The sequence below is a fragment of the Kribbella sp. NPDC005582 genome, from assembly GCF_040605415.1.
Taxonomy (GTDB): Bacteria; Actinomycetota; Actinomycetes; order Propionibacteriales; family Kribbellaceae; genus Kribbella.
In genome coordinates this window covers 56,925-112,541 of record NZ_JBEXCU010000006.1, presented here as the reverse complement: position 1 = coordinate 112,541, position 55,617 = coordinate 56,925, and the positions used below count along the sequence as shown (strand labels likewise).

Genomic DNA, 55,617 nt, shown 5'->3' with positions numbered 1-55,617 from the left:
GTCACGGGCGATCACCGCGCGCGCCGCCGCGAGGTCACGAGGACCGAGAACCCGTACGCCCACGCGCAGAACCTAGCGGATGGACTGCGGTATAGCACTCAACGGGGCGCTGATGTCGGCGGTTCAGGTGGCAGCAGCGTCGTGCGCGGCGGCGATCCGGCGCAGCGGTGAGGTCCACGCCACAATCACCCCGACGAAGCCGGCCAGGCCGACCAGCACCATGCCGGCCCTGATGCCCAGCTGATTGCCGAGGAGACCGCCCACCATCGAACCGATCGTCCAGCCGACTCCCCAGGACAGCATCCGGCCGGCCGTGTTCACTCGCCCGAGCAAATGCTCCGGTGTGACCTGCTGCCGGTAGGACACCGCGTTCACGATCACCAACATGTACGCCGAACCCCAGACCAGCAAGGCGAACGCGGCCACGACCCAGTTCGTCGCCAGTGGCGTCAGCACTCCGACCACTGCGGACGCCGGCAGCGCGTACAGCGTGATCGCCGCCGGAGCACGTCGCTTCAGCAGTCGCGGCAGTGCGAGCGCGGCGATCAGTCCGCCGATTCCCCAGGTCCCCCACACCAGTCCGAAGCGGAGACCCGACGTACCGACGTGCAGGACGCGGTCGCACCACACAACCATCAGGGCCATGAAGCCGCCGCCGGCAAAGGACTGCAGGCTGCCGACGATGGTCATCGTCCGGACTCCTGGATGGTGCACCAGATAGCTGACGCCTTCTGCGATGTCGCCCAGCACCACGCGCGGCCGGAGCGGCTGCTGTCCGGCCCGCGGCTCCGACATGGCGCGGATGATCCCGCGGACAGCCAGTGCGGACGCCACGAAGCTCAGAGCGTCCAGTGCAAGCAGCCCGGCCGGGTTGAGCACCGCCAGCGCCAGTCCGGCCAGCGGTGGCACCAACAGCTCGATCAGACTCGACGCAGACCAGACCACGGAGTTCGCCTGCGCCACTCTGGCCCGGCCGACGAGCACTGGCAGCGCCCCGAAGTTGGCACCGTCGAAGAACGTATTTACCGCCTGTACGACGAACGCCACCACCAGCACCTGCACAATCGTCAACATCCCGAGCAGCTGCGCCACCGGCACCGACCCGATCAGTACGGCGTTGACCAGGTCGGCCGACACCATCACACGCCGCCGGTTCCACCGGTCGGCCAGCGCCCCGGCGAACAGTCCGGTCAGCAGGTACGGCGCCGCCTCGAGCGCAGTCACCGCCGCCGTCAGCACGGTCGATCCACTCAGCCGATAGACCAGCACCGGCAGCGCGATCGCCGTCGCCATCGACCCGGTCGTCGACAACGCCCGGGCGGCGAAGTACCGCCGGAAGTCCGGGTCGTCCCGCAGCCGCGGCGGCGCGGTGATCATCCGTGCACCACGACGGGCTCACCGTCGGGATCGGTGATCTCGAGAGTGTCGCCGACCCGGGTCACCTGATAGCCGGCCCCAGCCAGCCGACGGCGTACGTCGTCGAGGTCCTCACTGGTCGTGAGGTCCAGCCGGATACCGCTCCCGAACCGGGCTAGCGAGTCCAGACCGACAACAGCCAGAAACCCACGCCACGCGGTCTCCTCACCAGCGTCCAGCTGCGGAGTGACCGACCAGCGCTCGTCAGGACGCGTCTCGTTCAGCTTGTAGCCGTACAGGTCGTCGCTGCGCTCGTCGATCCAGATATGCGCACCGTCAGGACCAGACACCTTCAGCACCCGGCCGTAGGCCTCGTCCCAGATCGCACCGTCGGGATAGCCCGCCTGCTCGAAGCGGTCCTTCAGCTCGTCCACGTCCTCAGCCTCGAACGACAGACTCGTCTGCCCAGGCTTGCCCCCGCTCGAACTCGTCGCCGCACTGTGCAACGCGACCATCCCGTCCCCGGCCAGCATGTCCACCCAGCCGCCCTGCTCGGACTCGATCCGCGCCTGCAGTCCCAGCGTCTCCAGAAACGCCCGCATCTCCGCCACCCGATCCGTGAACCGCAACGGCCGAATCACCACGTCACTCATCCGCGTGCCTCCCCATGCTTCCCGAGATACTCCGTCAAAGCCAGCTCCACCAGCGCCGACAAACTCACGCCCTCGTCGATCGCCTTGTGCTTCACCCGCCGGACCAGCCCGGTCGGCAGATACACGTTGAACTGCACCTTCTTGTCGTCGTCACCCATGGCTATATTGCTAGCATCCTAGAGAGCTACCAGTCAACAGCGGACGACGCACCACATCGGGTGTCAGTCGGAGTGGCGGGTGCGGTAGTTGCCTACCTTGTGGCGATTGCCGCACCGCTGCATCGAGCACCAGCGGCGGTTGCCGGGGCGTGAGGTGTCGTAGAACATCAGGGCGCAGTTGCTGCCCTGGCACATGCGCACTCTGGAGACGCGATCGCTGCCGATGATCTCGACCAGGTCCTGGGCGGCTGCGCCCAGGACCTGGCGCATCGTGATCGGGGTCCGCCAGCGGAGGGCGCCGTGCTCGTCCAGCTCGGGGCGGAGCGTCTCCCCCACCGTTGCGTTGAGGTAGTCGCGGTCGGCCGGCGTCAGTTGGCGCACGGGAATGCCCGGGACCTCCTTCGCGTCGGGGATCAACCCCGGTACGACGTGCCACAGCATCGTGCGGAATTCCTTCAGGCGGGTCAGGTCCGCCTTCGTGATCCGCACATCCTCGGCGGCGAACGGCAGGTCCGCGGCCAGGTACGACTGCGCCAGCCAGGTCGCGGTCTCTTCCGGCGTGTGCAGTTGCTCGTAGCGATCCCAGGGCGGCGGGCCGCCGCTGAGGATCAGCTCCAGCGCGAAGCTGCCCGGATCGAACGTGTGGCTCACGCCGTCCGACCCGGTCAGACGTCTTGCCCCTGGCTTCATGTAACCACTATATTCGGTGTTCGACACCGGTATGACCAGTTACAGGAGTTCTGATGTCTGTCACCGACACCTTGCTCGACCTGGAAGACCAGCTGTGGCGCGCGAACCGGGAAGGCGACGGCTCCTTCTACGCTCACTGGCTCCGCGACGACGCCCTCGCTGTCAGCAAGTACGGGATCCTCGACAAGGCGACCGCGGTCCCCGGCATCCAGGCGAACCACAACCCGTACCTGAAGACACCGCGCACCGACGAGAAGGTGATCGTGGTCGACGACCACACCGCGATCGTCACCTACCGCGTCGAGGTGACCGTGCTACTGGACGGCCAGGAGGCGCAGTTCCCGTCGTACGCGAGCACGGTGTGGAACAACGGTTCCGGCGAGTGGCGCGTCGTCTTCCACCAGCAGACCGCGCTCTAGACGGCGGCGAGCAGGGCGTCGTCGAGCTCCTTGAGGAGCCGGGACTTCGGGCGGGCGCCGACGACGGCCCAGATCGGCTCGCCGTGGTGGAACAGCATCAGGGTGGGCATCGCCATCACCTTGTAGTTGGCGCTGATCACCGGGTTCTCGTCGGCGTTCAGTTTGACGACCGTCAGCTGATCGTTGCGCTCGGCACCGATCTGGGCCAGGATCGGCGCGAGCTGGTGGCAGGGGCCGCACCACTGCGCCCAGAAGTCCACCAGCACCGGCTTGTCGGCCTTCAGTACCAGCTCGTCGAAGGTGCTCTCGTCAACCACTTGCAGATCAGTCATCGTTGCTTCGTCCTCCAGCTCTCGGCATCGGCAAGGAGGTCGGTCAGCCGCGACCGCAGATCGGTGAGCTCGGCGATCCGCCGCTCCACCTCGGCGATCCGGATCCGGTACGCCGTCAGCGACGCCGGGCACACGTCGGCCCGGTCGTTGCCGGCGCGCAGGCACTCGATGAACGGGTACGTCTGCTCCGCGGTCAGCCCGAGGCTCAGCAACGCCTTCACCTCCTGCACGATCACCACGTCCTCGGCGTCGTACGCGCGGTAGCCGTTGGCCTCGCGCCGCGGCTTCAGCAGCCCCTGCGACTCGTAGTACCGCACTGCCTTCACCGTCACACCGGCCGCTGCCGCCAGATCCCCGATCCGCATCCCGCCTCCTTGTGACCCCACGCTAAACCTTGCCCCTGGGGTCAAGGTCAAGCCTCGTCGTCATCCAAGCCGCAGCGCCGGCACGGCAGCCGGCCGTCGGTGTACTCGTGGGCTCCTGGGCGTTGCTCGGTCGAACCGCAGGTCGTGCACCTCACAACCTGAACGCAGCGCTTCCGGCCGGAGTACTGCCCGCGCGTCTCCTCCGCCGACACCGCCCGGAAGTCGTGCGCGTAGTCCGCCTTCTTCGCGCCACACTCCCCGCAGGTCAACACGGCCGCGCACCCGCCCCGCCCGTCCGCCACACTGCCCCACTCGTGGAACGCCTCAGCCTCCATCTCGAGCCCGCAGCGTTCACACCGCCGTACCTGCTCACACGGCTCACCCGCGGCGCGCATGCTCCACGCCGCCATCCGATGAAAGCCCAACCGACACAACAATGGACGGGTTGCCTGCGTTTCGGACATCAGGCATTCTCCGTCGCACCTCGTCACCCCGTCCACCCAGAGGAGAACCCTTGAGCGCACACCTCGGCACGTTCAGCGCACCAGGTCTCCCAGCGGACGGTCGCACGGTGGAGCGGACCGCCGTGCGGGGCGTGCTGTCCGACGGACCGCGGTTACTGCTGCTGAGATCGCGGCACGGCGACTTCAAGTTCCCTGGCGGCGGGGTCGAGCACGGCGAGTCCTTCGCGGCAGCACTGGTGCGCGAGTTCCGCGAGGAGTGCGGGTACGGCGATGTGCTGGTCGGCGCCGAACTCGGAACGACTCGCGAGGAGCAGCCGGCCGCGGAGCCGGAGTACGACGTGTTCGGCATGACGTCGTACTACTTCGCCTGCTCGGGCGGGACAGCCCTGGGCGCACAGCAGTTGGAGGCGTATGAGGCTGAGCTGGAACTGGTGCCGCAGTGGGTGACTGCAGCTCAGGCGTTGGCCGCCAACCAAGCTGTGCTTGCCAGTGGTGTCGGCGTGATGCGGTGGCTGGTGCGGGAGACCGCTGTGCTCAGGTGGCTTGCTTCAGGTAGTGGCTGAGCCACTCGCCGAGAGCTTTGGCACTGTGGTCGACGAGGGTGGGCCAGTCGTAGGCGTCGCCGTCGGCGGAGTCGGAGACGTGCTTGACGACCTTCACCGGTACGCCGAACTCGCGGCAGGCGTAGACGACGCCGTACGCCTCCATGTCGACCAGGTGCGCGCGCTCCGCGAGCCGATCCCGTACGGCGGGGTCGGCCACGAACACGTCGCCGGAAGCCAGCACCGTCCCGTCACCGCCGTCGACCGGCAACTCCTCCTGCGGATCCAGCCCGAGCGCCCGAATCGCATCAGCGTTCAGGTCGTGGTTGACCACCGCACTCGGCAGATAGATGCCGGACAAACCGTCCCGCAGCGCCCCCGTCGTACCGACGTTCAGCACGACCAGATCCGACGTGTCCCGCGCAGCCAACGCCCGGCTCACCGCCACCGCCGCCTGCGTCTTGCCGACCCCCACAATCAGCACCGGCAACTCCTCCGGCACATACCGAGCCTCACCAGCCACCGCACTGACAACCAGGTAGTCGGTCATCCCACCGTGACCGTGGGTTCGCCGGAGGCGGTGGTTTCGCCCATTTCTTCGGCGATGCGCATCGCTTCTTCGATCAGGGTCTCGACGATCTGGGACTCGGGGACGGTCTTGATGACCTCGCCCTTGACGAAGATCTGGCCCTTGCCGTTGCCGGAGGCGACGCCGAGGTCGGCTTCGCGGGCTTCGCCGGGGCCGTTGACGACGCAGCCCATGACGGCGACGCGGAGCGGGACCTCCATGCCTTCGAGGCCGGCGGTGACCTGCTCGGCGAGGGTGTAGACGTCGACCTGGGCGCGGCCGCAGGAGGGGCAGGAGACGATCTCGAGTTTGCGCTCGCGCAGGTTCAGGGACTGCAGGATCTGCAGGCCGACCTTGACCTCCTCGACCGGCGGGGCCGACAGCGAGACGCGGATGGTGTCGCCGATGCCCTTGGAGAGCAGGGCGCCGAAGGCGGTGGCGGACTTGATCGTGCCCTGGAACGCCGGGCCGGCCTCGGTGACGCCGAGGTGCAGGGGCCAGTCGCCGCGCTCGGAGAGCAGCTCGTAGGCGCGGACCATGATGACCGGGTCGTTGTGCTTGACGGAGATCTTGAAGTCGTGGAAGTCGTGCTCCTCGAACAGCGACGCCTCCCAGACCGCGGACTCGACCAGCGCCTCGGGGGTCGCCTTGCCGTACTTCTTCAGCAGCCGCGGGTCGAGCGAGCCGGCGTTGACGCCGATCCGGATCGACGTGCCGTGGTCCTTGGCGGCGGCCGCGATCTCCTTGACCTGGTCGTCGAACTTGCGGATGTTGCCCGGGTTGACCCGGACCGCCGCGCAGCCGGCCTCGATCGCGGCGAAGACGTACTTCGGCTGGAAGTGGATGTCGGCGATCACCGGGATCTGCGAGTGCCGCGCGATCTCCGGCAGCGCGTCGGCGTCGTCCTGGGACGGGCACGCGACCCGGACGATGTCACAGCCGGCCGCGGTCAGCTCCGCGATCTGCTGCAGCGTCGTGTTCACGTCCGAGGTCAGGGTGGTCGTCATCGACTGCACCGAGATCGGCGCGTCGCCACCGACCAGCACCTTGCCCACCTTGATCTGGCGGGTCTTGCGGCGCGGGGCCAGGACGGGCGGCGGCAGTGCGGGCATGCCGAGGGAGATGCTCATGGTTCCTTTACTCGATCAGTGGGAGGGTCAGCCGTTGAACAGACGGATCGGGTTCACGATGTCGGCGATGACGAGCAGCACACCCATCACCGTGATCACGCTCGCCATCACGTAGGCGATCGGCAGCAGCTTGGCGACGTCGACGTACCCGGGGTCGGGGCGGCCGAACAGCCGCGCGAAGCCGCGCCGGATGCCTTCCCAGATCGCGCCGATCATGTGGCCGCCGTCCAGCGGCAGCAGCGGAATGAAGTTGAAGAGGGCAAGGAACAGGTTCAGCGAGGCGAGCAGCGAGACCAGGAAGGCGATCCGCTCACCGCCGGTCAGCGAGTTGTTCGACGCGATCTCACCGGCCACCCGGCTGGCGCCGACGACGCTCATCGGACTGTTCTGGTCGCGCTCACCACCGACGATCGACTTCGCGACGCCGACCAGCTTCTGCGGGAAGTTACCGATCGCCTTCACCGTCGCGACGGTCAGCTCGCCCATCTTGTCGACGACGAACCCCGGCCCCTGCCGCTCCAGCTTCATCTCCGGCGAGACGCCGAGGAAGCCGACCGAGACGACCTCGTTCGACCCGGCTTCCTTCGGGACCTGGTTCACGATCGTGTTGGTCTGAAGGGTCTTCTGCGCACCGTTGCGCTCGACAACGATCGTCGCGGGCTTGTCGGTGTTGGCCCGGATCAGCGGGGTCAACTGGTCCCAGCTGGAGATCTGGGTGCCGTTGAAGGACAGGATCTTGTCGCCGACCTGGAAGCCCGCGGTCTTGGCCGGCGAGACTTTGTCCGCGTCGGTGCACTTGCGGTCCGCGGTGGCCTGGCTGGCCGGGATGACGCAGTCGGTGACCGTGGAGACGGTCGTCTGCGCGACGTTGGCGCCGTACAGCATGAAGAGGCCGCCGAACAGGACGAACGCGATCACGACGTTCACCAGCGGGCCCGACGCCATCACGATCAGCTTCTGCCACCACGGCTTCTGGTAGAACAGGCGGCCGTTGTCGGCGGGGTCGATCGTCTCGTACTCCGCGTTCCGGGCGTTCTCCGCGATCGACTGGATCGGGCCGGTGCTGGCCTTCCGGACCTTCTGCGGATCCTGGCCCTTACTCGGCGGCAGCATCCCGATGATCCGGACGAAGCCACCGGCCGGGATCGCCTTGAAGCCGTACTCGGTCTCACCGCGCTTGGTCGACCAGACCGTCCGGCCGAAGCCGACGAAGAACTGGGTGACCTTCATCCCGAAGGCCTTCGCCGGGAGCATGTGGCCCATCTCGTGCAGGGCCACCGACGCGATGATGCCCAGGGCGAAGACCACGATGCCGAGGATGGTGAGCAGTACGGTCATGCGTTCGTGGTCTCCTGTACTCCGGTGATCTCGCGGGCCCGCGTCCGCGCCCAGGCATCCGCGGCCAGGACGTCGTCGACGGACAGCTCCTCGTACGAGGGTACGTCGTGATCGGTCAGCACCCGGGCGACTGTGTCGACGATCGCCAGGAACGGCAGCCGGCCGTCGCGGAACGCCTGGACGCAGACCTCGTTCGCCGCGTTGAAGACGGCCGGCGCGGTCCCGCCGCGGGTCCCGGCCTCACGGGCCAGCCCGACCGCAGGGAACGCCTCGTCGTCGAGCGGCAGGAACTGCCAGCTGCTGGCGGTCGCCCAGTCCCACGGCGGCGACGCGTCCGCTATCCGGTCGGGCCACCCTAGTCCCAGCGCGATCGGCAGCGTCATGGTCGGCGGCGAGACCTGGGCGATGGTCGAACCGTCGTGGAACTCGACCATCGAGTGCACCGCCTGCTGCGGGTGGACGACGACCTCGACGCGGTCCATCGGGATCCCGAAGAGCAGGTGCGCCTCAATCAGCTCGAGCCCTTTGTTGACCAGCGTCGCGGAGTTGATCGTGACGACCGGTCCCATGGCGAAGTTCGGGTGGGCAAGCGCTTGCTCCACCGTCACCTCGGCGAGCTCACTGCGTTTGCGCCCGAGGAACGGCCCGCCGCTCGCCGTCAGCAGGAGCTTGCGGACCTCGTCGGCCGAGCCGCCCCGCAGGCACTGCGCGATCGCGCTGTGCTCGGAGTCGACCGGCACGATCTGGCCGGGCTTCACGCGCCGGGTGACCACCGGGCCGCCGATGACGAGCGACTCCTTGTTCGCCAGGGCCAGCGTGTTACCCGCGTCGAGCGCGGCCAGCGTCGGGTGCAGCCCGACCGACCCGGTGATCCCGTTCAGTACGACGTCGCACGGCGTCGCGGCGAGCTCGCTCGACGCGTCCGGACCGGCGATGATCTTGGGAATCCGGAACTCGCCCTGTGCGTAGCCCTGGCGCTGTGCCTCGGCGTAGAAGGCCAGCTGCAGATCCTGCGTCACTGTGGCCTTCGCCACCGCGACCACCTCGACACCGAACTCCAGCGCCTGCTGCGCCAGCAACCCGACGTTGTCCCCACCGGCCGACAGGCCGAGCACCCGGAACCGATCACGGTTGCGCCCGATCAGCTCGAGCGCCTGGGTGCCGACCGAACCGGTCGAGCCGAGGATGACGACGGTGCGCGGATTCACCTCGCCATCATCCCAGGTGGCCACCCGCGGTGACGACCCCGGTGCAACTCACCACCCCGCCCTATTGAGCAGTCCCCCGGCACCCCGGTACGGCGTACCGTTGCCCGCATGAGTCTGGAGCAGCCGCCGCCCGGTCAACGAGCATCCGACAACGACCGCGAACGGGCTGCCGCCGTACTCCAGGAAGCGCACACCGACGGACGCCTCGACTTCCAGGAACTGGACGAGCGACTGACGCAGGTGTACTCGGCCAAAACCCAGCTGGAGCTGCGTGACGCGACTGTCGACCTGGTGCCGGCGCGGGACTCCAATGCGCCGGCTGAGGTGACGATTCGGGCCACCCACAGCTCACAGAAGCGCGAAGGCGCATGGCACGTGCCGGAGCGCGTCGCCGCCGAGCTGGTGCACTCCTCCGCTCGGCTCGACTTCACCGACGCCGCGGTGCACTGGCGTGAGGTGACCGTCACGGCCAACCTCACGCACAGCTCGATCACCATGATCGTTCCGGCCGGTTGGTCCGTCACGCTCGACGACGTCGAGCTCCACGGCGGCTCCGCTTCGAACAAGACAGTCGGCGGCGGACCGAACGGCGTACATCTGATCGTGAAGGGCGCTGCGCGCTACAGCTCGCTGACCGTCCGGCACCCACGCAAACGCCACTGGTGGTGGCCTTGGTACCGGAAGTGACATAAACCTCCCTTCACCGTGGTCTGGTTAGGGCTAGCGTTTGGCCATGACCGTTTCGCTGGATCTTGTTGATGTCGACTCGCTGCTCACTGCGGAGGAGGTCGACGTGCGGGCGGCTGCGCGGCGGTTCGCGGACGAGCGGTTGCGGCCTTCGTTGCCGGAGTGGTTCGAGAGCGCGACGATCCCGGCGCGGGAGCTGGCGAAAGAGCTGGGGGCGCTTGGGTTCCTGGGGATGCACCTGACCGGGTACGGGTGTGCGGGGCTGGGGCCGGTGGCTTATGGGCTGGCTTGTTTGGAGATCGAGGCCGCGGACTCGGGGATGCGGTCACTGGTGTCGGTGCAGGGGTCGCTGGCGATGTACGCGATCTGGAAGTACGGCAGTGCGGAGCAGAAGGACGAGTGGCTGCCGCGGATGGCCGCGGGTGAGGCGATCGGATGCTTCGGGCTGACCGAGCCGGACTTCGGGTCGAACCCGGGCGGGATGCGGACCAACGCGCGGCGCGACGGTGACGACTGGGTGCTGAACGGTTCGAAGATGTGGATCACCAACGGCTCGGTGGCCGACGTCGCGGTGGTGTGGGCGCGGACCGACGACGGTGTGCGCGGCTTCGTCGTACCGACGGCGACGCCGGGGTTCTCCGCGCCGGAGATCAAGGTGAAGATGTCGCTGCGGGCGTCCGTCACGTCGGAGCTCGTGCTGTCGGATGTGCGGCTGCCTGCTTCCGCCATGCTGCCGGAGGCACGCGGATTGTCCGGGCCGCTGGGCTGTTTGAACGAGGCGCGGTTCGGCATCATCTTCGGCGCGATGGGTGCGGCTCGGGACTGTCTGGAGACGGCGATCGCCTATGCAGGTGAGCGGACCGTGTTCGACAAGCCGCTGACCGGCTACCAGCTCACGCAGGCCAAGATCGCCGACATGGCGGTCGAGCTGAACAAGGGCATCCTGCTGGCGGTCCACCTCGGCCGGCTGAAGGAGAAGGGCTCGCTGCGCCCCGAGCAGGTCAGTGTCGGCAAGCTGAACAACACCCGCGAGGCCATCGCGATCGCCCGGGAGTGCCGCACCATCCTGGCTGCCAACGGCATCAGCGGCGAGTACCCGATCATGCGGCACGCCAACAACCTCGAGTCTGTGTTGACCTACGAGGGCACGTCCGAGATCCACCAGCTCGTCATCGGCCAAGCCCTGACCGGCCAGAACGCGTTCCGGTAACGCCGTGCTCGCCGAACCGGGCATTGACCGCGCAGCACTCCTCACTGCTCTCAAATCGGCGTACGGCGTCAGTGGTGAGCTGACGTTCATCCCGCTCGGCTGGGGGTCGGTCTGCTACCGCCTGGACGACCAGTACTTCGTCAAGCTCTGGATGGACCCGGAGAGCGCGACCAACGCGCTCACCCGCTTCCCCTTGGTCAAGCAGCTGCACGAGTCCGGCTTCCGCGTGCCCTACGCGATCCCTACCGGTAGCGGTGACCTCTCCATCACCACCTCCGACGGCGTCGTCGCAGTCTTTCCGCTCCTCCCAGGCAGGTCTCCTGACGACTGGACCGTTCCGCTGCTCCACCAGTTCGGTCACGTGCTGGCTCGTCTGCACTCGGTCGTTCCGACTTCGACACTGCTGCGCGAGGACTTCGCCGTACCGCATCAGGCGCAGCGCGAACGACTGCTACGGCTGCAGACCGCCGTACGGCGATTGCCGCAGCAGCTCGTGGTCTGTCACACCGACCTGCACGGCAGCAACATCCTGGTGGACGATGCCGGGGAGCTCAGCCTGCTCGACTGGGAGGGCGCTCGGCTGGCTCCGCCGGAGTGTGAGCTGGCCCTCCTGCTGCAGGCGGAGCAGCCCGTCGACGCCTACCAGCTCCGGCATGTGCTGGAGACCTACCCGGCCGACGTGCCGCTGCACTTGGATCGGTTCGCGTTCTTCTTGCTGCGGCGGTACGTCGCTGACTACACGGCCAGAGCATCGCGTCTGGCGCAGGGCGGGCTGACACCGGCGGATGCCGACGAGGCGCGCGAGGGAATGGTGACCTGGGGCTCTGCGCAGTGGGAGGCGCTCGAGCGAACACTCGACCTCGTCCGCGACACCCTGGCCCAGCGCATAGTCAAGTGAGCGTTTGGGTACTCGGAGTAATAACAGCTACTCCTTGTCATGGGGGCAGCGGTTACGGGGAAGGAGTCCGCAGATGCGGATCGGAGTCGGAATCGCACTCGTCACCCTCGGCGCCATCATCGCGTTCGCGGTCCGGGACACGTCGGACAGCCTGAACCTGCGGGCGCTCGGCATCATCATCATGCTGGCCGGCGCGGCCGGTCTCTGGTTGTCCTACCGGCTCGCGAACCCGCGCACCCGCGACGAGACCCACCTGCTCAACCCGGACGTCGAGAAGCAGTACAGCGTCGCCCCGCACGAGAAGGTCGCCGAAACCGTCATCGACGTCACCCCGACGCACCTCCGCGAGGATCACAACGGCTTGAGCAAGTAGTCACACTCGTCCGGGGTTTAAGGCTGGATGAAGGTCCTGGCGGATGGTGGGCAGATGGACCGGAATCGGGAGTTGCTGGAGCGGCTGTGGCCGTCGGACGGGCAGTTGGCGCTGTCGGCGGAGGCGGAGCACGAGATGCGCGCCGACGACTATGTGATGGAGATGCCGCAGTCGGGTGAGCGGATCGTCGGGCGGGAGCGGATGCGTGCGATGCAGCGCGAGTACCCGAACCCGCCGTCGGTCCAGGTACTGCGGATCACCGGGGCGGGCGACCACTTCGTCGTACTGGGGCGGTCGGACTACGGCGGCGACGTGTACTACGTGGCGAACATCGTCGAGTTCCGCGACGGGCGGATCGTGCGCGAGACCCGGATCTACGGCTCACCCTTCGAGCCGCCGGCCTGGCGTGCGAAATACGCTACTTCGCCACCTCAGTAGCGCGGGACTCGCGCACAACGGTCACGCGGATCTGGCCCGGGTAGGTCAGCTCCTCCTCGACCTGCTTGGCGATGTCGCGCGCCATCACCTGCGCGGCGATGTCGTCGACCGTGTCCGGAAGCACCATCACGCGAATCTCCCGACCGGCCTGCATGGCGAACACCTTCTCGACTCCGTCGTGGTGCATCGCGATCTCCTCGAGCCGCTCGAGGCGCTGCACATAGGCCTCCAGCGATTCCCGGCGTGCCCCCGGCCGGCCGCCGCTGACCGCGTCCGCGGCCTGGGTCAGTACGGCTTCGACAGTCCGAACCTCGACCTCGTTGTGGTGCGCCTCGATGCAGTGCACGACGTCGTCGGTCTCGCCCCACTTGCGGGCCAGCTCCGCGCCCACGATCGCGTGGCTGCCCTCGGACTCGTGCGTGAGCGCCTTGCCGATGTCGTGCAGGAACGCGCCACGCTTGCACAGCTTCGGATCCAGCCCGAGCTCGGCCGCCATCATCCCCGCGATGTGCGCGGACTCGATCAGGTGCTTCAGTACGTTCTGCCCGTACGACGTCCGGTAGCGCAGCAGACCCATCGTCCGGATCAGCTCCGGATGCAGGTCGGTGATGCCGACCTCGACCATCGCGTCCTCGGCGGCCCGCTCGCACAGCTCCGCGACCTCGCCCTTGCTGCGCTCGTAGATCTCCTCGATCCGGCTCGGATGGATGCGCCCATCCAGCACCAGCGAGTCCAGCGTCAGCCGCGCCGTCTCCCGGCGGACCGGGTCGAAGCAGGACAGCAGCACCGCCTCGGGGGTGTCGTCGATGATCAGGTTCACGCCGGTGGTCTGCTCGAAGGAGCGGATGTTCCGCCCCTCGCGGCCGATGATCCGGCCCTTCATGTCGTCGCTGGGCAGATGCACCACCGACACCACGGACTCGCTCGTCTGCTCCGATGCCAGCCGCTGCACGGCTCCGGTGATGATCTTGCGCGCCTTGGTCTCGCCCTCGTCGAGCGCCTGCCGCTCGAGGTCGCGGACGATCGTGTGGGCGTGCCGCTTGGCCTCGGCCTCGATCGACGCGATCAGCTCGGCGCGGGCCTGCTCGGTGGTCAGGTTCGCGACGCCTTCGAGGATGCGGCGGCGTTCGCCCTCGAGATCCTTGATCTCTGCCTTGCGCCGGTCGAGCTCGGCCAGCTGCGCGGTCAGCTCGAGCTGCCGCTCCTCGCTCTGGCGGTGCTGCTCGTCGAGCCGCTCCTCGCGCTCGGTCAGCCGGTGGTCGCGACGCTCCATCTCGAGCCGCTGCTCGCGCAGGTCGTCACGAATCGACTGCGCCTCGGCCTCGGCCTCGCGGCGGACGTCCGACGCTCGCTGCTCCGCATCCCGCCGTACCTCTGAGGCCCGGTCCTCCGCGGCGCGACGAATCTCCTCGGCGCGCTGCTCGGCGACCTCGGCCCGGACCCGCAGTACGGCGGCTTCCTCCTCGGCCTGCCGCTTGATCAGCTCGGCCTGCGACTTCGCGCCGGCCGTGATCGTCGAGGCCTCGAGCTGCGCGTTCGCCAGCGCGGCCGAGTTGTCGGCGGCCTTGCGGCGCGACAGCGTGAAGCCGATCCAGGCCAGCAGGCCGGCGATCACCAGGCCGACCACGGTCAGCCCGATCGTCGTCCCGGTGGAGCTCGCCAATGCCACGAGTGCCATCGGCCTCTCCCCTCGTCGAGTCACGCACCAGGCGGGACTATGTCAGTCGGTCGGAGGGGTCACTCGGTGTCACCGGGTACGGCGATATCCGTCGCGCAGCCGGGTCGGCCTGCGACGGGGCGGTCACCGGGCAACGGGGGCATCGTCACCAGTGCCGCCTGAGCACTGTCGATCCGACGGCTCGCCGTCGGATCGCTCAGCTCGGAAGAACTGCCAGCTCGCTATAACCGCCACCGTCAGGTGGAGTGATCCCTTCGTCTTCCCGAGGCTAGGCGTGCCCCATCACCCGGTCAAGACGGACACTCGCCCGGCGGGGCACTGCATTCGCGACCTGATCGCAGCAACAGACCAGGCGGCCGACTGGTCCGCCTGGGACGGGCGTGCGCCGCGCTCGCGACGCCGCCCGTCGTGCCGTCGGATGACTACGTTCTGTAGCTGTTACTCGCGCGGGCCTGGGAGGCCGCCGGTGGCGGTGCCGCCGGTCTCGGCGCCCTTGGTGGACGAGCCGGCGGAGGCCGCGTCGGAAGGTTCCGGGGTCTCGCCGCCCACGACCCAGGGCTCAGCGGCCTCGGTCGCCGCGGCGGTCTCGTCACCGTCGCCGGCCTGAGCGCCGGGCGCGTCCTGCTCGGCAGCTTCCTCCGCGGCAGCAACCTCGTCCTCGGGTGCGTCAGCTGCGGTTGGCGTTGCGCTTGCCTGGTCTTCGGCGGCACCCGCCGCGTCTTCTGCGGCGCCTGCCTGGTCCTCCGTGGCACCGGCTGCGTCGTCTGCGCCGGCGGTCGGGCCGTCGGCGGCAGCGGTCGTGTCGGCGGGCTGCGAGGGCGCGGCCGCTTCACCGCCTTGCTTGTCGACGAAACTGCCGACCTTTTCCTGTACCGCGTCGACCTTGGCCGCGTACTTCCCGCCGGTCTGCTGGTCGATCAGATCACCGGCTTTCGCCACGCCGGCCTTGATCTTGTCCGGGTTCTGCTTGACGACGTTCCGGAGCCAGTTCTTCGCCTGTTCCTGGAATTCGTTCATTGCACCCTCCGCGGTGTGTCAGGGGCGGATCGACGGAAAATCCCCAGCGTACGGACCTGGCAAAACACCGGGTCTACTTCGGATAAGACACCGTCGCACCCGAGGCGTCAACGCCCCTCGCCGCCGACAGCGCCACGGATTCGGCCGCCAGCGCCCGGCTGGTCGGCGTACCGCGGTCGAGATACTCCCCCGGCCGCCCCTCGAACAGCACCGTCCCGCCGTGCCGCCCCGGCCCCGGCCCGAGGTCGATCAGCCAATCCGCCCGCCGGATCACCTCCAGATTGTGCTCGACCACGACCACCGTGTGCCCATGCTCGACCAGCCGGTCCAGCACGCCCTGCAGCGTCGCGATGTCGTCCAGGTGCAGCCCGGTCGTGGGTTCGTCCAGCACGTAGGTCGTCGGTCCCTCCGCGACCCGCAGTTCCTTGGCGATTTTCACGCGCTGACATTCACCACCGGAAAGCGAGCTCAGCGACTGCCCCAGCCGCAAATATCCCAGTCCGACCGCCGCCAGTTGCTCAAGCCCGCGGGCGATTCCGGCATCAGGCAACTCGGTGATCGCCTGCTCGATCGTCAGGGCGTCGACATCGGCGATCGAATACCCGTTGACCAAGTAGGACTGGGATTCCGGCGAAAAACGCCGCCCATGACAGACCGGGCACACCACCTCCTGACCCTCCATAAATGCGAGATCGGTGTGCAACACGCCAAGTCCCCGGCACTCCGGGCAAGCGCCCGCGGAATTCGCACTGAACATCGCCACCGGCATCTTGTTGCGCTGAGCAAACAACTTCCGGATCGCCGGCGCGATGCCCGTGTACGTCACCGGTGTCGACCGCCGGCTCGTACCGACCGCCTTCTGGTCGATCACCACCGCAGCATGCTGCGACACCAACTCGGCCGCCAGACTCGACTTCCCCGACCCGGCGACCCCGGTCAGCACGGTCAGCACCCCACCCGGGATCCGCACCGTCACGTCCCGCAGGTTGTTCCGTACGGCGTTCGCCACGACCAGCTCGCCGTTCGGACGCCGTACGCCGTCGTCGGGCTCAGCGGGCCGTCGCAGCGCGCGTCCGGTCGGCGTCTCGGCCGTCCGGAGTTCGTCGTACGTGCCCTGGAACACCACGCGCCCACCCGCAGCCCCGGCTCCCGGCCCGACCTCGATGATCTGGTCGGCGTGCCGCATCACCGCGGGGTCGTGTTCGACGACGAGCACACTGTTGCCGCTGTCCCGCAGTTGCTCGAGCAAGGCGATCATCGACTCGACGTCGGTCGGATGCAGCCCCACGGTGGGTTCGTCGACGACATACGTGAGCTCCGTCAGGCTCGATCCGAGCTGCTTCACGGTCTTGATCCGCTGCGACTCACCACCGGACAGGCTCGTCGTCGCCCGCCCCAGCGCCAGATAGCCGAGCCCGATGGTGACCATCGCCTGCAGGCGAGCTGTGAGCGCCGCCACCACCGGTACGACGGCCGGCGCGTCGATCGTCCGCACGAACTCCAGCAGCTCAGTGATCTCCCACCGCGCCAACTCACCGATCGTCCGCCCGAGCACGGTCGCGGTCCGTGGCTCCTTCGCGAGCCGGTCCCCCGCGCACTCAGGGCAGGTGCCGGCCCGCGTGAACTTCTCGATCGCGGCCTGCTTGCGCTCCGACAGGTTGTCCGCGGTGTGCAGGTAGATGCGCTCGAAGCGCTCGACGACGCCCTCGTAGTCCTTCGGCAGCTTGCGGCCGAGTTCGGCGGCTGCGCGGCCGCCGTACAGGAGGGCTTGGCGCTCGGTCTCCGACCACTCGCGCAGTGGGGTGTCGATGGCGAACGATCCGATGTCGGCGTACTGGGCGTACCAGTACTTCCCGGGCCCGAAGCCAGGCAACAGAATCGCTCCCTCGGCCAGCGACTTGCCGAGATCCAGGAACCGGTCGACCGCACTCACCACGACCTCACCCAGACCCGAACAGATCGGACACATCCCGCTCGGGTCGTTGAACGAGAACCGGGTGGACTCGCCGACCTGCGGCTCGCTGAGCCGTGAGAACAACAACCGCAGGTACGTCCAGGTGTCGGTGACGGTGCCGACGGTCGACCGCGCGTTCCCGCCGATCCGGCGCTGGTCGATCACGATCACCGGCGTCAGCCCATCGATGTGTTCAACCTCGGGGCGGGCCCATTTCGGCAGCCGGTTCCGGGCGAACGGCGGGAACGTCTCGTTCAGCTGAAATCCGGCCTCCGCGGCGATCGTGTCGAACACCAGCGACGACTTCCCCGACCCTGAGCGACCCACGAACACCACCATCTGGTTCCGCGGTACGTCGAGGTCGATATCGGCGAGGTTGTTGGTCCGGGCTCGGCGCAACGTGATGAGTCGATCGGTCATGCGATCGACGCTACGAGCAGATGTGGTCGGATTCTGGCCGCATTTTTTGCGATCATGGTCCGCATGGCCGATGTGACCGCCCGGATGCTCGCCCTGCTGTCGACGCTGCAGACTGGGCGCTCGTTCAGCGGCGAGGAGCTGGTGCAGCGACTCGGCGTCAGCCCGCGCACGCTGCGGCGAGACATCGATCGGCTGCGCGGCTACGGCTATCCGGTGCAGACCCAGCCCGGTCCTGGCGGTTTCTATCGGCTGACCGCGGGTCGGACGATGCCGCCTTTGGTCCTCGATGACGACGAAGCAGTCGCGACGTTGCTCGCGCTCGCGTCGCTGGGTTCGGTCGGTTCAGCGACGGAAGGCGGGATCGACGACGCGGCCACGCGCGCCTACGGCAAGGTCGATCAGTTCCTGCCGGCTAGGCTGCGCTCGCGAGCCGTCGCCGTCCGCGCGAGCGTTGAGACCAGTCACCAGGATGCGCCGAGCGTCCCCGCGGACCAGCTCGGCGAACTCGCCGAGGCCATCGGCCGCCGCGAACAGATCTCCTTCGCCTACCGCACCGCGAGCGGGCCGGAGCGCATCCGTCACGTCGAGCCGTACCGGCAGATCCACCACTTGCTGCGCTGGTACCTGCTTGCCTGGGATCTCGACCGCGACGATTGGCGAGTCTTCCGGGTCGACCGCATCGCCGATCTCCGCCGCAGCACGACGACTTTCGCCGTACGATCGCTGCCCGCAGACTCGGCGACCGACTATCTCCGCGAAGGGCTGCACAAGGACAAGTACCCGATTCGTGTCGTGATCGAGGCGCCTGTCGAGGCAGTGCTCGACGCGTTCAAGTACCAGACCGCGGAGATCCAGGCCGGCGATGCGACCACCACCGAGGTCACCGTCGCGCTGGACAGCTGGCACTGGCTGTTGCTCCCGCTGGCCTTCCTCGACGCCGACTTCCAGATCGTCGAGGCGCCGCCGGAGTTTGTCGCCGCCTATCAGTCCTTCGCCGGGCGTCTTCGCGCCGCGATCACGTCCTGAGCCTGGTCCGCCGGCGCAAACACCAGCCAGCCGTCCAGCAACGCGTCGCTCAGCACGGCTTCCGAGACCTGATCCAGCTCGACCAGTACGGCGGCGTAGTTGTCGAAGTGCGGAATCGTGAAGAACCCGTCCCCCGACCGCGCCGCCAGCACGGCCTCCTTCTCCGCCAGGTCCTCGACCCGGATCGCGAGAATCGGCTCCTGCGGCGGCGTCTCGTCGCCGAAGCGCTTCAGATCCGCCTTGCTGTACGGGCGTTCCCAGGCATAGGCCTTGCCTCCGACCGCCCAGGTCCGATGCCCGTGCCGGGTCGTCTCCTCGGTCCCCGGCAGGTCCGCGACCAGCCGCTCGACATCCTGCAAGCTCACCATCACTCGACCTCGATTCCGGACGGATCCAGGAGTGGAAGCTCTTCGTGTGACGCATCCAGCTCTTGTTTGATGATGGTCATCGCCATCCCACCGGGATAGCCCTTGCGCGCCAGCATCCCCAGCAGCCGCCGCATCGCCACCTGCCGATCGAGCGAACGCATCGACCGCAGCTTCTTCCGCACCAGCTCCCGAGCCGTCTGCTCTTCCTGCTCCGGCTCGAGCTCCTCCAGCGCATCCCGCGACAACTCGTCGTCCACCCCGCGCCGCCGCAACTCCTGCGCCAATGCCCGCTTCCCCAGCCCACGCCCGCGGTGCCGCGACTCCACCCAGGCCGTCGCGAACGCCGCATCATCGATCAGCCCAACCTCAGTGAACCGATCCAGCACCTCATCAGCCACCTCGTCCGGAATGCCCCGCTCCGCCAGCACATCCGCCAACTCCGCCCGAGTCCGCGGCTGCCCCGACAACTTGTCCAGCAAAATCGTTCGGGCCACCTGCGTGGGGTCGGAACCGTCCGCCACGGCAGACTCGCCCAACTCGTCCGCTGCATCCCGCCGCCGGCGCCCACTCCCTACTGGCCCCCGGGATGCCAACCCACGCTTCTTGCTCCGCTCCCCGGGACCCGGACCCCAGCCCCCGCCGTCTCCATCTGTTCGACCAGCTCCACGCGAACCACGGCCGCCGCGCGAAGTCTTGGCCGGTCGACCAGTCTCCGCCTCGTCGCCGCTCTGACGCGCAGTAAGCCAACTACGCCGTTCCGGCTCAACACCTTCAGCCTCACCGTCCGCGGACTCGACCGGGTCGAGCGCCTTGAGCTCCGGCTGGTAGGGCATCGGCCGCGCGGCCTCAGCAGTCGCCTTGGCTTTCGGGGTAGCGGCATCAGCACTCGCCTTGGCTCTCGGGGTAGCCGAGCGTGCAGCTGCACCTCGCCGACTTTGCCGCGCACCTTCTGAGGGGCGCTCAGAATCAGCACTCGATTCCGCAGCAGGCACGTCGGGTGCCGTCGTCTCCGGTCCCGCAGCTTGCTCTGCACCCCAGACATCCACCACGGCATCCCGCGAGGGTCGTGCAGCCGCACCAGCCCGCCCCCGGCGTACCGCTGGAGCCTCAGTCGCCTCAGCTGCCTCGTGAACGAACCCATCCAGCTCGGCGTCGACCGTGCTCGCCGCAGCAGGCTCAGCTACCTCGGGCCCCCACACGTCAGCCGCATCAGCTGGGACCCGCCGCTTCGGCTTGGGGCTAGGGACAGCAGCATCATCACCCCACGGATCAAAGCTTCGAGCAGGAGCGTCAGCCGATGGTGCAGCACCATCGCCACCAGACTCGTCGCCGCCGGCAAACGCCTGAGCCTCGTCCCAGTAGTCAGCCGCCACACTCCGGCGAATTCCCGTACTGGGCCGCCGCGCACTCCCCGGGTCGTCCCCGGCAAAGTCCTCATCCAACTCGCCCCACGGATCAACCGCAGGCGTCACAGACCGACGACCGGACCGCCGCGGCGCCGCAGCCACCTCAGCCGCGTCACCGGCTCCATCGTCGGCCGCCTGATCCCGCCCAGAACGCGCACCCGCTCCACGCCCCCGACCAACCCCAGTGCCAGCCGAATCACCCGCCGCACGACGCCCCGTCGACTTCCGCGCCCGCCCCCCACTCCGGCCGGGTGCAGGCTCGTCGAACGAGCCAACACTCCGAGCTGGTGCAGGGTTCTCGGACGAGCCAACACTCCGGGCCGGGGCCGGGTTCCCGGACGAGCCGACGCTTCGAGCCGGTGCGGGGTTCTCGGACGAGCCAACGCTCCGGGCGGGAGCCGAGTCCTCGGACCCGCCAATGCTGCGGGTCCGGGCCGCATCCTCGGACGAGCCAACACTCCGGGCCGGGGCCGGGTTCCCGGACGAGCCGACACCCGGTGGTTCCTCGACTGAACCGGCTTCCGCCAGCGGCCCACGGTCCGGCTCCCCCGGCAGACCGCTCGTGCGACCAGCGGAGGTCGCCGACCGATCAGCCTCACCCCGACCGCGCACTCGATCGGCCGCGCCCGGCGACGTCGTACCGGAACCGCCGGCCGCCACGCCCTCGGCGAGGAGCCGGCGGGCGTAGGCGAGACGCTCTTCGTGGGGCAGAGACAGCGCCGCGGGGGCAGGCTCTTCGGCGGGTGAACGCCGAGGAGTACTGCCGCCCGCGGTGGGTCGATCAGAAGTCGACATCGACCTCGGCCGTGGCCTTGGGGTCGGCCGGCGCGTCGAGGGTCGGGCCGATGCCCATCTTCTCCTTGATCTTCTTCTCCAGCTCGTTGGCCAGATCGGGGTTGTCGCGCAGGAAGTTCCGCGCGTTCTCCCGGCCCTGACCGAGCTGGTCGCTCTCGTAGGTGAACCACGCACCGGCCTTGCGGACGAAGCCCTGGTCGACACCGAGGTCGAGCAGGCTGCCCTCGCGGCTGATGCCCTGGCCGTAGATGATGTCGAACTCGGCCTGCTTGAACGGCGGGGCCACCTTGTTCTTCACGACCTTGACGCGGGTCCGGTTACCGACCACGTCGGTGCCGTCCTTCAGCGACTCGATCCGGCGCACGTCGAGGCGCACCGAGGCGTAGAACTTCAGCGCCTTACCACCGGTCGTCGTCTCCGGGGAGCCGAACATGACGCCGATCTTCTCGCGCAACTGGTTGATGAAGATCGCGGTCGTGTTGGTCCCGCTGACCGCACCGGTCATCTTGCGCAGCGCCTGGCTCATCAGCCGGGCCTGCAGACCGACGTGGCTGTCACCCATCTCGCCCTCGATCTCGGCGCGCGGCACCAGCGCGGCCACCGAGTCGATCACGACGATGTCGATCGCGCCGGAGCGGACCAGCATGTCGGCGATCTCGAGCGCCTGCTCACCGGAGTCGGGCTGCGAGACCAGCAGCGCGTCGGTGTCGACGCCCAGCTTCTTCGCATACTCCGGGTCGAGCGCGTGCTCGGCGTCGATGAAGGCGGCGATGCCGCCGGCGCGCTGGGCGTTCGCCACCGCGTGCAGGGCGACCGTCGTCTTACCGGAGGATTCCGGGCCGTAGATCTCCACCACGCGACCGCGCGGCAGACCGCCGATTCCGAGCGCGATGTCGAGCGCGATCGAACCGGTCGGGATGACCTCGATCGGCGGCCTGTTCTGCTCACCCAGGCGCATCACCGAGCCCTTGCCACACGCGCGCTCGATCTGCGTCAGCGCAGTCGCAAGCGCCTTCTCGCGGTCGGCTTCCTTGCGCTCCGCGCTTGCTGTTGCACCAGCCATCTGACTGCCACCTGACCCATCTCGTAATCGGGGCGAACTTCCCAGCCGCCCGGAGGATTTCCATGTCGCCAGAGAAGATATTCGGCGCCACGGACAGTTTTCGTTGCCACCACGAATCTGTGGACAACCAGACCGTCCGCCGCCCTTCCCGGGACCACAAACTATCCCGAACACGTGTTCGAATCACAAACTGACACGCCGAGGGCGGCCCGGGCAACCGAACTGGCCCGTCCGCTCCCTACCCTTACGGGCGTGACCGACCGTCCGGACGTCCCCGATTCCGCCGTCGTGCTCGCCCTCAGCCGGGTCGAGTTCGGCATCGACTCCGTCCTGGACGCACTCCGGACCCAGGATCCGTTCGGGATCCGCAGCCTGCTCACCGAGTACTCCGCCCAGGAGCGCCCCAACCTGGCCGAGAAGGCCCTGATCCTGGCGATCGACCGGTTGCTGCAGATGAAGGTGCCCGGCCACACCGAGTGGCCCACCCTGCCGCTCGCCAAGCGCTGCGACTGGTGGGTCGAGCGGCTCGGTGGGTTCGCCGCCGTGATCGCGGGCCTGCCACGGATCAGCGGCGCCGCGGCCGATCGGCTGCCGATCAAGGACACCCTCGGCGCCTCCGTTCAGGCAATGGTGATCGGGGCCGTCTGCCGCGAGTACGGCGTCGACGCGCACGCCGACCGCACGGCCGTGATCGCCCGCGTCCTCACCGATCGCCCGATCACCCCCGACGACGTCCTCCGGTACGACGACCCGACCGCCGCCGGCCAGGACGTCGCCAAGCAACTGGGCTTCGGCGACGACACCGAGGAGGCCGGCCTGCGCAAGGGCATCCGGCTGGTGTGGCGGATCAGCAAGCTGCTCGCCGGGCTCGGGGAGGTCTTCGAGGAGCGTCCGCGCGGCAGTCTCGGCGCAAGGTTCATCGGCAAGCTACCGGCGATCGGCGTGGTCGGCGGGTTCTTCGACGAGCGCAAAGGCATCCGCAAGGCGGCGTACGAGGCGGCTGATCTGCTCACCAACGGCACCTTCCGGGTCAAGCCGCTCTGATCGACCCCGGGCTCCTCGGCTGGGATGATCGGCCCATGAATGCGATCGCCATCGTCCGTCCGGACGAGACCTGGCCGGCCCAGTTCGAGAAGACTGCGCATGCGGTCCGGCAGATCCTCGGCGATCTCGCGCAGCGGATCGACCACATCGGCTCGACGTCGGTGCCCGGGCTACCGGCCAAGGACATCCTCGACCTGCAGGTGACGGTCGCCGCCGAGTCCGACCTGGACGACGTGGTCGAGCGGATGGTCACCGCGAACTGGGACTTCCGCCCGGCCGCCAAACGCGACCATCCGGTACCGGGACTGCCCGAGGACGAGCACCACTGGGTCAAGCGCCTGGTCATGGAGCCCGCCTACCGCCGCCGGGTGAACCTCCACATCCGGGTGGCCGGCCGCGCCAACCAGCGCTATGCCTTGCTGTTCCGCGACTATCTGCGCAGTCACCCGGACACCGCCCAGGCATATGGCGAGTTCAAGCGCCGAGCGGCCGCTCTGCCGTTCGACAACGTCGGCGACTACGCGGATCTGAAGGACCCGGTCTGCGACCTGATCTACCTGCCGGCCGAGGAGTGGGCGGCCCGGACCGGCTGGACCGTCTGAGCGCTCAGCGCTCGCTGGGCGGCAGTTGCAGGTGGGCCCAGACGGCCCGCCAGACCGTCTTGGCGGCCTCGCCCTCGGCGAGCGCCTCGACGACCGTGCGGCCGTCGAGTTCCTCCACGACCTGGGTCTCGGCCCAGGTCCGTGCGTACTCAGGACCGAGATGGTGATCCATCCGCGTCCAGAACTCCGTCAGTCTCATGCGGGTCCGTTGTTGTCCCTCGGAGGTTGCTGTCCCCAGCCGCCCTGCTGCGGCGGCTGCTGCTGACCCGGCTGCGGCCCCTGGGCGGGCGGCGGTCCCCACTGCCCCGGCTGTGGCTGCCCCGGGTACTGCGGCTGCCCAGGCTGCTGCGGTTGTCCGGGGTACTGCGGCGGTCCCGGCTGCTGCGGTCCCGGGTAGGGCGTCGGCCCGCCCGGCTGGCCCTGGCCAGGCTGACCGCCGTACGGTCCGGGCTGGCCCTGGCCTGGCTGCCCGCCGTACTGACCCGGCTGCCCGTACTGCCCGGGGCCCTGCTGCGGCGGCTGCTGGCCGGGACCGTAGCCCGGCTGACCGCCGTACTGCGGGCCCCACTGGCCCTGCTGCGGCTGACCGGGGTACTGCCCCGGGTACTGCCCGTAGCCCTGCTGAGCCTTGGCCTTGCGACCGCGCAGCACGAAGAACACCACGCCGCCGGCGGCGAGCAGCAACAGCACCACGATGAGCAGGATCGCCCAGACTGGGAAACCGGCACTGGCCTTCGAGGTCAGCGAGATGTTGCCCAGCTTGTCGAGGCTGTCGTACGTCGCCGTCCGGCCGTCGATCCGCGCGCCGCTGTCGTGCTCGATGATCTTGCCGGGCATGGTGATCTTGAAGTTCACCTGCGGCTGCTGACCACCACCGGCGACCGAACTGAGATCAGGCGCCTTGACGGTGACGATGACGTTGCCGTCCTGCTTGCGGAAACCGACGCCGTCGCCGCTGGACTGACCCATCTTCTCGAACGGCACGCTCTCGAACGTGCACTTCGAGCCGATGTACTGATCATCGTCGAGGGCGTTGCAGCTCACGCCGTCCGTGGTCAGCTGCTTGATACTCGAATCGATCCGCTCGCGGATCTTGTCCAGGGACTGGCCACTGGACTCCAGCAACTGTTTGTCGATGCCGATCTGCATGGTTCCGGAGACGGTCTCGTCCGATCCGACCTTCAGGTCGGCATCGAGCTTCGCGCACCCGGTCAGGGCGAACAGACAGGCCACGACGATCGCGGCACGGACGCGGTTCTTCATGGTGAGGATCATTCCAGACCGCTCCGACAACCTACACATCGGACGAGGCGGGGTTCGGCCTGCTCGAAACTGTCGGAGGCACCCGGCAAGATGGTCGTCGTGAAGAAAACCAGCGCGTTGAGCCGGTTCTCGCCCGCGACCCGGGCGTGGTTCGGCGACGTCTTCGAGGCGGCCACCCCGGCCCAGCTCGAGGCGTGGGACGCGATCACCGCGGGCCGGGACGCGCTGGTGGTCGCCCCGACGGGCTCGGGCAAGACGCTGGCGGCCTTCCTCTGGGCGCTCGACCGGCTAGCGACGACGCCGCCGCCGGAGGATCCGAAGCTGCGCTGCCGCGTGTTGTACGTGTCGCCGCTGAAGGCGCTGGCCGTCGATGTCGAGCGCAACCTGCGGGCGCCGCTGATCGGGATCCGCGAGACCGCCCGGCGACTCGGCGAGGCACCGATCGACGTCGAGGTCGCCGTGCGTTCCGGCGACACCCCGGCGGCCGATCGGCGCCGCTTCGCCACCAGGCCCTCCGACGTGCTGATCACCACCCCGGAATCACTCTTCCTGCTGCTGACCTCACAGGGCCGTGAATCGCTGCGCGGTGTCGAAACGGTCATCGTCGACGAGGTGCACGCCGTCGCCGGTACGAAGCGCGGTGCCCACCTCGCGTTGACCCTGGAGCGGCTCGACGCGCTGCTGCCGAAGCCGGCGCAGCGAATCGGGCTATCGGCAACGGTCCGGCCGGTCGAGGAGGTGGCGCGCTTCCTCGGCGGCGAGCGACCGGTGACGGTCGTGCAGCCGAAGTTCACCAAACAGTGGGATCTCAGCGTCGTCGTGCCGGTCGAGGACATGGCCGAGCTGGCGAACACAGAGGTGGAGACCTCCGGCTCTGCTGCCGGTCCACCGCGGCACGCTTCGATCTGGCCGCATGTCGAGGAGCAGGTCTTCAACCTGATCGAGCAGCACCGATCGACGATCGTCTTCGCCAACTCGCGCCGGCTCGCCGAGCGCCTGACGGCCCGGCTCAACGAGATCGCCGCCGAGCGGGCCGGGCTCGAGCTGGAGGTGGAGGGATCGCCGGCGCAGGTGATGGCTCAGTCCGGCGCCTCGCTGGCGGCGCCGCCGTTGATCGCCAAGTCGCACCACGGCTCGGTCAGCAAGGAGCAGCGCGCCCTGATCGAGGCGGATCTGAAGTCGGGCCGCCTGCCGTGCGTGGTGGCGACCAGCAGCCTCGAGCTCGGCATCGACATGGGCGCGGTCGACCTGGTCGTGCAGGTCGAGGCGCCGCCTTCGGTCGCGAGCGGTCTGCAGCGGGTCGGCCGCGCCGGTCACCAGGTCGGTGCGGTGTCGCGTGGCGTGCTCTTCCCGAAGTTCCGCGGCGACCTGATCGACACCGCGGTCGTCGTGCAGCGAATGCGGGACGGCCTGATCGAGAGCCTGCACATCCCGGCCAATCCGCTCGATGTGCTGGCCCAACAGATCGTCTCGATCGTTGCCCTGGACACCATCGACGTCGACGAGCTGTTCACTTTGGTACGACGCTGTGCGCCGTTCGCGACGCTGCCCCGCTCGGCGTACGACGGGGTTCTCGACATGCTCTCCGGCCGCTACCCGTCGGACGAGTTCGCCGAGCTGCGGCCCCGGATCGTGTTCGACCGGGTGAGCGGCGAGATCTCCGGCCGGCCGGGTGCACAGCGACTGGCGGTGACCAGCGGCGGCACCATCCCGGACCGGGGACTCTTCGGCGTTTTCCTGGTCGGCGAGTCGACCAATCACCGCGTCGGGGAGCTGGACGAGGAGATGGTCTACGAGTCGCGCGTCGGCGACGTCTTCACTCTGGGTGCATCGAGCTGGCGGATCGAGGACATCACCCACGACCGGGTGCTGGTCTCCCCCGCCCCCGGGCAGCCGGGGCGACTGCCGTTCTGGAAGGGTGACGCCGTCGGCCGGCCGGCCGAGCTCGGTGCGGCGACCGGCGCTTTCGTGCGGAAGATGGCATCGCTTCCGGCCGCCAAGGCGATCGAGCGGGCACGCGCCGCGGGCCTCGACGAGTTCGCGGCGAACAATCTCGTCTCCTACCTGGCCGAGCAGCGCGAAGCGACGAGCCGGGTTCCGGACGACGTGACCATCCTGGTCGAGCGGTTCCGCGACGAGCTCGGCGACTGGCGAGTCTGCATTCACTCGCCGTACGGCGGACAGGTCCACGGACCGTGGGCGCTGGCGATCGCCGCGCGACTGCGCGAGCGGTACGGGATGGATGCGCAGTCGGTCTCCGGTGACGACGGGATCGTGCTGCGGCTGCCCGAGACCGACGAGGCACCGCCTGGTGCCGAGCTGGTGCTCTTCGACCCGGCCGAGATCGAGGACCTGATCACCACCGAGGTTGGCGGGTCGGCGCTCTTCGCGGCGCGGTTCCGGGAGTGCGCCGCGCGAGCATTGCTGCTCCCCCGGCGGAATCCAGGGCGCCGGTCACCGCTGTGGCAGCAGCGTCAGCGTTCGGCGCAACTGCTGAGTGTGGCCAGCAAGTACGGCTCGTTCCCGATCGTGCTCGAGACATTGCGTGAAGTGCTGCAGGATGTATACGACCTGCCTGCGCTGAAGGACCTGCTGACTGGAATTAGTGAGCGCCGGATCTCCGTGGTCGAGGTCGAGACCTCCGAGGCCTCGCCGTTCGCGAAGTCGCTGCTGTTCGGCTACGTCGGCGCCTTCATGTACGAGGGCGACACACCGCTGGCGGAGAAGCGGGCGGCGGCGCTGTCACTGGATCAGAGTCTGCTCTCCGAGCTGCTCGGGCGCACCGAACTGCGGGAGTTGCTCGACGCCGAAGTCGTCCTGCGGACCGAGGCCGAGCTGCAACGACTCGCCGAGGATCGGCGAGCGCGCGACGCCGAGGGACTGTTCGACGTCCTGCGCCTGATCGGTCCGCTGTCGATCTCCGAGGCCTCGCAGCGATGTGTCGACGATGCAGATGCCGAGTCCTGGTTGACGGAGCTGGCCGCCGCGCGTCGGGTCGTCCGGGTCCGGATCGCTGGTGAACATCGCTGGGCGGTCGTCGAGGACGTTGCGCGGCTGCGCGATGCGCTCGGCGTGCCGCTGCCACCTGGCATCGCGGAGGCTCACGCCGAACCGGTCGCGGATCCGCTTGGCGACCTGGTGTCTCGCTATGCCCGGACGCACGGTCCGTTCCGGGCTATTGATCTGGCTACTCACCTGGGGATCGGCGTGGCGGTCGTCAGCGACACGTTGCGTCGGCTGGCCGCGGCCGGTCGGGTTGTCGAGGGCGAGTTCCTGCCTGGCGGCATCGCGATGGAGTGGTGTGACAGTGAGATTCTGCGGCTGCTTCGTCGCCGTTCGCTGGCCGCGCTGCGCAAGGAAGTGGAGCCGGTCGATCCGTCAGCCCTGGCTCGCTTCCTGCCTGCATGGCAAGGCATCACCAGCAGTCGCGGCCGTGGGTACGACGTACTTCTCGGAGCTGTTGAGCAGTTGGCCGGATGTGCGGTGCCGGCGTCGGCGCTGGAATCGATCGTGCTGCCGTCGCGGGTGCCCGGCTATCAGCCGTCGATGCTGGACGAGCTGACGGCCACCGGCGAAGTCGTGTGGGCCGGCTCGGGCTCGTTGCCGGGGACCGATGGCTGGGTGTCGTTGCATCTGGCCGACAACTGCGACCTGACGCTGCCCGATCCGGATCCGGCGTTCGAGATCGGTGACACTCATCAGGCCGTTCTCGATGCGTTGGCCGGCGGAGGCGCATTCTTCTTCCGTCAGCTGAGCGACGCGGTCGGGGCGGCAGCGGGCGTGGTGGACGACGAGACGCTCGTGACCGTCCTGTGGGATCTGGTCTGGGCTGGGCATCTGTCCAACGACACCCTGACGCCTGTGCGATCTCTGGTCGGCGGCGGCCGAGGGAGCCATCGCACGCGCCGCGCGACACCGCGTGCGCGACCAGGACGACCGATGCGGCCTGGCCGGCCGGCGATGCCTGCCCGAAGCGGTCCGCCGACGGCCGGTGGCCGATGGTCGTTGCTCCCGGCCCGCAACGAGGACACGACCCGGAGGGCTCATGCGGCCGCCGAGACCTTGCTCGACCGGTACGGGATCGTCACGCGCGGGTCGGTGATCACCGAGCGGACTCCCGGTGGATTCGCGGCCGTCTACAAGGTGCTGAGTGCGTTCGAGGAGTCCGGGCGATGCCGGCGCGGCTACTTCGTTGCCGGGTTGGGCGCTGCACAGTTCGCCTTGCCCGGTGCGGTCGATCGACTCCGCGCGCTGGCTGAGCTGCCAAGTACCTTCGGTGGCGCTTCGGGCGGGCGCGGGCGTCGCGACGAGGAACCGGCGACGCGAGCTGTTGTGCTGGCCGCATCCGATCCCGCAAACCCTTACGGGGCTGCGCTTCCATGGCCTGAGCGTGAAGGTGCCAGCGGGCATCGGCCCGGGCGCAAGGCCGGTGCTCTGGTTGTCATGGTCGACGGCCAGCTCATCGTGTACGTCGAGCGTGGCGGGCGGACGGTGCTGAGCTTCACCGAGGATGTCGATCTGTTGCAGCCTGCTGTTGATGCACTGGCACTGTCGATCCGGGACGGTCAGCTCGGCAAGCTGAGCGTCGAGACGGCGGACGGCGAGCAGGTCCGTCATACGGCCTTCGGGGACGCGTTGGCGAAGGCCGGCTTCCACGCCACTCCCCGGGGACTTCGGCTCCGTGCCTGAGGGTGACACTGTCTGGCGGGCCTGCAAACGCCTCGATCAGGCGCTCGCCGGGCAGGAGCTGATCCGGACCGACTTCCGGGTGCCCGCACTCGCGACCACCGACCTCAGCGGCCGGACGGTGATCGAGGTCGTTGCTCGCGGCAAGCACTTGCTGATGCGCTTGTCGGGCGGGCTGACCGTGCACAGTCATTTCCGGATGGACGGCAGTTGGCATCTGTACCGGCCGGGTGAGCGATGGCGTGGCGGTCCCGGTCATCAAGTGCGCGCGGTGTTCGAGACGGCGCCCTGGACGGCCGTCGGGTATCGCCTGCCAGTGCTGGAGCTGGTCGCCACCGACGCAGAGGACACCGTTGTTGGGCACCTCGGTCCGGATCTGCTGGCACCCGACTTCGATCGGGCCACGGCGATCGCCAATCTGCGGGCCCAGCCGGATCGCACCATCAGCGAAGCGCTGCTCGATCAGCGCAATCTCGCCGGAATCGGCAACTTCTACCGGATCGAGGTCTGCTTCCTGCTCGGGTTGCATCCCTGGCTGCCAGTGTCGGCGGTCGACATCCCGGCGGCGGTCGACCTCAGTCGTCGGCTGTTGAAGGCCAACCTGCGCAACGGCACCCAGGTCAGTACCGGGATCGACCGGCCAGGGCAACGCACGTGGGTCTTCGAGCGGGCCGGCAAACCGTGCCGCCGCTGCCACACCACGATCAGTACGGCGATGATCGGCGAACCACCGCGGGACCGCGTCACCTATTGGTGCCCGGTCTGTCAGCCCGCGGCAGATCTCCCGCCGAACTGACCTGTGGACAACTCCGGCGACCGGCCGGAACCCGGATATCTTCTCTGCCGTATCGAACATGTGTTCGACCGAGAGGAGAAGCTGATGTGCGAAATCTGCGGCGGTGTCACCGCCCCGGAGGTTCTGTCGTCGATCGAGTCGAGCGTGCAGACCTACGGCTGGACCTCGCTGTTCGTCGAAGGTGACGGCGAGCGGAACCCGGCCTTCGGCTACACGCTCGGCCTCAGCCGGTACGGCCATCCCGAGATCATCGTCTTCGATCCGTTGCCGGAGTCGGCCTATCTGAGCCTGAAGCCGCTCGCCTGGGCGGTCCTCCAAGGCGAGACCTTCGATGAGGGCGACGACCTGACCGCCTTCTTCCCGCCACCGGACCAGGCCGAGCTGCTGCACTTCCCCGATTCGGCAACCCACCTGTTCACCGCGAACACCATGTTCCGCGCCGAAGGCGATCCACCGCTACCGGCGCTCCGGTTGGTGCGACCACGCCGGACTCCCCTGCTGAGTCTGCGTCGGGGCGATCGATGAACACGGCAACCGGCCGCTCCCGAGCTACCGGGACGGCCGGATCCACGCAGCGGTCAGGCTGCCGAGGCCACAACCTCGGGCTCGATGGCCGTGTGCGCGAGGACCAGTGCCTCTTCGCGGGCCAGGTCTTCGCTCACCTCGGCGAAGACGGCCGAGAGCGGCACTTCCAGCGCCATACAGATCGCCGCCAGCAGCTCGCTGGAGGCCTCCTTCTGACCGCGCTCCACCTCGGACAGATAGCCGAGACTGACGCGCGCGTCGGCGGACACCTCGCGCAGGGTGCGCCCCTGGCGCAGCCGCTTACGCCGCAGAACGTCGCCCAGCAGGCCACGAACCAGCACCATGAGGTTTCTCCCTTCCGCCTGTCCGGTCGTTGCTACTCGCACCGTAGCCCGACCGTGGGAACCAACGGTACCCGTTGCCGGGTCACTACTCCTCGCAATGTCCACCTTCGGTGCGCCGCGCCAGTCTGTCTTACCTGTTCCCATGCTGGTCTCAACGCCCTGTTCAGTCGAGTTCTTCCGCTACCAGTGTTGCCAGAAGGTCCAGTGCGGCCCGCACGGAGCCCTGCCGGACCGCACTGCGATCCCCGTTCAACTGCAACTTCCGCACCTGTACCGCGCTCGGTCCGGCCGCTGCGACGTAGACCGTGCCGGCTTCGACCCCAGCCTGCGGGTCCGGACCGGCCACACCGGTCGTGGCAAGCCCGTAGGTGGCCGTCAGACGCTCCCGGACGCCTTTGGCAAGCGCTGCCGCAGTGTCCGGGTGCACCGGCCCCACAGCGTCCAGAAGGTCCTGCGGCACGCCTGCGAGCGTGGCCTTCAGATCCGTTGCGTAAACCACCACACCACCCCTGTAGACCGCAGACACCCCCGGCACGTCCGTCAGAGCCGCACCAACCATTCCCCCGGTCAACGACTCAGCAGTCGCCAAAGTCTCGCCCCGCGCCTTCAAAGTTCCGACCAACCACTCGACTCCGCCTGACTCGGTGCTCTGCATCCCCCCATTTCACCCCACGTCCTGTCTGCGGCGCAGGCGGGAGGTGGTGCGCCGGGGCGCGTCTAGGGGGACTCGAGGGCACCCACGAGGTCCGCTCCGGGTGGCAACTTGTCGCCCGATCTGACCGGGCCGGTCGCGCGGGAACTCGCCGATGCGGTCGAGCAGCTGCCCGGCGAGCACGGTGCGCCCGGTGGGGCCCGCTACGAATTGAAGTGGGACGGTTCCTTCACTGAACTTGTCCGTTGCGCTCGTCGTTCTTAGTCCGCGCGACGTAGCCCGTTCACTAGTAGGTTGAACAGGCGGTCAGCTTGAGCCGAGCTGTCTGGGGAGTCTTGGGCAGCCCAGGCAATGGCACCGACCATTTTGAGCACATCGGCTGCGTCAGCCTCACTGACTACACCCCCTGACTGCCGCGCTCGTGCCAGCAGCGCAGCCCCCACTTCGAACATCTCCGCATGCCATGTCGATGCCGGCTCACCCCCGGTGTCGAGCGCCGAGCTCATGACTGCGGCGGCGAGTCCTCGATAGGTCAAGGCATGCAGGAGCGCAGCACGCAGCCAGGTCAAGAGTGCGTCGTTCTCGTCTTCGACCGTCAAGAGTCTGCGACCAAGGTCGACCAACTCAGTCACCTGTTCGGCCAGCACTGCCTCCACGAGATCCAGTCGAGTAGGGAAATGCCGATACAGCGTTCCACTGGCCACCCCCGCCCGCCTGGCGATCTCATCCAAGGAGGCGTCCACGCCGAACTCGGTGAACGCAATGCGGGCCTGCTCGATCAAGCGGCTGTAGTTGCGCCGTGCGTCTGCGCGCATCGGGCGCCCTGCATGCGACCGCGGCTCCGGGCCGACCAACGCAACCACCACATCTCTTGCTAACCGGGGACATGGTCCGTTAACGTCACTGCTAACCGGACCATGTCTCACCTTATCGGCCTGTCGTGGCCAGAGCACGGAGGATCGCTCGAATGACCACCAAAGGAATGACACTCGACGAGCAAGCAGCCAGTGCTCGTGAGGTCCTGGAGCGACTCCATCAGGCCGTTGTGCACCAGTCCGTCGATGACATGAGCCTTCTGTACGCCGTCGACGCGGTCCACGAGTTCCCCTTCACCGCGCCAGGCTTGCCGTCTCGCCTTGAGGGCCGGGACGAGATCGTGAACTGGATCGCTGCCGGCTGGCAAGCCGACCTGCCCAGGTATGACGGCTACCGCACGCTCGCCATCTACGACACCGGCGATCCCGCAACGATTGTCGTCGAACAGGAAGCCTTCGGAACGAGCGCGTTCAGCGGTGAGTTCACGCTTCCCAACATCGTCGTACTCACCGTGCGTGACGGCCAGGTCGTTCGTCTGCGCGACTACGTCAACATCGTGGCAGCTGCAGCCGCCATAGGACACGAGCTGTAAAGACCCGAGACGGCGACCCAAGTCAGGTTGAGTAGAGGGTTGTCGGCGCCGAGTTTGCTGGTGATGATGCCGATCAGGCCGCCGCGGGTTGGTCCGAGGTAGAGGCAGTTGTTGCTGGGTTGCTCGCTGAGGCCTTGATCCACTTGGCCAGCGGTCGCCGGGGCGCGGTCTCCGGACTGGTCATCGCGACTCGCGGGTCTCTGTTCCGTAGTCTGCGGAGTGACCTTCAGAACACCAACAGGATGCGGAGTGGACAGTGACCAGTGGCGGCTTCTCGTCGAAACGGCTGACCCGCGTACGCGACCTGCTTGAACGTCAGGTGGAATCCGGGTTCGTTCCCGGCGCCCTGGCTGTTCTTGCCCGCCATGGCGACGTGCACGTTGAGGCGACGGGCGCTCTCGCCTTCGAGGGTGCCGGGTCGAGGATCCCGATGGCAGGCGACACGATCGTTCGGGTCTCGTCGATGACGAAGCCGATCGTGGCCGCGTGCGCGATGACACTGGTCGAGGACTGCACGCTGCGCCTGGACGACCCGGTGGACGATCTTCTCCCGGAGCTGGCGGACATGCGCGTGCTCACCGATCCTGCCGGGCCGCTGGACGACACCGTGCCGGCGGCCCGATCGATCACCTTGCGAGATCTGCTGACCTTCACCTTCGGTAGCGGCGTGGTCGTCGGCGAGCCGGGAACTATGCCGATCGCCGATGCGCTGGCCCTTGATGACGCTCCGCTGGACGAGTGGGTCGGCCGGCTTGGTGCGCTTCCGTTGGTTCATCAGCCGGGTGAGCGGTGGCTGTACCAGACCGGCTCGGTCGTGACGGGCGCTCTTATCGCGCGGGCCACGGGGATGTCGTTCGGGGAGGCTCTGCAGGAGCGGGTGTTCGGACCGCTCGGGATGAAGGACACCGGGTTCAGTGTGAGTGCGGACCGCCTTGATCGGATGGCGACGGCGTACCAGCGCGACAATGCGCCGACCGGTGAGGCGATCGTCGCGGACGAGCCCGACGCGACGTGGAGCACTCCGCCGGCGATGGAGGACGGTGGCGGCGGGCTGGTCTCGACTGCGGACGACTATCTCGCGTTCGGGTCGGCACTGCTTGCCGGTGGTGTGCATCGCGGCGAGCGGGTGCTCTCGCGAGCGTCGGTGGCGCTGATGACCAGCAGTCAGCTGACGTCCGCGCAGCGGGCGGTCTCGGGATTCTGGCCGGGGTACTTCGCTACGACGAGCTGGGGACTCGGGGTGGGAGTCGTCACTGATCGGACGCAGCTCGGTCCGTCGGCTGGTAGCTACGGATGGAACGGGTTCTACGGGACCACCTGGTACAACGATCCGGCCGAGGATCTGACGGCGATCATGATTCTGCAGCGGGCGCATGCGGGTAACCCGGCGCTGCCGGTACAGAAGGACTTCTGGACCAGCGTGTACCAGGCGATCGACGACTGACGACGCCTGGCTACGCCTGGCTACGGGAGAGGGTGTTTGGCGGCGGCGCGGAGGCGGAGGGCGCGGACCAGGTAGTCGCCGCCGGTGATCAGGGTGACGGCTACGGCGGCGGTCATGAAGAGGATCGCGGTCCAGTGCAGGAGGGCGAAGGACTGCCATGGGAGGAGGTAGAGGCCGAGGGCGATGGCTTGCAGAACCGTCTTGAGTTTGCCGCCGCGGCTGGCGGGCATCACGCCATGGCGGATGACCCAGAAGCGGAGGGCGGTGACGCCCCATTCGCGGACCATGACGACGATGGTGATCCACCACGGGAGCTCGCCGAGCAGGGAGAGGCCGATGAAGGCCGCTCCGGTGAGGGCCTTGTCGGCGATCGGGTCGGCGATCTTGCCGAAGTTCGTGACCAGGTTCCAGCGGCGGGCGATGTCACCGTCGAAACGGTCGGTGACGATCGCGACGACGAACGCGGCGGTGGCGAGCAGACGAGTGCCGGTGTCGATGCCGTCATGGCGGAGCAGCAGCCAGACGAACAGCGGGACCAGGACGAGCCGCAGCACGGTCAGCCCGTTGGGGACGTTCCAGGCGCTGGGCGCGTGGATCCGCCCGGCCTGCGGTACCGGGTTCGGCGGGTTGGTCACGCGGTCAGGTTAGCGGCCGGACGGTCGTCTCGGGGATTCACCACCGCGGCGAACTCCGCGATCAGGTCGACACCGTCGCTGCCGACGACCTTCGCGGCGACCAGATCGCCGATCCGGACGTCCGCCGGAAGACCGACAAGTGTCGTCGAACCGTCCACCTCCGGACCCTGGTGCGCGGCCCGTCCCTCCCCCGTCTGCCCGGCCACACCGGAGCCCACCGAAGGCCCGGTGGCTGCGTCTGTTCCGGCGTTGGGCGTGTCGAGGGACTCTACGAGGACCTCTACTAGCTCGCCGATGCGGGATTCCGCGCGGGCGGAGGTGAGGTCTTCGGCGAGGCGGGTGACGCGGTCGAGGCGGGCAGCGATGGTGTCCTCGTCGAGTTTGCCGTCGTAGGTCTCGGCCTCGGTGCCGTCCTCGTCGGAGTAACCGAAGACACCGATCGCGTCGAGGCCGGCCTGGGAGAGGAAGTCGCAGAGGATGTCGACGTCTTCTTCGGTCTCACCGGGGAAGCCGACGATGACGTTGCTGCGGATGCCGGCGGCGGGGGCGGCGGCGCGGACCTGGGCGATCAGCTCGAGGAAGCGTTCGGAGTCGCCGAAGCGGCGCATCCGGCGCAGGAGCGGGCCGGAGGCGTGCTGGAACGAGAGATCGAAGTACGGGACGACGCCGGGCGTCGAGGTCATCGCGGCGAGCAGCGTCGGGCGCATCTCGGCGGGCTGCAGGTAGGAGACCCGGACGCGGGTGATGCCGGGGACCTCGGCGATGTCGGCGACCAGGGTCTCCAGGAGGCGGAGGTCGCCGAGGTCCTTGCCGTAGGAGGTCGAGTTCTCGGAGACGAGGAACAGTTCGCGTACGCCGTTCTCCGCCAGCCAGTGCGCTTCGGTGAGGACCTCGGTGGGGCGGCGGGAGATGAACGCGCCGCGGAACATCGGGATCGCGCAGAACGCACACCGGCGGTCGCAGCCGGAGGCCAGCTTCAGCGGCGCCATCGGGCCACCGTCGAGCCGGCGGCGGACGACCCGCGGGCCGCTGGCCGGAGCGGACTCGAGGTCCGGCGCGTCGATCTTGAGCTCGTTGCGCGTGCCGGACGGGCTGACCATGCGCCCCTTCAACGGCTGAGCTGTCGCGGCGCCGGAAGCAGCCTCCGAGGCGCTGTCGCCGAGCGGCTTGAGCGCCGAGGGAATGTGGTCCCCGAGGGTGACACCGTGGTCGCCGGAGCCGGAGGTGCTGCCCGAAGCTGCCGAGGTGGCGTCGTCGCCGTGGGCCCGAGTGGCGCTGTCGCCGTGGCTCGGGGTGTCGGCCAGGCCCGGGGTGGCGTCGTCGCCATGGCCTGGGGCGGCCGGGGTGGTGCCGTGGCCGGGCGTTGCTACTGGAGCGGCGGACTGGCGGGCTGCCGGGGACAACGGGAGAAGCTTGCGGCGGTCCCTCGGGGTGTGGGGGTGGTGCTTGTCGCCCGAGAGGATGGAGCGAAGGCGGTCGGAGATGTCGGCGTAGTCGTCGAAGCTGAGGACTGCGTCGGTCTCGGGGAGGGCCTCGGCGAGCTGGTCGCCGTAGCGCTCGGCCAGGCAGCCGACGGCGACGACGGCCTGGGTGCGGCCGGAGTCCTTGTAGTCGGCTGCGGCGAGCAGCGTGTCGACCGAGTCCTTCTTGGCGGCCTCGACGAAGCCGCAGGTGTTCACCACCACGGTGTCGGCTTCGGCGGCGTCGTCGACGAGCCGGAAGCCGCCGGCCTCGAGGCGGCCGGCCAGTTCCTCGGAGTCGACGTCGTTGCGGGCACAGCCCAGCGTGACCAGGGCAACAGTGACGGGTGGCGTAGTCATCACTACGAGTATGACTCGCCGCCCAGCCTCACACCTAACCGCAGCAGCCGCTCCACGGCCTGTGGGCCCGTGAGCCGGGCCACACGTGGACCCCGGCTACTTCTTGGCGATCGTGCCGTTGGGATGAGCGACGAACCGGTAGAGCTTCGTGGCCTGCGGTTTCCCGTTCACCTTGATGACGAGATTGCCAGGTGCGCCGGCGGAGACCCGGATGTTTCCGACCGCGGTGACGGTCTGCACGGAGCCGGGACCGACCAGCCCCTGGAAGAGCCGCTTGCCCGACTTGTCGCGCAGCGTGACGTAGGAGCCGTTGTTCTTCGCCGTGAGCGTGAGCGTGGTCTTGGTCGGCACGACCGGCGGCGGGACGGGCTTCTTCTTCGTCGGAGTGACCGTCGGCTTCGGGGTCGGCTTCGGCGGCTGGGTAGTGACCGTCGTGGTGGCGATCGTCTTGGAGGCGTTGGCCTCGACATCCCTCGGCACCGTGAAGAGCCGAATCATCCCCCAGCCCATCAGGCCGACCAGGATGGCGCCGAGCACGATGCCCCAGCGCGGCCGGGCCGGGTGCAGGGTCGGGCCCTTGACCGCGGCACGCTCCTCGCGGCGGGACTTCTCCTCCTCCACGGCGTGTTCGGCGTCGAACGACGCCACCAGCGGGGCGGGATCGGCCTTGACCACCCGAGCGATCGCGCGGATGTGACCGCGCGCGTAGAAGTTGCCACCGCAGCGGGAGAAGTCGTCGGCCTCCATGGCGGTGAGCAGCCCGGTTCTGATCCGGGTGGCGGCACTCAGCTGCTCGATCGTCATGTCGGCCCGTTCGCGGGCCGCCGTGAGCTCGCTACCGATGCTCACGTCGTCACCGTCCTCTCCATCGCCCGTTCCGGAAGGGCAGTCGCTCTCGGCAGGTACCGACAGCGTGGCCGTCGACACCAAGTCAACGGTCGTACCCCGACGGGGTCACGGACAAGTCAGAGTTGCTCGCGCACCGGACATCTGGCGTCCGCGAGCATATGCAGTGCCTGGACCACTTCCCCGTTCGACGGACGTGCCGTCAACCCGAACGGTACCGCGAGTGAGGACCCGGTCAGCCGCCGGTTCGCATCCGTGGTCTTGCGCGTCGCGCTCGGCATCGCCGCCAGCGTCGGTCCCGGATCGAGCAGATGGACGGCGATCCGGCCGTCGTCGAGCGGGTGCCGGCGCTGCAGCACCGTCACCTCCTCGATCTCCTGCCAGCGGGTACCGATCCATTCGTTGCCGATTCGCAACCGGATCCCGACGTCGTCGGCGACCAGCATGTCCCCGACCGTCAGCGCCCGGGCACACACCACAGCCAGTACGGCGAACGCTGCCGCGGCGAACCAGCGCAGTACGCCGGTCGCCGTACCGGAGGCGGAGGTCGCGAAGCCGACGGCCACCAGCGCGGCTCCGAGAGCGATGCCGCCGTGGACCTTCTGGGACGCACGGATCGTGAACGGGACAGGTCTGTCGTCGAGGTCGAAACCCTCATGACGTTGCTGATGATGTGTCACGGCGCTCGCTTCGGTCACGGTCACTCTCCTCGGAGGGTGGTGATGAAGTCTTCCAGGTCGTCCGGTTTGACCAGGACGTCACGCGCCTTGGACCCCTCGCTGGGACCGACCACGCCCCGGCTCTCCAGGATGTCCATCAATCGGCCGGCCTTGGCGAAGCCGACCCGCAGCTTGCGTTGCAGCATCGAGGTCGAGCCGAACTGGGTCGAGACGATCAGCTCGGCGGCCTGGATCACCAGGTCCATGTCGTCGCCGATCTCGTCGTCGAGGTCCTTGCTCGGCGCGGCGACGGCGGTGACGTCCTCACGGTACGTCGGCTCCAGCTGTGTCTTGGTGTGCTCGACGACCGCGCGGATCTCGGACTCGGTGACCCACGAACCCTGGATACGCATCGGCTTGCTCGCGCCCATCGGCAGGAACAGGCCGTCACCCTGACCGACCAGCTTCTCGGCGCCGGGCTGGTCCAGGATGACCCGGCTGTCGGCCAGCGACGAGGTCGCGAAGGCCAGCCGGGACGGCACGTTCGCCTTGATCAGACCGGTGACGACGTCGACCGACGGCCGTTGCGTGGCCAGCACCAGGTGGATACCGGCGGCCCGGGCGAGCTGCGTGATCCGGACGATCGAGTCCTCGACGTCGCGCGGAGCCACCATCATCAGGTCGGCCAGCTCGTCGACGATCACCAGCAGATACGGGTACGGCGTCAGCACACGCTCGGACCCTGGTGGCGGCTTCACCTTGCCGCCGCGGACCGCCTTGTTGAAGTCGTCGACGTGCCGGAAGCCGAACGCCGCGAGGTCGTCGTACCGCATGTCCATCTCGCGGACGACCCACTGCAGTGCCTCGGCCGCCTTCTTGGCGTTGGTGATGATCGGCGTGATCAGGTGCGGGATGCCCTCGTAGTTGTTCAGCTCGACCCGCTTGGGGTCGACGAGGATCATCCGCACCTCGTCGGGCGTGGCCCGCATCAGCACCGACGTGATGAGCGAGTTGACGAACGACGACTTACCGGAACCGGTCGCACCGGCGACCAGCAGGTGCGGCATCTTCGCCATGTTCGCGACCACGAAGCCGCCCTCGACGTCCTTGCCCAGTCCGGCCACCATCGGGTGGTGGTCGTTGCGGGCGGTCGCCGAGCGGATCACGTCGCCGAGGCTGACGATCTCCTTGTCGGTGTTCGGGATCTCGATACCGATCGCGGACTTGCCGGGGATCGGGGACAGGATCCGGACGTCGGCCGAGGCGACGGCGTACGCGATGTTCTTGGACAGCGCGGTGACCTTCTCGACCTTGACCGCGGAGCCGAGCTCGACCTCGTACCGCGTGACTGTCGGGCCGCGCGTGTACGCCGTGACCTGCGCATCGATGCCGAACTGCTCGAACACCTCGGTCAACCGGTCGACCACCGCGTCGGACGCCTTGGTCCGGGCTTTGTGCACCGAACCCGGCTTCAGGATCTGACCGTCGGGCAGCGTGTAGGTGATGTCGCCGGACAGGCTCAACTGCTCGACGCGCTGCGGCATCGGAGTGTGCTGCGGCGGCTCCGCAGGCGGTGCGTCGTGCACCTTGAAGTCCGGCGTGGCAGGCGCGGCGGCAGCAGCGGCGGCCTCCGCGTCGACGTCGTACGCGTCCTCTTCCGGCGGTGCGGGCTTCGGCTTGCGGCCGCGCTTGGAGATCTCGCGGCCTTCGAGCACCGGCGAGTCGTACGGCTTGATCGTCGGATCGCCGTCGTCCTCGAGCGCCGCCTTGGCGCGCCGCTCCTTGCGCGTGAGCCGCACGGTGTCGTCGGTGGCGGGCTCCGTGGCCGGCGCCGCCTCCTCCGGCAGCTCGGTCCGCCCCATCAGTACGTCGAACGCCGCGCGCACCCGGAGCGGGATCGCGTAGATCGCCGTACCGGTGATGATCAGCAGGCCGAAGATCGAGAGCAGCACGAGCAGCGGAGCGGCGACGTACTGCGTCATCAGGTACGAGAGTGATGCGGAGATGACGTAGCCGATCGCACCGCCGGCGTCGTGCAGCGGCGCATCGCCGGGAGTCTCCGGCCGCGGAATGCCGTGGGCGATGTGCACCAGCCCGAGCACTCCGAACGACAGCAGCGTCCAGCCGATGATCTGACGCCCGGCCGGCCCGTTGCGCTCCGGGTTCCGCAGCGTGCGGACGGCCATCGCGAGCAGCAGGATCGGGACGGCCCAGCCGGTCATGCCGATGCTTTCGCCGACCGCGGTCCGGACGCCGTTCCCGACCGCACCCGGCAGGCGCCACCAGATCGAGGCGGCCACGACGATCGCCAGGCCGATCAGGAACAGGCCGGCGCCGTCGCGACGGTGCTCGGGATCCAGGTCGCGAGCACCGTGACCGATCCCGCGGGCCATCCGGCCGAGCAGGTGGGCGATGCCGATCCACAGCTTGATCAGGCCGCGGCCGATCGCCAGCATGGCGGCCGCGAACGGCCCTGGCCCGCTGTTTTTGGGCGTGCTGGTCCGCGCGGCAGTGCTACCACCGCGCTTCGCGCTCTGCCCACGCTTCTGGGCGGCTGACGGACGGGTGCGTCCACCGGCAGCGGCTCGGGCCGTACTGGGCCGTTTCGCTGCCGACTTCTGCGCCCGCGCCGGGGAAGACGTGCGGGTCGCCATGTTTAGCAGGCTACCTCCAATACCACTCGAGTCCCACGTGTCACACGCCGATCACGCTGCCCCATCCGTAGCGTCACGGCTCAGAAGACGGGCCACGCCTCAGTGGGACGCTGCTGGCCCATGCCCGGTGCCTTCCAGTCGCAAACGCCGCGCGGGAAGGCCTGCCGGAGAGCTTTCCACTGGCCCGCAGTGAAGCCGGCTCGGTAGTCCGCGGGTGACAGCGGACGCAGGCGGCACTTGATGATGTCGTTGGCAACAGATGCGCCCGCCACCTGGCGCGGCGCCGGCCAGACCGGGTAGAGCGTGTTGCACCGGGTCGTACCGATGCCGTTGACCTGCTTCTCGACGATCTTGGGGCCCTGCGGACTCCAGCAGGCCTCGACGAGCGACGACGGCTTATTGCGGAGCAGGCGGCTGTGCGGCGAGCCAGGGCCGGTGTCGGCGTCCATCGCGTCCATCCACTGGTTCAGGGACTTCAGCGCGGACAGTACGACGGGGTTGGCGGAGCTGAAGCCGCCGGGCGCGTCGGCCGGCTGCACCAGCATCACCTGGTTGCCCGCGTCACCGTTGGCCTTCACCAGCCGCTCACGCAGCGAGAACGAGTGGAACATCAGGTGAATGTCACCGTTCGGCAGTTCGTCCAGGTACTGCCGGTAGTCGATGATCGGCGTGCTCGCCAGTCCCCCGCCGCCGTTGATCAGTTGTCCGGTCCGGTACGCCGTGCTGATCGCCGAAGGATCGGCCTGCGTGCGACCGGGGACGAAGTTGGCGTCGGTGTCGAAGCCGCCGATCGCGCGATTCAGGTCGACGAACTGCGCCGCGGTGATCTTGCCCGCGTTCAGCGCGGCCAGGCCGTACTGAATCCCCACGTTGTCCAGAGGCCGCCGGACCACACCTGAGGCGTTCTTGCCCCAGATGTTCACCTGATGGTCGTAGACATCACAGCGCGCACCACCGCGGTTCGACACCGGGTCGTAGCGCAGCGCCACAGGTAGTTGCTCAGGGCAATAGACCCGCGGGTCGATCCGTCGGGCGGCGCCGGCCAGGTTGGCGATCGTCTCGACCTTGCCGAACCCGGCCGCGGCACGCTTCGCGGCGTCGGTCCAGCCGCCGGCCGACCGGAAGTAGTGATCCAGCAGCAGCGCATCGGTGATCGTGTGCAGCGTCGCGAAACCGACCTCGGGGAAGACGCACGACGCGATGATCCCGTCCAGCAGCCCCGGATAGTTGTCGGCGATCTGGAAGACCTGGTACGAACCGCCCGAGCAGCCCCAGCCGATCGTCTGCCGCGGTACGCCGATCGTCTCGGCGATGTGCTCGCGGGTCATCGTCATCGTCTCGGCGGCGAGCACCCCGTTGCAGTTCACGCCGAACACGTTCAGGCTCGACGAAGCAACGGCGTACCCGCGACCCAGCAGTACGTCGTCGTTGATCCCGCCGGTGGTGCTCCCCTGCTGGTACCACCCACCCGGGCAACCGCCGCCGAACGTGTAGACCAGCCGGCCGTTCCAGCCCGACGGCGGCCGCTGCGCGCTCGGCGCACCCTCGGCGCGATCGTGCAGTACGGCGTACTCGTAGATCGAGCGGTTGATCACGCCGGTCTCGACGCGGACGATGTACGGCACCCGCCGGCCGTCCGACGTGGTGGTCGTCGCCAGGTCGGCCGGTTTCGTTGCCGGCAGCACCTTCAGCGACCGGTCCACCGTCGAGCGGTACAGGTAGTCGACCCGGGTCGGCACCGAACAGTTCGGCCCGGTCGCGGGCCCGAGCTTCACCTTCGCGAGCGTCGTGAACCCGGCCGTCCCGCAGATGTACGGCGTCTCGTGCGGTCCCGCCAGCATCGGGCCGGACCGCGGATAGTTGGTGATGCCGAGCCGGGCCTCGCCCGCGGTGACCGTGTTCCGGCCGACCACCAGACCCCGGACCAGCCCGATCAGCCGGTCGCGGGTCCGCGTGAAGACGCCGGTGACATCACGTCCGTTCAGCTCGACGACGACGTTCTCGAGGTTCCGTCCGGTGATGCCGATCAGCGCGTTGCCGTCGCTGACGAAGTCCGCACGCGGCGTCGACAGCACCTCGATCCGGACGCCGTACGCCGCACTCGCGGGCGCGACCAGCAACGCGGTGAGCACCGCGAAGAGGAGCGCGACGAGGGCGGCCGGACGCTTCATGGCAGGAAGTTGACCACAGCCTCCGGGCCATCGGAAGACTTGTTACCAGATCGATCAGGCTCCGGTGACGCCATCGAGTTGTTCCCGCAGCAGGTCCGCGTGCCCGCAGTGCCGCCCGTACTCGCCGATCATGTGGATGTAGATCATCCGGAGCGTCGACTCCGTCCCCCGGAACGTGAACCGCTCGTCCAGCGAGCGTCCGGCGGCCGCCGCATCAGACAGCTTCCACTCCGCGATCAGCCCTTCGTACGCCGCCTGTGCGTCCGCCGGGTCGATGAGCTCGAAGTCGGCGTCCTTGCCCAGCTCCGGCGCGAACAGCGGCTCGACCGGGTCCCCGTCCGCGAAGTGGATCCGGAACCAGATCCGCTCGACCTTGGTCAGATGCCGGATCAGGCCCAGCAGCGACAGGTTCGAGGGCGGGGACGGCCGCTCGGCGAGCTGCTCGGCGGTCAGGCCGGCGCACTTGAACAGCAAGGTCCTGCGATAGAAGTCCAGATAGCCCTGCAGCAGCTCGGCTTCGGGCGCGGTCAGCGATCCGTCCGGACGCTCAACCTCAGGGGCGGTCCAGACCGCGGTGTTGTTCATGCCGCCCATCCAACACGGCGAGGCCCGCGTGCGGCCAACCGGTTACGGGTTGACCGGCGGCGCCCAGTCCGGTCGCCGGATCAGACAGAACGGATGCCCCGCCGGATCCTCGAACACCGAGTCGGCCAGTCGGCGCGCGCCGAGCGCGATCACCGCCGCGGCGGCCGGCTCGAGATCGTCGACCATCACGTCGAAGTGCGCCTGCTGCGGATGGGCCGGGTCCGGCCACTGCGGCCGCTGGTACTCCGGGGCCCGCTGGAAGGCCAGCCCCGAGGTCCGGTCGTTGTCGGCGACCACCACCCAGTCGTCGCTGCGGTAGGTGATCGGTTTGCCGAGCACCGCGGCGTAGAACTCCGCCAGTGCGAGCGGATCCGGGCAGTCGAACGCCAGGTGATGCAGTCTTCCGATCATGTCCGCTCCTCGCGTCGTCTCACGATGTGTATGTGTATCTCATAGCATGAGATTAGGGCTGGCGTCCTCGTGGCCGGTTCGTTACCGTTCTCGGCAGGTCATGAGCGCCAGCGTCAAGCCCCGGCTCGCTGGCCGGCAACCCTCCTCCGCGGTGGGGTGCCCCGGGTGAGGACCAGGCCGTGCGGATACCCCGTTCGGCAAGTGCGGACTTCCCGGGAGCGAAGCCATGTCGATCCTCTCCATCCTCGAGCCGGCCAGCACGACCACCCCGCGCGCGGCGGTCACCCGCCCGGCGAACGGTTCGATCCCTGCCACCGTCGGCGCCGACCTGCTGGTCCCGCTGGCCGACGGCCGCGTGACGGACTACGCGAACTTCGATCACGGTGCGAGCGCTCCGTGTCTGGAGTCGGTGCGCACCAGCGTCGAGGCGGCCCTGCCGTCGTACGCGTCGGTCCACCGCGGCAACGGCTACGCCTCCCGCATCACCACCCAGTGGTACGAGCGGGCCCGCGCCGAGGTGCACAGCTTCGTCGGCGCCCGCGCGGACGACCAGGTGATCTTCACCCGGCAGACCACCGACGCACTGAACCTGCTGGCACACGCGGTCCCGGCCGACGCGACAGTGATCGTCTTCGAGTCCGAGCACCACGCCGCGCTGCTGCCGTGGGGCGAGGAGCGCACCGTCCGGCTTGCGGCTCCCGAATCGGCCAGTGCGGCCGTGACCGCTGTGGCCGACGCGCTGCGGTCCGCTCCGGAGGGTCCGCGGCTGGTCGTCGTCACCGGCGCGTCGAACGTCACCGGCGAGATCTTCCCGATCGCCGAGCTCGCCGCCGTCGCCAAGGCGCACGGTGCGCGGATTTGCCTCGATGCTGCCCAGCTGGCACCGCACCGCACCGTCGACATTGCCGAGCTGGACGTCGACTGGGTCGCGCTCTCCGGCCACAAGCTCTACGCGCCGTACGGCGCCGGTGCGCTGATCGGCCGCGCGGACTGGCTCGACGCCGCCGACCCCTACCTGTACGGCGGGGGCGCGACCACCGCGGTCACCGGCGACGGCGTGGTCTGGGCGACCGGCCCGTCCCGGCACGAGGGTGGCTCCCCCAACGTCATCGGCGCGATCGCCCTGGCCTCGGCCTGCGCGACGATCAGCCGGCACCGCGAGGCGATCGAGCAGCACGAGCGCAGTCTGCTCGCCCGGCTCCGCACCGGCCTCGCGCAGATCGCCGAGGTCACGACGTACTCGATCTTCGGCGCCGAGGCCGACCGCGTCGGCACCGTCTGCTTCACGATCAAGGGTCTGAGCTCGACGCTGGTCTCCGCCGCACTCAGCGCGGAGTACGGCATCGGCGTCCGCGACGGCAAGTTCTGCGCGCACCCGCTGGTCGGCCACCTGCTCGCCGACGCACCCGAACACGGTACGGCGGTCCGCGCCAGCCTCGGCCTCGGGACGACCCGCGAGCACGTGGACCGGCTGGTCGGCGCAGTGCGCACGCTGGCCACCAACGGGCCGCGCGCGGAGTACGAGGACACCGACCACGGCTGTCAGCCGGCCGACGACCCTCGTGACCTCCACGCACCCCGCATCTGGTGACAAGGCCCTCCTACTGCTCAGGAGTCTTCAGACCTACATGGTGAGCAGCGAACGCCAGTAGGTCCGCCCACTCCGCCGCGATCATCGCGGCGGGTTTGCCGAAGCCGTGACCGGTGTTGACCTCCACTCGGGTCAAGACGGGTTCGGCCGCGGACTGGGCATGCTGCAACGCAGCGATGAACTTGTGACTGTGCAACGGCACCACCCGGTCATCGTGGTCACCGGTGACCACGAGCGTGGCCGGGTACGCCGTACCGTCCTGCACGCGGTGCAGCGGCGAGTAGGCCAGCAGATCCTCGAACTGCTCCGGGTTGTCCGGATGCCCGAAGTCGGAAGCCCACGCGGCACCCACTGTGAACAGGTGGAACCGCAGCATGTCCAGTACGCCGACACCGGGCAGCGCGACCTTGAAGAGGTCGGGCCGCTGCGTCATGGCCGCACCGACGAGCAGTCCGCCGTTGCTGCGGCCGTGAATCGCCAGCTGCTCCGGAGTGGTCACACCGGTCTCGGCGAGATGCTCCGCGACGGCGATGAAGTCGTCAAACACCTGCTGTTTGTTCTTGAGCCGGCCAGCGTCGTGCCAGTCGCTGCCGTACTCACCGCCGCCCCGCAGGTTGGCGATCGCCAGCACTCCCCCGGCCTGGAGCCAACCCGCCCAGCCGGGCTTGTAGTCGGCCAGGATCGGGATGCGGAAGCCGCCGTACCCGTAGAGCAGGGTCGGACGCGGTGCGGCGAAGTCGAGGTCGGAACGGCTGATCAGGAAGTACGGAACCTCGCCAGCCTTCTTGCGCAGCACCGTGACCTCGGGCGAGGTGTAGCTGCTGGAACCCTGCACCAGCTCGGGCAGCGCCCGCACCTCGGCGGTCGATGCGGAGACGACGTACGAGACCGTGGGATCGACAGTGGTCGACAAACCGATGAAGAGCTCGTCGTGCTTGGTGCTGGCGTTCAGAGCGAGCACACCACCACCCTGTACGTCGGCCACGCGTTCACGCGAACCGTCGAGGTCGTAGAGCTTCAGCACCGGCTGGGCGTCTGCCAGCGTCAGGGTCGCGAGTCCCGACGCTGTCCCGCGGACAGCCTGCAGGGCGTGCTCCCCTTCGGGGACGAGGTCGGTGAACGTGCCGTCGAGGTCGGCCAGCACCACGCGCCCGAGCGGAGCGTCACGGTCGGTCTGCAGCACCAGCTGGTCACCGGACATCCGGACGAAGAAGATCTCGTCGGCGAGCTCGTCCACGACCTTGATCGGCTCGCCGAGACCATCGGTGGTGATCGGGTAGAGCCACAGCAGCGACGCGGGGTCGGTGCCTTCGGTGATGTGGACGACGACGTACCGGTCGTCGTCGGAGACCTCGGGTGTGATGAACAACCGGTCGTTGTCCGGGAAGCTGAGGACCAGCTCGTCTTCGGACTGCGGTGTGCCGACGCGGTGCAGCTTCAGCTGCCCAGCAGCAAGTGTGGTGGTCTCCGTGCCCTCGCTGCGCCCGCTGGACGCGTAGTGCAGGTACAGATACGCCGAGCTGTCCGGCAGCCACGTGGCCTCGCAGAACTTGGCCTCCGTCACCACGTCGTCCACCGGATCCCCAGTGGCGATGTCGAGCAGCCTGAACGTCGTCCAGTCGCTACCACTCTCGTTGATGCCGTACGCGAAGTACTTGCCGTCGGGGCTGACGGTGAACGAGCCCAGCGAGTCGGTGCCGTCGGCGGACAACGTGTTCGGGTCGATCAGCACCCGGCCGCCGTCCAGCAGCTCCGCGAGCGACCCAGCGACGTACACGACATCCTGTGCCTGCGTGCCGTCGTTGCGACCGACGAAGTACCAGCCGCTCTTCTTGGCCGGCACTCCGGCCCGCGGCCGCGCCAGGATCGCGGACATTGTGGTCTGGAACCACTCCCGCTCCGGATAGCTCGCCAGCTCGGCCTCGGTGTACTCGTTCTGACGCCGGACCCAGTCCTGCGTCTCCGGTGCGTCAGGGTCTTCGAGCCAGCGGTAGGGATCCGCGATCTCGTGCCCATGCAAGGTTTCGACGACATCGTCGCGGCGGCTGTCCGGGTAGGTCATGGGGACAAACCTAACCCGCGCCCGGAGCCACCGCCCGCGCAATAAGCTCGAAGATCGGCCGTGGGTCGACGTCGTCGTGCCGGGCGATCCGATGCAGGATCAGCCCTTCCGATGCAGCGGCAACCATGCGAGCCGCCACGACAGGATCCGCGGCGCCGAGCGCGGTCAGGCCTTCGGTGGCGCCGGCCTCCAGTGCGGCCCGGCCGCGGGACAGGGACTCGCGGAGTTCGGCGTCATGGCTGCCCTCGAGGAAGAGCACCAACCGGGCCGTGGTCTGCACGCGATTGACTCTGGTGATGAGGTCGAACAGCCAGCACATCGCATCCACGAACTCCGCCGCCGTCGTCGGCCGGAAGGCCGGACCGACCGCTTGGAGATCCGCCTCCGCGAGCCAGTCGGCGACACCGGTCAGCAAGGCGGCCCGGCTGCGGAAGTAGTTGGAGGTCGAGCCTTTCGGCAGGCCTGCCCGCTCGTCGACCCGGGCGTGCGTCAATGCCCGGAGGCCTTCGGTCCCCAGCAGGTCGACAGCGGCACGGAGGGCGCGCGTACGCGGAGAATCCACCGCGTCACTATAAGCGTAGTAGCGGTCGTACTATGTTCGTAGTACCGTCGGATGATGGATCTTCAGGGGGTGAGCCACCGGTTCGTCGACCTCGCGGGCGTGCGTCTGCACGTGACCGAGGCCGGCAGCGGTGAGGCTGTGCTGATGCTGCACGGATTTCCGCAGCACTGGTGGGAGTACCGCGACGTGATTCCGGCGCTCGCGCAGAAGTACCGGGTGATCTGTCCGGATCTGCGCGGCGCCGGTGAGTCCGACGCGCCGCCCACCGGGTACGACCGGGAGACGCTGCTCGGCGACGTCACCGGCCTGCTGGACGCGCTCGAACTCGATCGGGTGCATCTGCTGACGCACGACTGGTCCGGCATGCTGGGGTTCCTGCTGTGCCTGCAGAACCCCGAGCGCGTCCGCGATCACCTGGTGCTGTCGATTCCGCCGCCTGGCGCGAAGCCCGAGCTCAGCATGCTGCCGAAGGTCCTGCGGCACGGGTGGTTCAACCTGCTTCTCCCCTGGCCCGGACTCGGCCCGTGGGCACTCCATCGGACGAGCTTGGCCCGGACGATGCTGCGTGGTCACACGGTCGCGATGCCGGAGGAGACGATCGAGCTCTTCGCGTCACAGTTCACCGAAAGCGCCCGGGCGGTGGCCGGCTCGGCGCTGTACCGCACCTTCATCCAGCCCGAGGGTCTGCGGATGATGCGCGCGAAGAACAGCCAGCGGCTGACCACGCCGACCCGGGTCCTCGTGGGCGCCGAGGACCACGTCGTACGGGCCGGTTCGATCCACGGCTACGAGCCGTTCGTCGACGACCTCGAGGTGGTCGAGGTCGCCGGCGCGTCACACTTCCTGGTCGACGACCGGCCGGACGCCGTGATCGAGCACGCTCTGGAGTTCTTCGCGCAGCACTGAGCGCCGTCAGCGGTGGGCTGGATCGAGGTCCTTGGCCCAGAGGACTGTGCCGAACAGGTTGCGCAGCGACGCGGTGAAGACGCCGGTGCGCGGGTCGATCTGGACGTGGCCGAAGAACTGGTTGCCGCCACTGGGCGGCTGGTTGGGGAAGTCGGCGGCCTTCACGAACTCGGCCTTCGGCCCGAAGGTCGGGTCCAGGGTGTTCGGGCCGAACGTGCCTGCGTTCACCGGACCGGCGACGAGCTCCCAGAACGGGTCGAAGTCGGTGAAGGCCGCACGCGACGGGTCGTAGTGGTGGGCGGCGCAGTAGTGCACGTCCGCGGTCAGCCAGACCGTGTTGCGCACCTTGCGCTTCTTGAACTGGCTGAGCACCCAGGCGATCTCGTGCTCGCGACCGCCGGGCGCGCCGCCGACGCCGTTCGCGACGGCCTCGATCAGCGGGCCGTCCGGAACCAGTAGGCCGAGTGGCATGTCGCTGGCGATCACCTTCCAGGTCGCCTTGGACGCGGCCACCTCACGCACCAGCCACTCCGCCTGTTCGGTGCCCAGCATCGCCACCGGGCCGACGGTGGCCGGTGTGGGGTTGGCGCCGCGGTACGTGCGCATGTCGAGGCAGAAGACGTCGAGCAGCGGTCCGTAGCTCACCTTGCGGTAGATGCGGTTGCGGCCGGCGGTATGCACCATCGGGAGGTACTCGAGGAACGCCTTCCGGGCTCGGGCCGCCAGTACGTCGACCCGCTTCTCGGTGTAGCGGTCATCAGTGAGGATCTCGCCGGGGTACCAGTTGTTCAGCGTCTCGTGGTCGTCCCACTGGCTGACGATCGGTACGTCGGCGTACAGGGCGCGGACGTTGTCGTCGAGCAGGTTGTACTTGTACCGGCCGCGGTACTCCGCCAGCGTCTCGGCGACCTTGGAGACCTCCTCGGTCACCACGTTCTTCCACACCGTGCCGTCCGGGATCTGCACCGTCGCCGCGATCGGGCCGTCGGCGTAGATGTTGTCGCCGGAGTGCAGGAAGAAGTCCGGGCGGGTCTCGTGCATGGCCTTGTACGCGATCATCCCGCCGAACTCCGGGTTGATGCCGTACCCCTGGCCGGCGGTGTCGCCGGTCCAGACGAACGACAGTCCGCGGTTTCGGCCCGGCGTACTGAAGGAGCCCTCGGCGGACTCACCACGCCGGCCGTACGCGTCCTCGAACGCGATCCGGTAGTCGTACCGCTGACCGGGGCGCAAGCCCCGCAGCGGCAGCTGAGCGGTGAAGTCCTGGTCCGATCCGGTGACCGGGCCGCACAGCCGCACTGCGCGATCGAAGCGACCATGGCTCGTCAGGTCGACGACCATCCGCGCATCACGGTCGGTGCGCGACCAGACCACGGCAGAGTTCGAGCTGACGTCACCCGACATGACTCCCGACGGCAGTGCGGGCCGATCACGCCGTACGACGTTCGGAGCCGCCACAGCGACCTCGGGCAACGCCAGCGAAGCACCGGCGACGGTGGATGCGGCCAGGAGCTGGCGGCGACTCAGTTTCATGCGCCAAGCGTCATCCGGCGGGATGACTGACGTGTGAACTGGTGGTGACTGCTTGGCGCGGTATCGGAGTCGCCTTGCGAAGGGTTGCCTCACGTGGTTCCGTTGGGGGCATCAGCCACAGTTGTGGCGCTGCCCTGAACCTGGTGGCGCATCGACGCGATGTACTACCCGGACCGGGGTGTTCTCTTGTCACAGCTCGTCGCGGACAGTAATCCGCAACAGCGCTTCACGAATCTCTACACCGACCTCATGCGCACCGTTCGTGACCTCGGCCTGCTCCGGCGGCGGCCGGGCTACTACTGGATCCGGATCGGCCTGGTGCTCGCCGCCTTCGCCGGAGTCTGGGTCGGTGTCGGCCTGCTCGGCAATTCGTGGTTCCAGCTCCTGATGGCCGGCGCCTTCGCGCTCGTGCTGACCCAGGTCGCGTTCCTCAGCCACGACAGCTCGCACCGGCAGATCTTCCAGTCGGCCAGATGGAACGACTGGACCGCGCGGCTGCTCGCGGGCGGCCTGATCGGGATCAGCTCGGCCTGGTGGAAGTCGAAGCACAGCCGGCACCACGCAGCGCCGAACCAGTTGCAGCACGACCCGGACATCGACATCGGCGTGGTCGCCTTCACCCCGGAGCAGGCGGCTCGCCGGACCGGGTTCCAGGCCTGGCTGACCGCCCGGCAGGGCTGGCTGTTCTTCCCGCTGCTGACGCTGGAAGGCCTGAGCCTGTACGTGTCCAGCGTGGGGCACGTGTTCCGCCGGGGCGCGAAGAAGGTCGAGCGAGTCGAGGGCGCCCTGGTGCTGACCCGCATCGGCAGCTATCTCGCGCTGCTGTTCTACCTGTTGCCGCCCGGTAAGGCGTTCGCGTTCCTCGGCCTGCAGCTCGCCGTCTTCGGCGTCTGCCTCGGCGGATCGTTCGCACCGAACCACACCGGCATGCCGTTGGTGCCGGCATCGATGAAGGTGGACTTCCTGCGTCGCCAGGTGCTGATGTCGCGCAACATCCGGGGCGGTCTGCTGATCGACTTCGTGATGGGCGGACTGAACTACCAGATCGAGCACCATCTCTTCCCGAGCATGCCGCGGCCGACGCTCAAGACGGTCCAGCCGATCGTCCGCGAGTACTGCGAACGGCACGGTGTGAACTACACCGAGGTGTCCCTGCTGGCGTCGTACAAGGTCATCGTGGACTATCTCAACAACGTCGGGCTGCGGGCGCGGGACCCGTGGCAGTGTCCGCTTGTCTCGGCCTACCGGGGGTAGTTGGTGACAGGTCTCGATCCTGAACGAGTGCGTCCGCCGCAGCAGTACACCAGCCTCTACACCGACCTACTGCGGACAGTGCAGGAGCTCGGGCTGTTACGACGGCGGTACGGCTACTACTTCACGCGGATCGGCCTGGTGCTCGTTGCGCTGGCCGGTGTCACGGTAGGCGTCGTCGTACTGGGCAATTCGTGGTTCCAGCTGGTGCTGGCTGTGGTGCTGGCGCTGGTGCTCGTTCAGGTCGCTTTTCTGAGCCATGACAGTGCGCACCGGCAGATCTTCGACTCTGCGGCGTGGAACGACTGGACGGCTCGGGTGCTGGCCGGTGCGCTCGCCGGGATGAGCGTGACGTGGTGGCGCACCAAACACTCACGTCATCACGCCGCACCGAACCAGGTGGACAAAGACCCCGATGTGCAACTGAAGGCGGTCGCCTTCACACCGGATGCGGTGCTGAGCCGCGGACCGCTCGGCCGGTGGATCGCCGCACGCCAGGGCTGGCTGTTCTTCCCCCTGCTGACACTGGAAGGCCTCGGACTGCACGCGTCGAGCATCCGGCACCTGTGTCGCCGTGACGCCGGCAAACTAGAGCGGGTCGAGCTAGCGGTCGTGATCACCCGCCTCACCCTGTACGTCGCCGCGCTGTACGTGCTGCTGCCACCCGCCAAGGCCACTGCGTTCCTGGCTGTGCAGCTCGCCGTCTTCGGAGTGTTCCTGGGCGCTGCCTTCGCACCGAACCACAAAGGCATGCCGCTGGTACCTGCCGGCATGAAGCTCGACTTCCTCCGCCGCCAGGTGCTGATGTCACGCAACATCCGCGGCGGTGTGCTCGTCGACTTCGCCATGGGCGGACTCAACTACCAGATCGAGCACCACCTCTTCCCGAGCATGCCGCGCCCGACGCTGCGCCGCGTGCGCCCGATTGTCCGCGAGTACTGCGAACTGCACGGCGTGAAATACACTGAGGTCGGCCTGTTCGCGTCGTACCGCATCGTCGTCGAGTACCTGAACAACGTCGGCCTGCACGCCCGCGACCCGTTCCAGTGCCCACTGGTGAGCGCTTACCGCAAGTAGTGTGGCCGCATGGTGCTGGGGTTGATTTGTGCGTTGGCTGCGGCGGTCGCCTATGGATTGGCGTCGGTGCTGCAGGCTGCGGCGGCCCGGACCAGCCCTGATGTCAGTGCGCGCGGAGTCGTTCGGATCGTCGGTCAGTGGCGGTTTCTGGTGGGTATCGGGATGGACCTGCTCGGGTTCGGGCTGCAGATGGTTGCCCTGCAGTCGCTGCCGCTGTTCGTCGTACAGGCGGCGCTGGCCGCGAGCCTCGCGGTGACTGCGGTCGTATCGCGGCTGCTCGGCGTACGGCTTGGGGCGAAGGAGTGGACAGCCGTGGTCGCGGTCTGTGGCGGGCTTGCGCTGCTGGGGATCTCGGCCGGCAGCGAGGGCGGTACGGCGGTCGGTCACGCCTTCCGAATGTGGTTGATCGGGGCAACGATTCTGCTCGGGCTGGCCGGGCTCGCGACCCAGCGCGCTCCGCAGCGACTGCGGGCTCCCCTGCTCGGACTGGTCGCGGGGCTGGCGTTCGGCGTCGTGGCGATCTCCGGCCGGATCATCCACGACTTCCACCCGCTCAAGCTGCTCGCCGACCCGGCCCTCTACACAGCCGTGGTCGGCGGTGCGTTGGCGATGTTCTTCTACGCGTCGGCGCTGCAGCGCGGCGGCGTCACGATGGCGACGGCCATGCTGGTCGTCGGCGAGACCGTCTTCCCAGCGTTGGTCGGGCTGCTGGCACTCGGAGATCATTCCCGGCCAGGCTTCGGTGCCGTCGCGGTCGGCGGCTTCCTCGTCGCGGTCGCGGCTGCCGTCGTACTGGCCCGGTTCGGTGAACCGGGCGCAGAGACTACGAGGACGGCGGGATCTCCCCCGAGCCACGAATCGTCAGTTTGACCGGCACCCGGACCGTCCGGCCGGGCCGGTGCGGTTCGGGGAGGCGCTCGGTCATCAGCTGGATCGCGGTCCGAGCCATCACGTCGGCCGACTGTGCGACCGCGGTCAGACCGGGCTTGAGCAGGTCGCCGAGCGCGAGGTCGTCGAACGAGACCAGCGCCACCTGATCACGCCGGCCGGCCAGCCCACGCAGTACCTCGGCCGTGGTCATGTTGTTCGCCGACAGCAGCGCCGTCGCCGGCTCCGGCCGATCCAGTACGGCGGACAGCGTGATGCCGATGCCTTCCGTGGTCGGCTCGGACAGGTGCACGAGGTCTTCGTCCACGTCGATGCGGTGCCGGGCCATCGCGGCCCGGTAGGCGACCACACGCTCGCGCGCGGTGAAGATCCGCTCGTCGTCGCCGAGGTACGCGATCCGCCGGTGTCCCTGGCGGACCAGGTGATCGATCGCCTGGTCGATGCCGCCGGCGTTGTCCGCCAGTACGGCGTCCGCCTCGATGCCGTGCGCGGGACGGTCGATCGTGACGACCGCCATCCCGGCGTCGACATGCGGCGCCAGGTACTCCTGGGTCTCTCCGATCGGCGCCATGATCAGCGCGTCCGGGCGGCGAGCGACGAACTCCAGGCAGACGTCGCGCTCGCGCTCCGGGTCCTCGTCGGTCAG

Annotated in this window: 55 protein-coding genes and 1 riboswitch (2 of these 56 running past the window's edge); of the genes, 20 read left to right on the top strand and 35 right to left on the bottom strand. The window is 68.5% G+C overall.

Annotation, left to right across the window (positions count from 1 at the left end; all coding sequences use genetic code 11):
* From ABZS29_RS29855 to ABZS29_RS29835, 5 genes are all read right to left on the bottom strand, one after another.
* Positions 1–63, bottom strand: the 5' end (the start) of a protein-coding gene (locus ABZS29_RS29855) for a GNAT family N-acetyltransferase (protein WP_355466831.1). The gene continues 762 nt to the left of window position 1, outside the view; the window shows 63 of its 825 coding nt (coding positions 1–63); its start codon is at positions 61–63; its stop codon lies beyond the left edge, outside the window.
* A gap of 60 nt (positions 64–123) precedes the next feature.
* Positions 124–1,377 (bottom strand): MFS transporter, encoded by a 1,254-nt coding sequence (locus ABZS29_RS29850; RefSeq protein WP_355466829.1) that lies wholly within the window; start codon positions 1,375–1,377, stop codon positions 124–126.
* Complete coding sequence (locus tag ABZS29_RS29845; protein WP_355466827.1) at positions 1,374–2,009, bottom strand: VOC family protein; 636 nt, start codon at positions 2,007–2,009, stop codon at positions 1,374–1,376. The genes ABZS29_RS29850 and ABZS29_RS29845 overlap by 4 nt, the downstream gene beginning before the upstream one ends.
* Complete coding sequence (locus ABZS29_RS29840) at positions 2,006–2,167, bottom strand: CopG family transcriptional regulator (protein WP_355466825.1); 162 nt, start codon at positions 2,165–2,167, stop codon at positions 2,006–2,008. The genes ABZS29_RS29845 and ABZS29_RS29840 overlap by 4 nt, the downstream gene beginning before the upstream one ends.
* Positions 2,168–2,230: 63 nt before the next feature.
* Positions 2,231–2,857, bottom strand: a complete 627-nt coding sequence (locus tag ABZS29_RS29835; protein ID WP_355466823.1) for a CGNR zinc finger domain-containing protein — start codon at positions 2,855–2,857, stop codon at positions 2,231–2,233.
* Positions 2,858–2,910: 53 nt separating this feature from the next.
* Between ABZS29_RS29835 and ABZS29_RS29830 the strand changes: the two genes are divergently transcribed.
* A complete protein-coding gene (locus tag ABZS29_RS29830; protein WP_355466821.1) occupies positions 2,911–3,276 on the top strand; it encodes a nuclear transport factor 2 family protein in 366 nt (121 codons plus the stop codon).
* Here the strand turns inward: ABZS29_RS29830 and trxA are convergent.
* From trxA to ABZS29_RS29815, 3 genes are read right to left on the bottom strand one after another with little or no spacing between them, the layout of a single operon-like run.
* On the bottom strand, positions 3,273–3,608 hold the full coding sequence (gene trxA / locus ABZS29_RS29825; protein WP_355466819.1) for a thioredoxin: 336 nt from the start codon (positions 3,606–3,608) through the stop codon (positions 3,273–3,275). The two genes, ABZS29_RS29830 and trxA, sit on opposite strands and share 4 nt — an antisense overlap.
* Entirely contained in the window at positions 3,605–3,973 is a 369-nt protein-coding gene (locus tag ABZS29_RS29820) for a MerR family transcriptional regulator (protein ID WP_355466817.1), read from the bottom strand. The genes trxA and ABZS29_RS29820 overlap by 4 nt, the downstream gene beginning before the upstream one ends.
* A 47-nt stretch (positions 3,974–4,020) precedes the next feature.
* Entirely contained in the window at positions 4,021–4,383 is a 363-nt protein-coding gene (locus ABZS29_RS29815; protein WP_355466815.1) for a hypothetical protein, read from the bottom strand.
* A gap of 104 nt (positions 4,384–4,487) precedes the next feature.
* Here ABZS29_RS29815 and ABZS29_RS29810 point away from each other — a divergent pair, with 104 nt between their 5' ends.
* The gene (locus ABZS29_RS29810) at positions 4,488–5,000 is read left to right on the top strand and encodes an NUDIX domain-containing protein (protein ID WP_355466814.1); all 513 of its coding nucleotides are present in this window, start codon (positions 4,488–4,490) and stop codon (positions 4,998–5,000) included.
* Here the strand turns inward: ABZS29_RS29810 and ABZS29_RS29805 are convergent.
* The 4 genes from ABZS29_RS29805 to dxr are packed head-to-tail and all read right to left on the bottom strand — an operon-like array spanning position 4,972 to position 9,223.
* Positions 4,972–5,529: a nucleosidase gene (locus tag ABZS29_RS29805; protein ID WP_355466812.1), complete on the bottom strand. Its 558-nt coding sequence runs from the start codon at positions 5,527–5,529 to the stop codon at positions 4,972–4,974. The two genes, ABZS29_RS29810 and ABZS29_RS29805, sit on opposite strands and share 29 nt — an antisense overlap.
* Positions 5,526–6,677, bottom strand: coding sequence for a flavodoxin-dependent (E)-4-hydroxy-3-methylbut-2-enyl-diphosphate synthase (gene ispG, locus ABZS29_RS29800; protein WP_355466810.1), 1,152 nt, complete (start codon positions 6,675–6,677; stop codon positions 5,526–5,528). Before ispG ends, ABZS29_RS29805 begins: the two co-directional genes overlap by 4 nt.
* A 27-nt stretch (positions 6,678–6,704) precedes the next feature.
* Complete coding sequence (locus tag ABZS29_RS29795) at positions 6,705–8,015, bottom strand: M50 family metallopeptidase (RefSeq protein ID WP_355466808.1); 1,311 nt, start codon at positions 8,013–8,015, stop codon at positions 6,705–6,707.
* Positions 8,012–9,223 carry a 1-deoxy-D-xylulose-5-phosphate reductoisomerase gene (gene dxr / locus ABZS29_RS29790; protein ID WP_355466807.1) on the bottom strand — a complete coding sequence of 404 codons (1,212 nt, stop codon included), beginning with the start codon at positions 9,221–9,223 and terminating at the stop codon, positions 8,012–8,014. Before dxr ends, ABZS29_RS29795 begins: the two co-directional genes overlap by 4 nt.
* 108 nt (positions 9,224–9,331) lie before the next feature.
* Here dxr and ABZS29_RS29785 point away from each other — a divergent pair, with 108 nt between their 5' ends.
* The 5 genes from ABZS29_RS29785 (at position 9,332) to ABZS29_RS29765 (ending at position 12,829) form a co-directional block, all read left to right on the top strand.
* The gene (locus ABZS29_RS29785) at positions 9,332–9,910 is read left to right on the top strand and encodes a DUF1707 domain-containing protein (protein WP_355466805.1); all 579 of its coding nucleotides are present in this window, start codon (positions 9,332–9,334) and stop codon (positions 9,908–9,910) included.
* A gap of 46 nt (positions 9,911–9,956) precedes the next feature.
* Positions 9,957–11,120 carry an acyl-CoA dehydrogenase family protein gene (locus ABZS29_RS29780; RefSeq protein WP_355466803.1) on the top strand — a complete coding sequence of 388 codons (1,164 nt, stop codon included), beginning with the start codon at positions 9,957–9,959 and terminating at the stop codon, positions 11,118–11,120.
* Between the two features lie 4 nt (positions 11,121–11,124).
* Positions 11,125–12,018 (top strand): phosphotransferase, encoded by an 894-nt coding sequence (locus ABZS29_RS29775; protein WP_355466801.1) that lies wholly within the window; start codon positions 11,125–11,127, stop codon positions 12,016–12,018.
* 73 nt (positions 12,019–12,091) lie between these two features.
* Complete coding sequence (locus ABZS29_RS29770) at positions 12,092–12,391, top strand: DUF6458 family protein (RefSeq protein ID WP_355466799.1); 300 nt, start codon at positions 12,092–12,094, stop codon at positions 12,389–12,391.
* 54 nt (positions 12,392–12,445) lie between these two features.
* Entirely contained in the window at positions 12,446–12,829 is a 384-nt protein-coding gene (locus tag ABZS29_RS29765; RefSeq protein WP_355466797.1) for a nuclear transport factor 2 family protein, read from the top strand.
* Here ABZS29_RS29765 and rny read toward each other — a convergent pair.
* The 3 genes from rny to ABZS29_RS29750 form a co-directional block, all read right to left on the bottom strand.
* Positions 12,810–14,507, bottom strand: coding sequence for a ribonuclease Y (gene rny, locus ABZS29_RS29760; protein ID WP_355466796.1), 1,698 nt, complete (start codon positions 14,505–14,507; stop codon positions 12,810–12,812). The genes ABZS29_RS29765 and rny overlap by 20 nt on opposite strands.
* A 438-nt stretch (positions 14,508–14,945) precedes the next feature.
* Positions 14,946–15,524 carry an antitoxin gene (locus ABZS29_RS29755; protein ID WP_355466794.1) on the bottom strand — a complete coding sequence of 193 codons (579 nt, stop codon included), beginning with the start codon at positions 15,522–15,524 and terminating at the stop codon, positions 14,946–14,948.
* A 73-nt stretch (positions 15,525–15,597) separates the two neighbouring features.
* Positions 15,598–17,898, bottom strand: coding sequence for an ATP-binding cassette domain-containing protein (locus ABZS29_RS29750; protein WP_355466792.1), 2,301 nt, complete (start codon positions 17,896–17,898; stop codon positions 15,598–15,600).
* A 63-nt stretch (positions 17,899–17,961) separates the two neighbouring features.
* Here ABZS29_RS29750 and ABZS29_RS29745 point away from each other — a divergent pair, with 63 nt between their 5' ends.
* Complete coding sequence (locus ABZS29_RS29745) at positions 17,962–18,924, top strand: YafY family protein (protein ID WP_355466790.1); 963 nt, start codon at positions 17,962–17,964, stop codon at positions 18,922–18,924.
* Here ABZS29_RS29745 and ABZS29_RS29740 read toward each other — a convergent pair.
* From ABZS29_RS29740 to recA, 3 genes are all read right to left on the bottom strand, one after another.
* Positions 18,882–19,292 (bottom strand): hypothetical protein, encoded by a 411-nt coding sequence (locus ABZS29_RS29740; protein WP_355466788.1) that lies wholly within the window; start codon positions 19,290–19,292, stop codon positions 18,882–18,884. The genes ABZS29_RS29745 and ABZS29_RS29740 overlap by 43 nt on opposite strands.
* Positions 19,292–19,813 carry a regulatory protein RecX gene (locus ABZS29_RS29735; protein ID WP_355466786.1) on the bottom strand — a complete coding sequence of 174 codons (522 nt, stop codon included), beginning with the start codon at positions 19,811–19,813 and terminating at the stop codon, positions 19,292–19,294. The genes ABZS29_RS29740 and ABZS29_RS29735 overlap by 1 nt, the downstream gene beginning before the upstream one ends.
* Positions 19,814–21,479: 1,666 nt before the next feature.
* Positions 21,480–22,556 carry a recombinase RecA gene (recA, locus tag ABZS29_RS29730; protein ID WP_355466784.1) on the bottom strand — a complete coding sequence of 359 codons (1,077 nt, stop codon included), beginning with the start codon at positions 22,554–22,556 and terminating at the stop codon, positions 21,480–21,482.
* 252 nt (positions 22,557–22,808) lie between these two features.
* On the opposite strand from recA, the gene ABZS29_RS29725 reads away from it, so the two are divergent.
* The gene (locus ABZS29_RS29725) at positions 22,809–23,600 is read left to right on the top strand and encodes a hypothetical protein (protein WP_355466783.1); all 792 of its coding nucleotides are present in this window, start codon (positions 22,809–22,811) and stop codon (positions 23,598–23,600) included.
* A gap of 35 nt (positions 23,601–23,635) precedes the next feature.
* Entirely contained in the window at positions 23,636–24,202 is a 567-nt protein-coding gene (locus ABZS29_RS29720) for a GrpB family protein (RefSeq protein ID WP_355466781.1), read from the top strand.
* A 4-nt stretch (positions 24,203–24,206) separates the two neighbouring features.
* Here ABZS29_RS29720 and ABZS29_RS29715 read toward each other — a convergent pair whose 3' ends face one another.
* On the bottom strand, positions 24,207–24,401 hold the full coding sequence (locus tag ABZS29_RS29715; protein ID WP_355466779.1) for a DUF3046 domain-containing protein: 195 nt from the start codon (positions 24,399–24,401) through the stop codon (positions 24,207–24,209).
* Positions 24,398–25,465 (bottom strand): hypothetical protein, encoded by a 1,068-nt coding sequence (locus ABZS29_RS29710; protein WP_355466777.1) that lies wholly within the window; start codon positions 25,463–25,465, stop codon positions 24,398–24,400. The genes ABZS29_RS29715 and ABZS29_RS29710 overlap by 4 nt, the downstream gene beginning before the upstream one ends.
* A gap of 90 nt (positions 25,466–25,555) precedes the next feature.
* Here ABZS29_RS29710 and ABZS29_RS29705 point away from each other — a divergent pair, with 90 nt between their 5' ends.
* From ABZS29_RS29705 to ABZS29_RS29695, 3 genes are all read left to right on the top strand, one after another.
* Positions 25,556–30,154, top strand: coding sequence for an ATP-dependent helicase (locus tag ABZS29_RS29705; RefSeq protein ID WP_355466775.1), 4,599 nt, complete (start codon positions 25,556–25,558; stop codon positions 30,152–30,154).
* Positions 30,147–30,947, top strand: a complete 801-nt coding sequence (locus ABZS29_RS29700) for a DNA-formamidopyrimidine glycosylase family protein (RefSeq protein ID WP_355466773.1) — start codon at positions 30,147–30,149, stop codon at positions 30,945–30,947. The genes ABZS29_RS29705 and ABZS29_RS29700 overlap by 8 nt, the downstream gene beginning before the upstream one ends.
* Before the next feature lie 84 nt (positions 30,948–31,031).
* Positions 31,032–31,472 (top strand): DUF4262 domain-containing protein, encoded by a 441-nt coding sequence (locus tag ABZS29_RS29695; protein WP_355466771.1) that lies wholly within the window; start codon positions 31,032–31,034, stop codon positions 31,470–31,472.
* 53 nt (positions 31,473–31,525) lie between these two features.
* On the opposite strand, the gene ABZS29_RS29690 is transcribed toward ABZS29_RS29695, so the two are convergent.
* The 3 genes from ABZS29_RS29690 to ABZS29_RS29680 all read right to left on the bottom strand — a co-directional run bounded on the left by ABZS29_RS29690 (position 31,526) and on the right by ABZS29_RS29680 (position 33,283).
* The gene (locus ABZS29_RS29690; protein ID WP_355466769.1) at positions 31,526–31,816 is read right to left on the bottom strand and encodes a helix-turn-helix transcriptional regulator; all 291 of its coding nucleotides are present in this window, start codon (positions 31,814–31,816) and stop codon (positions 31,526–31,528) included.
* A gap of 163 nt (positions 31,817–31,979) precedes the next feature.
* Entirely contained in the window at positions 31,980–32,471 is a 492-nt protein-coding gene (locus tag ABZS29_RS29685; RefSeq protein WP_355466767.1) for a CinA family protein, read from the bottom strand.
* A gap of 257 nt (positions 32,472–32,728) precedes the next feature.
* Entirely contained in the window at positions 32,729–33,283 is a 555-nt protein-coding gene (locus tag ABZS29_RS29680) for a TetR family transcriptional regulator (protein WP_355466765.1), read from the bottom strand.
* Between the two features lie 152 nt (positions 33,284–33,435).
* Between ABZS29_RS29680 and ABZS29_RS29675 the strand changes: the two genes are divergently transcribed.
* Together ABZS29_RS29675 and ABZS29_RS29670 are read left to right on the top strand one after the other, a co-directional pair.
* Complete coding sequence (locus ABZS29_RS29675; protein ID WP_355466763.1) at positions 33,436–33,876, top strand: nuclear transport factor 2 family protein; 441 nt, start codon at positions 33,436–33,438, stop codon at positions 33,874–33,876.
* A gap of 256 nt (positions 33,877–34,132) precedes the next feature.
* A complete protein-coding gene (locus ABZS29_RS29670; RefSeq protein WP_355466762.1) occupies positions 34,133–35,320 on the top strand; it encodes a serine hydrolase domain-containing protein in 1,188 nt (395 codons plus the stop codon).
* 20 nt (positions 35,321–35,340) lie between these two features.
* On the opposite strand, the gene pgsA is transcribed toward ABZS29_RS29670, so the two are convergent.
* The 8 genes from pgsA to ABZS29_RS29630 form a co-directional block, all read right to left on the bottom strand.
* Positions 35,341–35,955: a CDP-diacylglycerol--glycerol-3-phosphate 3-phosphatidyltransferase gene (gene pgsA, locus ABZS29_RS29665; protein ID WP_355466760.1), complete on the bottom strand. Its 615-nt coding sequence runs from the start codon at positions 35,953–35,955 to the stop codon at positions 35,341–35,343.
* Positions 35,952–37,775: a radical SAM protein gene (locus tag ABZS29_RS29660; RefSeq protein WP_355466758.1), complete on the bottom strand. Its 1,824-nt coding sequence runs from the start codon at positions 37,773–37,775 to the stop codon at positions 35,952–35,954. The genes pgsA and ABZS29_RS29660 overlap by 4 nt, the downstream gene beginning before the upstream one ends.
* A 96-nt stretch (positions 37,776–37,871) precedes the next feature.
* On the bottom strand, positions 37,872–38,624 hold the full coding sequence (locus tag ABZS29_RS29655; protein WP_355466756.1) for a helix-turn-helix domain-containing protein: 753 nt from the start codon (positions 38,622–38,624) through the stop codon (positions 37,872–37,874).
* A gap of 116 nt (positions 38,625–38,740) precedes the next feature.
* Positions 38,741–39,319: a hypothetical protein gene (locus ABZS29_RS29650; RefSeq protein ID WP_355466755.1), complete on the bottom strand. Its 579-nt coding sequence runs from the start codon at positions 39,317–39,319 to the stop codon at positions 38,741–38,743.
* Between the two features lie 2 nt (positions 39,320–39,321).
* Positions 39,322–41,934, bottom strand: a complete 2,613-nt coding sequence (locus tag ABZS29_RS29645) for a DNA translocase FtsK 4TM domain-containing protein (protein ID WP_355466753.1) — start codon at positions 41,932–41,934, stop codon at positions 39,322–39,324.
* An 80-nt stretch (positions 41,935–42,014) separates the two neighbouring features.
* Positions 42,015–44,105, bottom strand: coding sequence for a DUF6351 family protein (locus tag ABZS29_RS29640; protein ID WP_355466751.1), 2,091 nt, complete (start codon positions 44,103–44,105; stop codon positions 42,015–42,017).
* 54 nt (positions 44,106–44,159) lie between these two features.
* A complete protein-coding gene (locus ABZS29_RS29635) occupies positions 44,160–44,690 on the bottom strand; it encodes a DinB family protein (protein WP_355466749.1) in 531 nt (176 codons plus the stop codon).
* Between the two features lie 42 nt (positions 44,691–44,732).
* The gene (locus ABZS29_RS29630; RefSeq protein WP_355466747.1) at positions 44,733–45,101 is read right to left on the bottom strand and encodes a VOC family protein; all 369 of its coding nucleotides are present in this window, start codon (positions 45,099–45,101) and stop codon (positions 44,733–44,735) included.
* Positions 45,102–45,197: 96 nt separating this feature from the next.
* Positions 45,198–45,311, top strand: a riboswitch (SAM riboswitch).
* Between the two features lie 16 nt (positions 45,312–45,327).
* On the opposite strand from ABZS29_RS29630, the gene ABZS29_RS29625 reads away from it, so the two are divergent.
* A complete protein-coding gene (locus tag ABZS29_RS29625) occupies positions 45,328–46,692 on the top strand; it encodes an aminotransferase class V-fold PLP-dependent enzyme (RefSeq protein WP_355466745.1) in 1,365 nt (454 codons plus the stop codon).
* 10 nt (positions 46,693–46,702) lie between these two features.
* Here the strand turns inward: ABZS29_RS29625 and ABZS29_RS29620 are convergent, their stop codons facing one another.
* Positions 46,703–48,754 (bottom strand): prolyl oligopeptidase family serine peptidase, encoded by a 2,052-nt coding sequence (locus tag ABZS29_RS29620; RefSeq protein WP_355466743.1) that lies wholly within the window; start codon positions 48,752–48,754, stop codon positions 46,703–46,705.
* 10 nt (positions 48,755–48,764) lie between these two features.
* On the bottom strand, positions 48,765–49,316 hold the full coding sequence (locus ABZS29_RS29615; RefSeq protein ID WP_355466741.1) for a TetR family transcriptional regulator: 552 nt from the start codon (positions 49,314–49,316) through the stop codon (positions 48,765–48,767).
* 54 nt (positions 49,317–49,370) lie between these two features.
* Here ABZS29_RS29615 and ABZS29_RS29610 point away from each other — a divergent pair, with 54 nt between their 5' ends.
* On the top strand, positions 49,371–50,222 hold the full coding sequence (locus ABZS29_RS29610; protein WP_355466739.1) for an alpha/beta hydrolase: 852 nt from the start codon (positions 49,371–49,373) through the stop codon (positions 50,220–50,222).
* Positions 50,223–50,228: 6 nt separating this feature from the next.
* Here the strand turns inward: ABZS29_RS29610 and ABZS29_RS29605 are convergent, their stop codons facing one another.
* Positions 50,229–51,755, bottom strand: a complete 1,527-nt coding sequence (locus tag ABZS29_RS29605; RefSeq protein WP_355466737.1) for an alkaline phosphatase D family protein — start codon at positions 51,753–51,755, stop codon at positions 50,229–50,231.
* Positions 51,756–52,004: 249 nt separating this feature from the next.
* On the opposite strand from ABZS29_RS29605, the gene ABZS29_RS29600 reads away from it, so the two are divergent.
* From ABZS29_RS29600 to ABZS29_RS29590, 3 genes are read left to right on the top strand one after another with little or no spacing between them, the layout of a single operon-like run.
* Positions 52,005–53,009 carry an acyl-CoA desaturase gene (locus tag ABZS29_RS29600; protein ID WP_355466735.1) on the top strand — a complete coding sequence of 335 codons (1,005 nt, stop codon included), beginning with the start codon at positions 52,005–52,007 and terminating at the stop codon, positions 53,007–53,009.
* Between the two features lie 27 nt (positions 53,010–53,036).
* A complete protein-coding gene (locus tag ABZS29_RS29595) occupies positions 53,037–54,083 on the top strand; it encodes an acyl-CoA desaturase (protein ID WP_355466734.1) in 1,047 nt (348 codons plus the stop codon).
* Positions 54,084–54,092: 9 nt separating this feature from the next.
* Complete coding sequence (locus ABZS29_RS29590) at positions 54,093–54,953, top strand: hypothetical protein (protein ID WP_355466732.1); 861 nt, start codon at positions 54,093–54,095, stop codon at positions 54,951–54,953.
* Here the strand turns inward: ABZS29_RS29590 and ABZS29_RS29585 are convergent.
* On the bottom strand, positions 54,907–55,617 hold the 3' portion of the coding sequence (locus ABZS29_RS29585) for a LacI family DNA-binding transcriptional regulator (RefSeq protein WP_355466730.1). The gene runs 321 nt beyond the window's last position; the window shows 711 of its 1,032 coding nt (coding positions 322–1,032); its start codon lies off the right edge, out of view — the gene reads right to left on this strand; the stop codon is at positions 54,907–54,909. The two genes, ABZS29_RS29590 and ABZS29_RS29585, sit on opposite strands and share 47 nt — an antisense overlap.

Excerpts from the sequence above, each read along its gene's own strand:
- ABZS29_RS29695 (WP_355466771.1), top strand. The coding sequence starts at position 31,032 with ATGTGCGAAATCTGCGGCGGTGTCACCGCCCCGGAGGTTCTGTCGTCG.
- ABZS29_RS29850 (WP_355466829.1), bottom strand. The coding sequence starts at position 1,377 with ATGATCACCGCGCCGCCGCGGCTGCGGGACGACCCGGACTTCCGGCGG.
- ABZS29_RS29600 (WP_355466735.1), top strand. The coding sequence starts at position 52,005 with ATGCGCACCGTTCGTGACCTCGGCCTGCTCCGGCGGCGGCCGGGCTAC.
- ABZS29_RS29605 (WP_355466737.1), bottom strand. The coding sequence starts at position 51,755 with ATGAAACTGAGTCGCCGCCAGCTCCTGGCCGCATCCACCGTCGCCGGT.
- ABZS29_RS29835 (WP_355466823.1), bottom strand. The coding sequence starts at position 2,857 with ATGAAGCCAGGGGCAAGACGTCTGACCGGGTCGGACGGCGTGAGCCAC.
- ABZS29_RS29645 (WP_355466753.1), bottom strand. The coding sequence starts at position 41,934 with ATGGCGACCCGCACGTCTTCCCCGGCGCGGGCGCAGAAGTCGGCAGCG.
- ABZS29_RS29660 (WP_355466758.1), bottom strand. The coding sequence starts at position 37,775 with ATGACTACGCCACCCGTCACTGTTGCCCTGGTCACGCTGGGCTGTGCC.
- recA (WP_355466784.1), bottom strand. The coding sequence starts at position 22,556 with ATGGCTGGTGCAACAGCAAGCGCGGAGCGCAAGGAAGCCGACCGCGAG.
- ABZS29_RS29815 (WP_355466815.1), bottom strand. The coding sequence starts at position 4,383 with ATGGCGGCGTGGAGCATGCGCGCCGCGGGTGAGCCGTGTGAGCAGGTA.
- rny (WP_355466796.1), bottom strand. The coding sequence starts at position 14,507 with ATGGCACTCGTGGCATTGGCGAGCTCCACCGGGACGACGATCGGGCTG.
- ABZS29_RS29625 (WP_355466745.1), top strand. The coding sequence starts at position 45,328 with ATGTCGATCCTCTCCATCCTCGAGCCGGCCAGCACGACCACCCCGCGC.
- ABZS29_RS29755 (WP_355466794.1), bottom strand. The coding sequence starts at position 15,524 with ATGAACGAATTCCAGGAACAGGCGAAGAACTGGCTCCGGAACGTCGTC.
- ABZS29_RS29715 (WP_355466779.1), bottom strand. The coding sequence starts at position 24,401 with ATGAGACTGACGGAGTTCTGGACGCGGATGGATCACCATCTCGGTCCT.
- ABZS29_RS29780 (WP_355466803.1), top strand. The coding sequence starts at position 9,957 with ATGACCGTTTCGCTGGATCTTGTTGATGTCGACTCGCTGCTCACTGCG.
- trxA (WP_355466819.1), bottom strand. The coding sequence starts at position 3,608 with ATGACTGATCTGCAAGTGGTTGACGAGAGCACCTTCGACGAGCTGGTA.
- ABZS29_RS29820 (WP_355466817.1), bottom strand. The coding sequence starts at position 3,973 with ATGCGGATCGGGGATCTGGCGGCAGCGGCCGGTGTGACGGTGAAGGCA.
- ABZS29_RS29640 (WP_355466751.1), bottom strand. The coding sequence starts at position 44,105 with ATGAAGCGTCCGGCCGCCCTCGTCGCGCTCCTCTTCGCGGTGCTCACC.
- ABZS29_RS29745 (WP_355466790.1), top strand. The coding sequence starts at position 17,962 with ATGGCCGATGTGACCGCCCGGATGCTCGCCCTGCTGTCGACGCTGCAG.
- ABZS29_RS29840 (WP_355466825.1), bottom strand. The coding sequence starts at position 2,167 with ATGGGTGACGACGACAAGAAGGTGCAGTTCAACGTGTATCTGCCGACC.
- ABZS29_RS29765 (WP_355466797.1), top strand. The coding sequence starts at position 12,446 with ATGGACCGGAATCGGGAGTTGCTGGAGCGGCTGTGGCCGTCGGACGGG.
- ABZS29_RS29620 (WP_355466743.1), bottom strand. The coding sequence starts at position 48,754 with ATGACCTACCCGGACAGCCGCCGCGACGATGTCGTCGAAACCTTGCAT.
- ABZS29_RS29830 (WP_355466821.1), top strand. The coding sequence starts at position 2,911 with ATGTCTGTCACCGACACCTTGCTCGACCTGGAAGACCAGCTGTGGCGC.
- ABZS29_RS29720 (WP_355466781.1), top strand. The coding sequence starts at position 23,636 with ATGAATGCGATCGCCATCGTCCGTCCGGACGAGACCTGGCCGGCCCAG.
- ABZS29_RS29675 (WP_355466763.1), top strand. The coding sequence starts at position 33,436 with ATGACCACCAAAGGAATGACACTCGACGAGCAAGCAGCCAGTGCTCGT.
- ABZS29_RS29795 (WP_355466808.1), bottom strand. The coding sequence starts at position 8,015 with ATGACCGTACTGCTCACCATCCTCGGCATCGTGGTCTTCGCCCTGGGC.
- ABZS29_RS29740 (WP_355466788.1), bottom strand. The coding sequence starts at position 19,292 with ATGGTGAGCTTGCAGGATGTCGAGCGGCTGGTCGCGGACCTGCCGGGG.
- ABZS29_RS29705 (WP_355466775.1), top strand. The coding sequence starts at position 25,556 with ATGGTCGTCGTGAAGAAAACCAGCGCGTTGAGCCGGTTCTCGCCCGCG.
- ABZS29_RS29785 (WP_355466805.1), top strand. The coding sequence starts at position 9,332 with ATGAGTCTGGAGCAGCCGCCGCCCGGTCAACGAGCATCCGACAACGAC.
- ABZS29_RS29750 (WP_355466792.1), bottom strand. The coding sequence starts at position 17,898 with ATGACCGATCGACTCATCACGTTGCGCCGAGCCCGGACCAACAACCTC.
- ABZS29_RS29770 (WP_355466799.1), top strand. The coding sequence starts at position 12,092 with ATGCGGATCGGAGTCGGAATCGCACTCGTCACCCTCGGCGCCATCATC.
- ABZS29_RS29690 (WP_355466769.1), bottom strand. The coding sequence starts at position 31,816 with ATGGTGCTGGTTCGTGGCCTGCTGGGCGACGTTCTGCGGCGTAAGCGG.
- ABZS29_RS29590 (WP_355466732.1), top strand. The coding sequence starts at position 54,093 with ATGGTGCTGGGGTTGATTTGTGCGTTGGCTGCGGCGGTCGCCTATGGA.
- ABZS29_RS29635 (WP_355466749.1), bottom strand. The coding sequence starts at position 44,690 with ATGAACAACACCGCGGTCTGGACCGCCCCTGAGGTTGAGCGTCCGGAC.
- ispG (WP_355466810.1), bottom strand. The coding sequence starts at position 6,677 with ATGAGCATCTCCCTCGGCATGCCCGCACTGCCGCCGCCCGTCCTGGCC.
- ABZS29_RS29610 (WP_355466739.1), top strand. The coding sequence starts at position 49,371 with ATGGATCTTCAGGGGGTGAGCCACCGGTTCGTCGACCTCGCGGGCGTG.
- ABZS29_RS29685 (WP_355466767.1), bottom strand. The coding sequence starts at position 32,471 with ATGCAGAGCACCGAGTCAGGCGGAGTCGAGTGGTTGGTCGGAACTTTG.
- ABZS29_RS29680 (WP_355466765.1), bottom strand. The coding sequence starts at position 33,283 with ATGCGCGCAGACGCACGGCGCAACTACAGCCGCTTGATCGAGCAGGCC.
- ABZS29_RS29630 (WP_355466747.1), bottom strand. The coding sequence starts at position 45,101 with ATGATCGGAAGACTGCATCACCTGGCGTTCGACTGCCCGGATCCGCTC.
- ABZS29_RS29845 (WP_355466827.1), bottom strand. The coding sequence starts at position 2,009 with ATGAGTGACGTGGTGATTCGGCCGTTGCGGTTCACGGATCGGGTGGCG.
- ABZS29_RS29805 (WP_355466812.1), bottom strand. The coding sequence starts at position 5,529 with ATGACCGACTACCTGGTTGTCAGTGCGGTGGCTGGTGAGGCTCGGTAT.
- ABZS29_RS29710 (WP_355466777.1), bottom strand. The coding sequence starts at position 25,465 with ATGAAGAACCGCGTCCGTGCCGCGATCGTCGTGGCCTGTCTGTTCGCC.